General features: G+C 44.7%; 50 protein-coding genes, 5 tRNA genes and 11 pseudogenes (2 of these 66 cut by a window edge). 13 read left to right on the top strand and 53 right to left on the bottom strand.

Annotated features, from left to right (window positions below; genetic code table 11):
• Window positions 1-234, bottom strand: partial view of an amidohydrolase family protein gene (locus MMY81_RS11825; RefSeq protein ID WP_252313063.1) — the 5' end (the start) only. Its footprint begins 846 nt before the window's first position; 234 of the gene's 1,080 nt are visible here — the first part of the coding sequence; its start codon is at window positions 232-234; its stop codon lies off the left edge, out of view.
• Between the two features lie 258 nt (window positions 235-492).
• On the opposite strand from MMY81_RS11825, the gene MMY81_RS11820 reads away from it, so the two are divergent.
• Window positions 493-2,103, top strand: a complete 1,611-nt coding sequence (locus MMY81_RS11820) for a PucR family transcriptional regulator (protein WP_252313062.1) — start codon at window positions 493-495, stop codon at window positions 2,101-2,103.
• 50 nt (window positions 2,104-2,153) lie between these two features.
• On the opposite strand, the gene MMY81_RS11815 is transcribed toward MMY81_RS11820, so the two are convergent.
• From MMY81_RS11815 to MMY81_RS11765, 11 genes and pseudogenes are all read right to left on the bottom strand, one after another.
• Window positions 2,154-4,115 carry a PTS fructose transporter subunit IIABC gene (locus MMY81_RS11815; protein WP_252313061.1) on the bottom strand — a complete coding sequence of 654 codons (1,962 nt, stop codon included), beginning with the start codon at window positions 4,113-4,115 and terminating at the stop codon, window positions 2,154-2,156.
• The gene (locus MMY81_RS11810) at window positions 4,103-5,005 is read right to left on the bottom strand and encodes a ketose-bisphosphate aldolase (RefSeq protein WP_252313060.1); all 903 of its coding nucleotides are present in this window, start codon (window positions 5,003-5,005) and stop codon (window positions 4,103-4,105) included. The genes MMY81_RS11815 and MMY81_RS11810 overlap by 13 nt, the downstream gene beginning before the upstream one ends.
• A 12-nt stretch (window positions 5,006-5,017) precedes the next feature.
• Window positions 5,018-5,827, bottom strand: a complete 810-nt coding sequence (locus MMY81_RS11805) for a PTS sugar transporter subunit IIA (protein ID WP_252313059.1) — start codon at window positions 5,825-5,827, stop codon at window positions 5,018-5,020.
• An 11-nt stretch (window positions 5,828-5,838) separates the two neighbouring features.
• On the bottom strand, window positions 5,839-6,885 hold the full coding sequence (locus tag MMY81_RS11800) for an HTH domain-containing protein (RefSeq protein ID WP_252313058.1): 1,047 nt from the start codon (window positions 6,883-6,885) through the stop codon (window positions 5,839-5,841).
• Window positions 6,886-7,159: 274 nt separating this feature from the next.
• A complete protein-coding gene (locus MMY81_RS11795; protein ID WP_252313057.1) occupies window positions 7,160-7,378 on the bottom strand; it encodes a hypothetical protein in 219 nt (72 codons plus the stop codon).
• A 15-nt stretch (window positions 7,379-7,393) separates the two neighbouring features.
• Window positions 7,394-8,862, bottom strand: a pseudogene (locus MMY81_RS11790) (NCS1 family transporter).
• Window positions 8,863-8,907: 45 nt separating this feature from the next.
• Window positions 8,908-10,326 (bottom strand): dihydropyrimidinase, encoded by a 1,419-nt coding sequence (gene hydA, locus MMY81_RS11785; protein WP_252313056.1) that lies wholly within the window; start codon window positions 10,324-10,326, stop codon window positions 8,908-8,910.
• A gap of 15 nt (window positions 10,327-10,341) precedes the next feature.
• On the bottom strand, window positions 10,342-11,616 hold the full coding sequence (gene preA, locus MMY81_RS11780) for an NAD-dependent dihydropyrimidine dehydrogenase subunit PreA (RefSeq protein WP_252313055.1): 1,275 nt from the start codon (window positions 11,614-11,616) through the stop codon (window positions 10,342-10,344).
• 26 nt (window positions 11,617-11,642) lie between these two features.
• The gene (locus MMY81_RS11775) at window positions 11,643-13,019 is read right to left on the bottom strand and encodes an NAD(P)-dependent oxidoreductase (RefSeq protein WP_252313054.1); all 1,377 of its coding nucleotides are present in this window, start codon (window positions 13,017-13,019) and stop codon (window positions 11,643-11,645) included.
• Window positions 13,020-13,038: 19 nt separating this feature from the next.
• A complete protein-coding gene (locus MMY81_RS11770; RefSeq protein WP_252313053.1) occupies window positions 13,039-13,929 on the bottom strand; it encodes a nitrilase-related carbon-nitrogen hydrolase in 891 nt (296 codons plus the stop codon).
• 226 nt (window positions 13,930-14,155) lie between these two features.
• On the bottom strand, window positions 14,156-15,523 hold the full coding sequence (locus tag MMY81_RS11765; protein WP_252313052.1) for an aminotransferase: 1,368 nt from the start codon (window positions 15,521-15,523) through the stop codon (window positions 14,156-14,158).
• Between the two features lie 245 nt (window positions 15,524-15,768).
• Here MMY81_RS11765 and MMY81_RS11760 point away from each other — a divergent pair, with 245 nt between their 5' ends.
• On the top strand, window positions 15,769-16,158 hold the full coding sequence (locus MMY81_RS11760) for a tautomerase family protein (protein ID WP_252313051.1): 390 nt from the start codon (window positions 15,769-15,771) through the stop codon (window positions 16,156-16,158).
• Window positions 16,159-16,202: 44 nt separating this feature from the next.
• Here MMY81_RS11760 and MMY81_RS11755 read toward each other — a convergent pair whose 3' ends face one another.
• On the bottom strand, window positions 16,203-17,102 hold the full coding sequence (locus tag MMY81_RS11755) for a DUF5996 family protein (RefSeq protein ID WP_252313050.1): 900 nt from the start codon (window positions 17,100-17,102) through the stop codon (window positions 16,203-16,205).
• 145 nt (window positions 17,103-17,247) lie between these two features.
• On the opposite strand from MMY81_RS11755, the gene MMY81_RS11750 reads away from it, so the two are divergent.
• Entirely contained in the window at window positions 17,248-17,691 is a 444-nt protein-coding gene (locus tag MMY81_RS11750) for a hypothetical protein (protein ID WP_252313049.1), read from the top strand.
• A gap of 41 nt (window positions 17,692-17,732) precedes the next feature.
• On the opposite strand, the gene MMY81_RS11745 is transcribed toward MMY81_RS11750, so the two are convergent.
• Entirely contained in the window at window positions 17,733-18,749 is a 1,017-nt protein-coding gene (locus tag MMY81_RS11745) for a serine hydrolase domain-containing protein (RefSeq protein ID WP_252313048.1), read from the bottom strand.
• An 83-nt stretch (window positions 18,750-18,832) separates the two neighbouring features.
• On the opposite strand from MMY81_RS11745, the gene MMY81_RS11740 reads away from it, so the two are divergent.
• Window positions 18,833-19,282, top strand: a complete 450-nt coding sequence (locus tag MMY81_RS11740) for a hypothetical protein (RefSeq protein ID WP_252313047.1) — start codon at window positions 18,833-18,835, stop codon at window positions 19,280-19,282.
• A gap of 90 nt (window positions 19,283-19,372) precedes the next feature.
• Window positions 19,373-20,221 carry an STAS domain-containing protein gene (locus MMY81_RS11735; protein ID WP_252313046.1) on the top strand — a complete coding sequence of 283 codons (849 nt, stop codon included), beginning with the start codon at window positions 19,373-19,375 and terminating at the stop codon, window positions 20,219-20,221.
• A 93-nt stretch (window positions 20,222-20,314) separates the two neighbouring features.
• Here the strand turns inward: MMY81_RS11735 and MMY81_RS11730 are convergent.
• A pseudogene (locus MMY81_RS11730) lies at window positions 20,315-21,331 on the bottom strand (class I fructose-bisphosphate aldolase); the annotation flags it as partial.
• 171 nt (window positions 21,332-21,502) lie between these two features.
• Between MMY81_RS11730 and MMY81_RS11725 the strand changes: the two are divergent.
• The gene (locus MMY81_RS11725) at window positions 21,503-21,856 is read left to right on the top strand and encodes a carboxymuconolactone decarboxylase family protein (RefSeq protein WP_252313045.1); all 354 of its coding nucleotides are present in this window, start codon (window positions 21,503-21,505) and stop codon (window positions 21,854-21,856) included.
• 51 nt (window positions 21,857-21,907) lie between these two features.
• Here the strand turns inward: MMY81_RS11725 and MMY81_RS11720 are convergent, their stop codons facing one another.
• From MMY81_RS11720 to MMY81_RS11710, 3 genes are all read right to left on the bottom strand, one after another.
• Entirely contained in the window at window positions 21,908-22,372 is a 465-nt protein-coding gene (locus MMY81_RS11720; protein ID WP_252313044.1) for a DMT family transporter, read from the bottom strand.
• A gap of 12 nt (window positions 22,373-22,384) precedes the next feature.
• A complete protein-coding gene (locus tag MMY81_RS11715; RefSeq protein ID WP_252313043.1) occupies window positions 22,385-22,813 on the bottom strand; it encodes a DMT family transporter in 429 nt (142 codons plus the stop codon).
• A 70-nt stretch (window positions 22,814-22,883) separates the two neighbouring features.
• The gene (locus tag MMY81_RS11710; protein WP_120193037.1) at window positions 22,884-23,198 is read right to left on the bottom strand and encodes an ArsR/SmtB family transcription factor; all 315 of its coding nucleotides are present in this window, start codon (window positions 23,196-23,198) and stop codon (window positions 22,884-22,886) included.
• Window positions 23,199-23,329: 131 nt separating this feature from the next.
• Between MMY81_RS11710 and MMY81_RS11705 the strand changes: the two genes are divergently transcribed.
• A complete protein-coding gene (locus MMY81_RS11705; RefSeq protein WP_252313042.1) occupies window positions 23,330-23,671 on the top strand; it encodes a YflT domain-containing protein in 342 nt (113 codons plus the stop codon).
• Between the two features lie 40 nt (window positions 23,672-23,711).
• Here MMY81_RS11705 and MMY81_RS11700 read toward each other — a convergent pair whose 3' ends face one another.
• The 6 genes and pseudogenes from MMY81_RS11700 to MMY81_RS11675 form a co-directional block, all read right to left on the bottom strand.
• Entirely contained in the window at window positions 23,712-25,010 is a 1,299-nt protein-coding gene (locus tag MMY81_RS11700) for an NAD(P)-binding domain-containing protein (protein ID WP_252313041.1), read from the bottom strand.
• A gap of 52 nt (window positions 25,011-25,062) precedes the next feature.
• Complete coding sequence (locus MMY81_RS11695) at window positions 25,063-25,389, bottom strand: ArsR/SmtB family transcription factor (protein ID WP_252313040.1); 327 nt, start codon at window positions 25,387-25,389, stop codon at window positions 25,063-25,065.
• A gap of 87 nt (window positions 25,390-25,476) precedes the next feature.
• Window positions 25,477-26,586 (bottom strand): CdaR family transcriptional regulator, encoded by a 1,110-nt coding sequence (locus tag MMY81_RS11690; RefSeq protein ID WP_252313039.1) that lies wholly within the window; start codon window positions 26,584-26,586, stop codon window positions 25,477-25,479.
• Window positions 26,587-26,611: 25 nt separating this feature from the next.
• Window positions 26,612-27,955: a (Fe-S)-binding protein gene (locus MMY81_RS11685; protein WP_252313038.1), complete on the bottom strand. Its 1,344-nt coding sequence runs from the start codon at window positions 27,953-27,955 to the stop codon at window positions 26,612-26,614.
• Window positions 27,952-29,357: pseudogene (gene glcD, locus MMY81_RS11680) on the bottom strand (glycolate oxidase subunit GlcD). The gene MMY81_RS11685 and the pseudogene glcD overlap by 4 nt, the downstream one beginning before the upstream one ends.
• Window positions 29,358-29,511: 154 nt before the next feature.
• Complete coding sequence (locus MMY81_RS11675; protein WP_252313037.1) at window positions 29,512-30,510, bottom strand: LacI family DNA-binding transcriptional regulator; 999 nt, start codon at window positions 30,508-30,510, stop codon at window positions 29,512-29,514.
• 241 nt (window positions 30,511-30,751) lie between these two features.
• On the opposite strand from MMY81_RS11675, the pseudogene hisD reads away from it, so the two are divergent.
• Window positions 30,752-32,030: pseudogene (gene hisD, locus MMY81_RS11670) on the top strand (histidinol dehydrogenase).
• A 61-nt stretch (window positions 32,031-32,091) separates the two neighbouring features.
• On the opposite strand, the gene MMY81_RS11665 reads toward hisD, so the two are convergent.
• The 5 genes from MMY81_RS11665 to MMY81_RS11645 are packed head-to-tail and all read right to left on the bottom strand — an operon-like array spanning window position 32,092 to window position 34,733.
• Window positions 32,092-32,637: a hypothetical protein gene (locus tag MMY81_RS11665; RefSeq protein ID WP_252313036.1), complete on the bottom strand. Its 546-nt coding sequence runs from the start codon at window positions 32,635-32,637 to the stop codon at window positions 32,092-32,094.
• A 27-nt stretch (window positions 32,638-32,664) separates the two neighbouring features.
• Complete coding sequence (locus tag MMY81_RS11660; RefSeq protein ID WP_252313035.1) at window positions 32,665-33,891, bottom strand: NADH:flavin oxidoreductase/NADH oxidase family protein; 1,227 nt, start codon at window positions 33,889-33,891, stop codon at window positions 32,665-32,667.
• A gap of 36 nt (window positions 33,892-33,927) precedes the next feature.
• Window positions 33,928-34,149: a serine aminopeptidase domain-containing protein gene (locus tag MMY81_RS11655; RefSeq protein ID WP_252313034.1), complete on the bottom strand. Its 222-nt coding sequence runs from the start codon at window positions 34,147-34,149 to the stop codon at window positions 33,928-33,930.
• A 4-nt stretch (window positions 34,150-34,153) separates the two neighbouring features.
• Window positions 34,154-34,414: a serine aminopeptidase domain-containing protein gene (locus MMY81_RS11650; protein ID WP_252313033.1), complete on the bottom strand. Its 261-nt coding sequence runs from the start codon at window positions 34,412-34,414 to the stop codon at window positions 34,154-34,156.
• Window positions 34,326-34,733 (bottom strand): serine aminopeptidase domain-containing protein, encoded by a 408-nt coding sequence (locus MMY81_RS11645; RefSeq protein ID WP_252313032.1) that lies wholly within the window; start codon window positions 34,731-34,733, stop codon window positions 34,326-34,328. Before MMY81_RS11645 ends, MMY81_RS11650 begins: the two co-directional genes overlap by 89 nt.
• A gap of 197 nt (window positions 34,734-34,930) precedes the next feature.
• Here MMY81_RS11645 and MMY81_RS11640 point away from each other — a divergent pair, with 197 nt between their 5' ends.
• The 4 genes from MMY81_RS11640 (at window position 34,931) to katG (ending at window position 38,855) form a co-directional block, all read left to right on the top strand.
• Entirely contained in the window at window positions 34,931-35,365 is a 435-nt protein-coding gene (locus MMY81_RS11640) for a DUF1801 domain-containing protein (protein WP_252313031.1), read from the top strand.
• Window positions 35,366-35,391: 26 nt separating this feature from the next.
• The gene (locus tag MMY81_RS11635; RefSeq protein WP_252313030.1) at window positions 35,392-35,979 is read left to right on the top strand and encodes an alpha/beta hydrolase; all 588 of its coding nucleotides are present in this window, start codon (window positions 35,392-35,394) and stop codon (window positions 35,977-35,979) included.
• A 69-nt stretch (window positions 35,980-36,048) separates the two neighbouring features.
• The gene (locus MMY81_RS36265) at window positions 36,049-36,276 is read left to right on the top strand and encodes an alpha/beta hydrolase (RefSeq protein WP_483882488.1); all 228 of its coding nucleotides are present in this window, start codon (window positions 36,049-36,051) and stop codon (window positions 36,274-36,276) included.
• A gap of 377 nt (window positions 36,277-36,653) precedes the next feature.
• Window positions 36,654-38,855 carry a catalase/peroxidase HPI gene (gene katG / locus MMY81_RS11630; protein WP_252313029.1) on the top strand — a complete coding sequence of 734 codons (2,202 nt, stop codon included), beginning with the start codon at window positions 36,654-36,656 and terminating at the stop codon, window positions 38,853-38,855.
• Between the two features lie 76 nt (window positions 38,856-38,931).
• Here katG and MMY81_RS11625 read toward each other — a convergent pair whose 3' ends face one another.
• From MMY81_RS11625 to MMY81_RS11615, 3 genes are all read right to left on the bottom strand, one after another.
• On the bottom strand, window positions 38,932-39,918 hold the full coding sequence (locus MMY81_RS11625) for an ABC transporter substrate-binding protein (RefSeq protein WP_252313028.1): 987 nt from the start codon (window positions 39,916-39,918) through the stop codon (window positions 38,932-38,934).
• Window positions 39,919-40,257: 339 nt separating this feature from the next.
• On the bottom strand, window positions 40,258-40,449 hold the full coding sequence (locus MMY81_RS11620; RefSeq protein ID WP_252311511.1) for a hypothetical protein: 192 nt from the start codon (window positions 40,447-40,449) through the stop codon (window positions 40,258-40,260).
• A complete protein-coding gene (locus MMY81_RS11615) occupies window positions 40,446-41,018 on the bottom strand; it encodes a DinB family protein (protein ID WP_252313027.1) in 573 nt (190 codons plus the stop codon). The genes MMY81_RS11620 and MMY81_RS11615 overlap by 4 nt, the downstream gene beginning before the upstream one ends.
• 44 nt (window positions 41,019-41,062) lie before the next feature.
• Here MMY81_RS11615 and MMY81_RS11610 point away from each other — a divergent pair, with 44 nt between their 5' ends.
• Entirely contained in the window at window positions 41,063-41,635 is a 573-nt protein-coding gene (locus MMY81_RS11610; protein ID WP_252313026.1) for a YdeI/OmpD-associated family protein, read from the top strand.
• Between the two features lie 92 nt (window positions 41,636-41,727).
• Here the strand turns inward: MMY81_RS11610 and MMY81_RS11605 are convergent, their stop codons facing one another.
• The 21 genes and pseudogenes from MMY81_RS11605 to MMY81_RS11505 form a co-directional block, all read right to left on the bottom strand.
• Window positions 41,728-42,861 carry an NADH-dependent flavin oxidoreductase gene (locus tag MMY81_RS11605; RefSeq protein ID WP_252313025.1) on the bottom strand — a complete coding sequence of 378 codons (1,134 nt, stop codon included), beginning with the start codon at window positions 42,859-42,861 and terminating at the stop codon, window positions 41,728-41,730.
• Window positions 42,862-43,188: 327 nt separating this feature from the next.
• Window positions 43,189-44,960: pseudogene (gene glmS / locus MMY81_RS11600) on the bottom strand (glutamine--fructose-6-phosphate transaminase (isomerizing)).
• Window positions 44,961-45,381: 421 nt separating this feature from the next.
• Window positions 45,382-46,806, bottom strand: a pseudogene (locus MMY81_RS35190) (alpha-amylase).
• A gap of 238 nt (window positions 46,807-47,044) precedes the next feature.
• Window positions 47,045-47,856: pseudogene (locus MMY81_RS11590) on the bottom strand (undecaprenyl-diphosphate phosphatase).
• Window positions 47,857-47,881: 25 nt separating this feature from the next.
• Window positions 47,882-48,688: pseudogene (gene zupT, locus MMY81_RS11585) on the bottom strand (zinc transporter ZupT).
• Window positions 48,689-48,793: 105 nt separating this feature from the next.
• Window positions 48,794-50,128: pseudogene (glmM, locus tag MMY81_RS11580) on the bottom strand (phosphoglucosamine mutase); the annotation flags it as partial.
• A 94-nt stretch (window positions 50,129-50,222) separates the two neighbouring features.
• Window positions 50,223-50,927 carry a CdaR family protein gene (locus MMY81_RS11575; RefSeq protein WP_252313130.1) on the bottom strand — a complete coding sequence of 235 codons (705 nt, stop codon included), beginning with the start codon at window positions 50,925-50,927 and terminating at the stop codon, window positions 50,223-50,225.
• A gap of 38 nt (window positions 50,928-50,965) precedes the next feature.
• Window positions 50,966-51,694, bottom strand: a complete 729-nt coding sequence (locus MMY81_RS11570) for a CdaR family protein (protein ID WP_252313024.1) — start codon at window positions 51,692-51,694, stop codon at window positions 50,966-50,968.
• 2 nt (window positions 51,695-51,696) lie between these two features.
• Window positions 51,697-52,520, bottom strand: a pseudogene (cdaA, locus tag MMY81_RS11565) (diadenylate cyclase CdaA).
• A gap of 160 nt (window positions 52,521-52,680) precedes the next feature.
• The gene (locus tag MMY81_RS11560; protein WP_252313023.1) at window positions 52,681-53,310 is read right to left on the bottom strand and encodes an anti-sigma factor family protein; all 630 of its coding nucleotides are present in this window, start codon (window positions 53,308-53,310) and stop codon (window positions 52,681-52,683) included.
• Window positions 53,311-53,326: 16 nt separating this feature from the next.
• Window positions 53,327-53,891 (bottom strand): annotated as a pseudogene (gene sigW / locus MMY81_RS11555) (RNA polymerase sigma factor SigW).
• A 242-nt stretch (window positions 53,892-54,133) separates the two neighbouring features.
• Window positions 54,134-54,209 (bottom strand) — tRNA-Ala (locus tag MMY81_RS11550).
• Between the two features lie 17 nt (window positions 54,210-54,226).
• Window positions 54,227-54,300: transfer RNA gene (locus tag MMY81_RS11545), tRNA-Gly, on the bottom strand.
• A 135-nt stretch (window positions 54,301-54,435) separates the two neighbouring features.
• The gene (locus tag MMY81_RS11540) at window positions 54,436-55,212 is read right to left on the bottom strand and encodes an MFS transporter (protein ID WP_252313022.1); all 777 of its coding nucleotides are present in this window, start codon (window positions 55,210-55,212) and stop codon (window positions 54,436-54,438) included.
• Entirely contained in the window at window positions 55,167-55,397 is a 231-nt protein-coding gene (locus MMY81_RS11535) for a hypothetical protein (protein ID WP_252313021.1), read from the bottom strand. Before MMY81_RS11535 ends, MMY81_RS11540 begins: the two co-directional genes overlap by 46 nt.
• On the bottom strand, window positions 55,367-55,852 hold the full coding sequence (locus MMY81_RS11530; protein ID WP_252313020.1) for an MFS transporter: 486 nt from the start codon (window positions 55,850-55,852) through the stop codon (window positions 55,367-55,369). Before MMY81_RS11530 ends, MMY81_RS11535 begins: the two co-directional genes overlap by 31 nt.
• A 325-nt stretch (window positions 55,853-56,177) precedes the next feature.
• Window positions 56,178-56,253: transfer RNA gene (locus tag MMY81_RS11525), tRNA-Lys, on the bottom strand.
• A gap of 14 nt (window positions 56,254-56,267) precedes the next feature.
• A tRNA-Tyr gene (locus MMY81_RS11520) sits at window positions 56,268-56,353 on the bottom strand.
• Window positions 56,354-56,400: 47 nt separating this feature from the next.
• Window positions 56,401-56,475: transfer RNA gene (locus MMY81_RS11515), tRNA-Glu, on the bottom strand.
• Between the two features lie 135 nt (window positions 56,476-56,610).
• Window positions 56,611-57,450: an ATP-binding protein gene (locus MMY81_RS11510; protein ID WP_252313019.1), complete on the bottom strand. Its 840-nt coding sequence runs from the start codon at window positions 57,448-57,450 to the stop codon at window positions 56,611-56,613.
• 4 nt (window positions 57,451-57,454) lie between these two features.
• A protein-coding gene (locus tag MMY81_RS11505; RefSeq protein WP_252313018.1) for a hypothetical protein crosses the window boundary here: on the bottom strand, window positions 57,455-57,671 show its 3' portion. Its footprint extends 74 nt past the window's final position; 217 of the gene's 291 nt are visible here — the last part of the coding sequence; its start codon lies beyond the right edge, outside the window; the stop codon is at window positions 57,455-57,457.

The following is a 57,671-nucleotide window of genomic DNA, read 5'->3' as shown; positions in this document are numbered from 1 at the left end:
CATAAACGGAAGATCCGACCCGGCATCCCGTCCATCCGGGAGCATGGCATCGGCACGATTTACACCTGCCACCGCCGGCTGTGTATAGGGCATATGCTTTTCCTGAACCCAGTTGGCATCAGCAATATACCGTTTCCAGGGCTGCCCCAGATAGGGCAGTAAATCTGCGTACGTTACTTTCTCATGAATATCCGCGTCAATCAACCTGCAGGTTTTCCCATCAAATTCTTTCAAGTAAACCTCCTCTTAGTATAATTTTATATACTAAGGGTACCATTCATTTACCTTTCATAACAAATTGCATTAACAGCCTTAAGGACCGGTGAGATGCAGGAGCAGTGCTCAGTGCTCTCCAGTGGGCATGAGTGGCTGTTTATCATATTTTGTAGAATGTATGTAAAACAACCTGCCAAACATAAGGTAAAATACAATACCTTCTATACAATAAAAGAAATAGATCTATTTTACATATTGTCCATTGGAGGTGATCTTGTGCCGGTCCACACCCCTGTCATTCATACGACCATCCGCCATATCCTGGAGCGCCCGCATTTTCAAAAGGCCGTAGTCATAGGAGATGAAACTTCTCTTAACCGGACAGTTACATGGGTTCATATCATTGAAGTCACCCGCCTGGACGAATTGTTAAACGGAAACGAACTTGTACTGACCACGGGACTTGGCTGGTATGAAAATGAAGCCCTTTCCCTGTCGTTTTTGCAGCAGCTTATTGCCAACAATGTTTCCGGCCTGTGCATTGAGCTTGGCACCTATACAGAGTCACTACCTGCTTCCATGATCGAATTTGCTGAACGTCATCATTTTCCGCTGATTCTTTTTCATGAAAAAGTCCGCTATATTGATATTACGCAGGATCTGCATAGTTTATTTATCCATCAGCACTACCAGATGGTCAAAGAACTAGAAGACCTGTCTTCCTCGTTTAATCAAATTCTGCTGGATGGAAAAGGAATTGAAGAAATTTTGTACGAATTTTACCGCCGCACGAGGATCAACGTTTGTTATCTTCCAATTCAGGGGGAAAGTTATTTCTATCCCGCGCTTTCTTTAAAGGAGCAGGAAAAACGGGTCAAGGAATGGATCGAGCACAAAACATGGCACCACAGAAGCCTGCATACATCACGTCCTATTATGGTACTCACTCATTATTTCGCTGACTTAATCGCCTACAAAGACGGCCTTGCTTTCAGTGAATTCGATGAACTTGCATTCGACCGCTGTGCTACCGCCATTTCACAGGAAGTGATGCGGACCACCTACATGGAAGAGCGCCGCAGACAGCAGGAAGAACGCTGGATGCATGATTGGATCAATAACGAAAACAATCAGGAAGAAGTTAACAGTGAACTCCAACAGCTGCAAAAAGGAACGTTTCAATCTATGGCTGTCGGACTCATTTCGAAAAATCATCTTCTTTCCTCTCATAAAAATAGAGAAGGGCTTTTTATTCAAAAGTCGATGCTCGCCCGTTCGATTTTTGAAGAACGAGGAATAACGCTATTAGCCACTTCTATGCCGCACGCCTATGTGTTTATTCTGCTGCACCCGGGCAGTATCAGCGCTTCTGTTTTCCGCGAGCGTCTTTATTCCGGCTACCGGGCTTTATTAAAAGAAGACGAGCGGGGCACCTTTCCTTTCTTTGAATATCTCGTTTTCGGCAAAACGGTAAAAGCATCGACGGACGTGCCGGTAAGCTATTTAACTGCAAAGGAAACAGAAAAAGTGAAAAATCGTGTAGCTTCTCTTGCTCTTCCTTTTTATGAAAACCTTCATCTTTTTCGTACAGTTCTTAAAATGGAAGAAGAAGGAGATATAGATGACTTTATTGATGAACATTTAGGAGAGCTGCTCCGCTTTGATGCAGACAGACAGGGGCATTTGATTCAAACTCTGCGGGTATACCTGCAGTGCTTTGGCTCCAAGCAGGATGCAGCGCGGGAGCTCTACGTCGTGCGCCAGACCCTCTATCACCGGCTTGATAAAATCAGCGAGCTGATGGGGGAAGATTTATTTTCTTCTCCAAAGCGCCTGTCTGTAGAACTTGCACTGCATGCCTATGAATATCAGGCAGGCACTAAGTAAATGTATATACGAAAGACAAAACCCGGCCGAATTCATCGCCGGGTTCATTATTATTTTTTTATTTCTTCATATGAAAAAGCAGAAACCTTAGGTTGCGGTACAGAGGTACTTTTAAACGATTGAACACTCGATTTGCTTGTTTCATTAATATAAATAGGTTTTTTTAATAATCCGATAATAGCAGCAGTTATGACAGCCCCTATTATTACACTCAATATATACAGCAATGGACTGCTCGCTGCTATTGGAATAACAAATATTCCGCCATGAGGAGCTTGAAGTGAGATGCCTAACCCCATACATACAGCTCCTCCAACTGCTGCACCGATTGTATTGGCTGGAATAATTCTTAAAGGATCTTTAGCCGCAAATGGGATCGCCGCTTCTGTAATAAAGGCTGCTCCTAGAATATAAGCTGATTTTCCAGCATTTCGTTCTTCTGTATCGAATCTATTTTTAAATAACGTAGTAGCTAAAGCAATTCCCAGTGGAGGCACCATCCCGCCTACCATAAGAGCTGCAGAAGGCTCATAAACCTGACTTGCGAACATGGCTAATCCAAAAGCAGAAGCAGTCTTGTTAATAGGTCCTCCCATATCAAATGCCATCATTCCTGCCAGTAAGGCCCCTAATAATATAGCATTTGTTCCAGTTAAACCACTCAGCCATTCCTGAAGGGACGTATTCACCCAGGATAATGGAGCATTCACTAAGTAAAACATAATCAAGCCGGTAATAAATGTTCCCAGCAAAGGCAGAATCAAAACAGGGCTCAGTCCTTGAAGAGCTTCCGGAAGGTTTTTAAATACTTTCTTTAGCCATAATACAGCGTAACCGGCGACGATACCAGCAATCATGCCACCCAGAAATCCAGAACCCCCGATAGAAGCAAGCATTCCACCAATCATTCCTGGTGCCAGTCCAGGCCGATCCGCTATGCTATAGGCAATGTATCCAGCCAAAATAGGTACGATTAAAGCAAAAGCCGCATCCCCGCCAACGGTGCCCAGAAAAGCAGCAAACTGGTTATATTGAGGGCTGTCCGGATCGGCAGCATTGATACCAAACATAAAGGAGATAGCTATAAAAATACCACCTGCTACAACGAAGGGAATCATAAAAGAGACGCCGTTCATTAAATGCGTATATATTTTAGGCTGCTTCATTCTCGTTTTTTCTTTATCCTGCTTTAAACGTTCTTCTTTTTCTCCATGTACCTTGCCTTTACCTTCTAAAGAATTCGTTATTAACTTTTCAGGATAATGGATCGCTTCTCTGGTAGAAGCTGTGATGATTTTTTTGCCTTCAAATAGTTCCATATCTGTTTTAATATCAGAAGCAATTATAATTCCATCCGCTTCTTCAATATCCTGAGGTGATAACCTGTTGGAAACTCCGGATGAACCGTTCGTCTGGATTTTAGCATGTATCCCCAGGGTATCGGCTCTATTTTGTAAAGATTTAGCGGCCATAAAAGTGTGTGCTATACCCGTCGGGCAGCCTGTTATGGCGACAATTTTTTTACCTTCGTATTTTTGGGTGTCCGGGCCGGCTTTTTGGAATTCGGTTTCTTCTGCTTGTTTAAATAACTCCACGATGTCTTCTGCTGTTCCTGCTAAAATAAGGTTCGCCCGGAATACTTCATCCATTAGTAAAGAAGACAATCTGGATAGTGTTTGTAAATGTTCTTCTGTGGCATCTTCGTTAGCAGCAATCATAAAAAATAAGTGGCATTTTTCCGTATCATAGACTAATCCTTTCAGCGATCTGGCCAAAACAATAGTTGGTCTCTTTACAGAGCTCGATTTGGCATGAGGCAGCGCTACTCCATACCCGACCTCTGTAGAAATTTCATTCTCTCTTTGCCAAATATCCTTTTTAAAACCTTTTTCGCTTTCGAGATAACCATTAACAGATAAAACGTTTACCATGTTATCAATCAATTCGTTTTTATTGGAATAGTCGGCATCCAGAATAATATTTTCCACCCTCAACATGTTTACAAGGTCCAAATTAAGTCCTCCTCGCCCTTTTTGGCTTTATAAAGTGAAGCTTTATTGGTAGATTCAAACAAATCCATCTTCTTTTTAACTAATTCTTTTGCAGCTTTAGTTGCTTCTGGATACAGAACGTCCGGTTCATAGGCTCCGGGATTTTCTTCAAGCATTTCTCTAAGTCTGTTAAAAAAGGCGAGTTTCATATCTGTAGACAGATTAATTTTGGCCACACCATGTTTTAAACATTCTTTAATTTCTTCATCCGCGTTGTTGGAACCGCCGTGCAGCACTAATGGTATGTCTACATTTGATTTTATCGCCATTAACCGATCTATTTTTATGGATTGATCTTCATTTTTTGGATAAATACCGTGAGCAGTTCCAACTGCAACTGCAAGAGTATCAACCCCTGTTCTGTCGACAAATTCTTTTGCCTGTTCCGGATTTGTATAGAAGACGTTGTCGCTTCCCTTTTCCGAACTGCCCTCATTTGTACCTAATGTTCCTAACTCTCCTTCAACCGATACGTTGACTAGATGCGCAATATCTACCGCGTTTTTCGTTAATTCAATATTTTTTTCAAATGAGTAATGTGAAGCATCCATCATAACGGATGTATAGCCGTTTCTAATCGCTCTAGTGATGTCTTTCATTGTGTCTCCGTGATCCAAATGAATAACAATCGGTACTTTCGCCATTTTAGCTGCTTCTAATACATAGGCTATAAAATGATCCGTTAACAGCTCAATTTCATTGGGATGAATTTGAATAATGGCCGGAGAATTGTTTTCTTCGGCTGCTTCGATAACAACCTTTACAAATTCACTATTAGCTACATTAAATGATCCGACAGCAAACTGATTGTTGTACGCAGTGTTTAGTAGTTCTTTCATATTTAATAACATAATATTCCACCTTTAGTTGTTGTTCCATATTTTTAAAAACTGATCAAAGGACTCTGCCTCAATTAACTTATTAGTTATAGCAGAATCGTTTAAGATATCATGAATGCCTATGAAAAAATCGTTACTTTGTTTCTTGTTCACAGCTGGAGGAACGAACAGGAAAATGATCTGAGCCATCTTTTCGCCCCATTTAATTTTTTGGGAATTAACAGCAATGACAACACGCAGATCCAGATTATTTCCTGCCTCAAATGGATGCGGCATAGCCACATTGTTTCCTATGTTCGTGCTCGACATCTGCTCACGTTCTATAATGCTTCCCAAAAGCGGTTCCAATCCAGATTGATTTGTTAACGTTTTCAATAATTCGTACTGAGATGCTTCCTTCAGGAAAAAGAAATCTTGAAATTTTAAATAATTTTCCAAAAGTCCTCTTTTTAGATGACTCGAAATAATTCTGATATCTTCATTAGTCACCTCGGAACTAATAAATATAATTTTTCTATTATCCATTTTTTTTGGTATTTGTATTGTTGTAATGATCGTTTTAACATCTGAAGGTATATGTTCCATTTCATTAACAGCATAAGCCCCTTCCGGACTTATATTAGGAAAATATTGAGCTATTTTCCTCTCCAGTAAATTTCCAATCAGCTTGTTCTTTTCATAAACAATCGCGACTTTTTGTTTGCTTTCCTGGTATTTTTCTAAATAATGGACAATGTGCAGCGTTAAATAACCAATTTCGTTTTCAGGAATATGAATCTTCAGCGTACTCTGCAATTCTTTTGCTAAAGCAACCGCTAAATCATAGGCTGTCATATACTCTTTTTTTATGTGGCCGATAAAAGGGTTCTCCACAGGAAATTGTATTTCAACGGACCAATAGATTTTGAGATCCGGCCGATCAGTTCATCAAAAAGCTGATGATCATCATTTAAATTAAACCCATACTGTTTAAAAATAGTATCGAAGGCTGTGTTTATTTTTGATTTCACTTCAACAGGCAGATCTGCGGAAGAATAATCTGAGTTTGAAGTTTGACATAATTGAAGACTTATCAATAAATAAGCTAAATATTGTTTCTCATATTCATCAAACACAATATCAAGGTTAAGAGAAGCTGCCTGTATTAGGATGTCCTCTGCCAGCTGGTACTCTTCTAATGAAGAATTTTCCAATTTCATATCTTCTCTTGTGAGTGGTTGATTCATTTCTAATCTTTTCATGCCGATAATGACCGTACTGCATACCATAAATACTTCTCTGGCATTTCCTGTAATTCGATACTTGGAAAATTGTAATTTGATACTAGCAATCATTTCTTTAATGGAAATATTATCAATCCAATTTTCAAAATAATAGGAAATTTGTTCTTCAATTTCTTCTTCGCTGAAAATGTCAGCCGGTAGTAAACTTTCTAAAAACAGCCTCTTATCAATCTCCAGACCTTCCAGCTTTACACCCTGGAAAACGATAGCTTCAATATGAATATTCCTTCTTTCTGTTTTGATCAACTGAAAAATTCTCTGCACGTCTTTCCTAATGGTCTGCGATGAAAAATACAGTTCCCTCGAAAGATCATCATAGGTAGTAAACGAATGATGCGACATCATAATTTTTATTATTCGTAACATTCTTTCTTTAATATCCGTCTGTCCCTGCTGCTGTAGTAATAACGATCCTTCCAGCAGGGTATATCCTTTATGATTGTCGCCTTGAATAGATGTTTCTTTTAGATAGTTTTCGTTTAAATCCCTTATATCATTTCGCAGCGTTCTTGTTGTAACATTAAGTGCCGCAGCCAGGTCTTTACCACTTACAAAATCAGAAGTAGATTGCTTTAATATCTGCAACAACTCTTTGTAACGTTGATGCACAATTATTCCTCCCTCCTACGTATCAATATATTGTAAGCGTTATCTTTCAACAACAATATACTTCTTCCTAATGGTTAGGAAATGATTATCTATTCATATACTGTTAGATTTTTTTGTGAAAAAAATATATATCTTCCTTTGCAGTACCTTGTTTTTTGCTGACTTATTCGGTTGCTATATTCATCCCCTACATCTGTTCTACTATAATTTAAAATACCAGTATACAAAAATTTAAGCAGTAAAAAACCCGGCCGATAAATTCGGCCGGGTTCATTTAAGTAGAAGCTGCTTCTTCTTTTTGTTTTTTTAATAAAAAGGAAAAATATTTTCTCGCATCCGCACTTTCTATATGCAGATGCGCCTGCTTTTCTCCATTGGAAAACTGTACGAACGCCCCTTCCAGGTTTTCCTGTACGGCAGTTATTGCGTAGCCATCCTCTATCAGAGCATCAATTTTTTCTTTTTCCAGCATAAATTCCGCATGCTCCCGCATTCACACCCGCCTCCATTATTTAAATTCAGTACTCGCCACTTCCCGCTGGGCGGCTTCTTCTTCTTTTATGGCCCAGTCGCGTCCAACTGTAATCCCTAAATACTTTTCATCACTTGGATCTTCTATTTCAGCCTGCTTGTATTTAGGGAACCACCAGAATTTACCTAATACATAGTAACTTCCCCCTCCAACCACAAAGCCGACTAAAAAGGAATAGTCCATCAATAAATAGGCACTCACGCCGCCTATTGTCCAGGAAATAAACCCGGCCGCGTTAATCCCTTTGAAATAGCGGTACTGCCCATCATGACGATATAGATCAGGCACGTTCACACGTCTTTTTCGCAGCACATAATAATCAACAATTAATATACCGACAATAGCTGATAGTATGCCGCCTACTACTAAAAGGAAAGGAACGAGAATTTCAAATAGGAGCCAGGGCTGTACAACAGTTCCGACAAAGCCTGCCAGAAACACACCTACATAAAAAGGAACCTTCGGACCGCCTGTATTGGAAAAAATAGTTGCAGCCGGAATTACGTTCGCTGACGTATTGGTCGACCACTGGGCAAAAACAATCATTAATAACAGAACGGCCAGGGCTATGCCTGTTGCTGTTTCCTGCAGAGCCACCACCGGATCAAAGTTACCAAGGGCAATATAACAGACACCGCCGATCAATACCATAAACGTCTGCAAGAGCGGCAGGGAAATAACGCTTCCTACAAGCGTCCCTTTGTTTCGTTTCCACCAGTTTCTTTCATACTGAGGGGCTTTAATAAACCTCGAGATGGAAGGAATGTCCGCGGCAAGAGTTGCCCAGAATCCCATGTTGGCAAAAAGAACAATCAGAAACGCATTGACTGCCGTCGTTCCGGATACCGGGGCCTCCACGCTGTTCCATACGTTTGTGCCACCTGCTGAAGCGGTAGAAGTAAGTACATAATACATCCAAATTGAAATAATAATAATAATGGGTGCTGCCAGATCCGCAAATCGCTCGACAGCTTTAATTCCTATCGCCGTGTTAATCAGCTGGGCGGTTGCAAATAAAGCGTAGCAGAGAAGCCAGTTATCAAAGCCCATCATAATATTTAATATGCCGTTAATCGCGGTAGCACCAAAAAGGTATTAATACCAAACCAGATGGAGGCGGTTATTCCTCGTGTTAATGATGGAATATGGGTACCGACCGTTCCAAATGGTGCCCGCATATAGACAGGGAAGGATAACCCATGTTCAATTCCGATATCTCCTACAATCGTAATAAAAATACCGATGGCAAGTGAACCAAGCAGAGAAGCCAGTACCACCCAGCCAAGAGGAAGCGACAACACACCATCGCCGCCGATCGCAAAAGCAGCAAGCACAACGGCCATACCGACCCACATCACAGCAAAACCAAAGGTACTGATCTTTTTGCCGGCATGAGATACCGGCAGCAGATCAGGCGATTTTAAATAACGGTCTTTTTGGCTCATTCATGTATCCTCCTACATATTTTTTATCCAGCTTCTCTCCTATTGTTAAATTAATGTTTCTGCTTTGGTGGGAGCGTTCAGGCTTTGAAAGGTTTTCCGCTTCATATAGCGGCCGCTTCCTGGTTTTCCAACGGTTTCTTTATTCCGGACGACGGCCTTGCCGCGCACGAGCACCGTTTCCACTTCCCCCTGCACTTCCATGCCTTCAAAAGCGTTATAATCTACAGCCATATGGTGAGTATCCACGCTGATAGTTCTCGTCACGCCGGGATTAAAGATCACCAGATCAGCATCACTTCCTACCGCAACGGCTCCTTTTTGAGGAGACAGACCGAACAGCTGGGCCGCTCTGGCAGAAGTGATTTCTACAAATTTCTGAAGGGAGATCCGGCCTTTCGCCACACCTTCTGAATAAATAATACTGAAGCGGTCTTCAATCATCGGGCCGCCATTCGGTATTTTCGTGAAATCGTCTATGCCCAGATCTTTTTGGCCATGAAAGTCAAAAGAACACTGATCGGATCCAATCGTCTGCAGATCCCCGCTTTGAATCGCTTTCCATAAAAGCTCCTGGTTCTTCTTATCACGGAGCGGCGGCGACCAGACATACTTGGCTCCTTCAAAATTAGGCTTTTCCATATAGGTCTGATCGAGCGCCAGATACTGCGGACATGTTTCGCCGAACACCGCGGCGCCTTTTCTTCTGGCCTCTGCTATTTTTTCCACCGCCTCCTGGCAGCTCACGTGAACGACGTAAAGCTGAGAGTCGGCAAGCGCCGTCAGCTGAGCGGCTCTTCCCGTAGCTTCTCCTTCGATTTCGGGCGGCCGTGTTAATGCATGATAAATTGGCTCGGTTTTACCTTCTGCGAGCGCCTTTTCGGTTAAGTAGTGGATCACATCGCCGTTTTCTGCGTGCACCATGACAAGAGCCCCTAAATCTTTCGCGGCCAGCAGCGTTTCGAACAGCGTTTCATCATCTGCCTGAAACACATTTTTATACGCCATAAACACTTTAAAGGAAGTAATTCCGTGCTCTTCTATAATGCCAGGCAGCTGCTTAAGGACTGTTTCATTCATTTCTCCGATCATTAAATGAAAGCTGTAATCTACGACTGCCTTATCTTTGGATTTGGCATGCCACTCCTGAATAGACTCTTCCAGCGGCTTGTCTTTTCCGGTCAGGCAGAAATCAATAACCGTCGTTGTACCGCCGTGGGCGGCCGCAATTGTCCCCGTTTCAAAATCATCTCTTGTAACGGTTCCCCCAAACGGCATTTCCAGATGAGTGTGCGGATCAATCCCTCCTGGAAACACGTAACGGCCGGAGGCATCAATCACATCGGCTTCTTCCTCCGGAAAATCACGTCCGATCTGAACAATTGTTTCTCCTTTAATCAAAATATCAGCCTCGTAGGTTTCACTTGCCGTTACAATCGTTCCATTTTTGATTATTGTTGTATTCATTCATCCCGCTCCCTTCTATTTAGTTCCCATCATGGACACCAGTGACTGCCTTTCATTCCATGTCATCGGCTCTTCGCCGGTTTTACGAGGTGCTTCCACCATTTCAATTGCCCCATCTACAGGACAGACGATGGAACAGAGGTTACAGCCGACACAGTCATCTTCACGCACTTGAAGAAAGTCATTTCCCTGCTCGTCTTTAAGCATATCAATACACTGATGCGACGTGTCTTCACAGGCAATATGGCATTTATTGCAGTTAATACAGGTTTCTGTATCAATCTGCGCCACGACCCGGTAGTTCAGGTCCAGCTCTCCCCAGTCGGAATACTTCGGCACCGTTTTGCCGACAAGCTCGGCCACGCTGCCTATTTGCTTTTCATCCAGGTAATTGTTCAGCCCGTCGATCATATCCTCTACAATACGGAAGCCATGATGCATGGCCGCCGTACAAACCTGCACGTTGGAGGCCCCCATCAGCATAAACTCCGCGGCTTCTTTCCAGGAAGAGACTCCGCCCATGCCGGAAATAGGCACATTAATATCAGGCCGTCTTGCACATTCAGCTACCATATTCAGTGCAATCGGCTTTACGGCAGGGCCGCAGTATCCACCGTGTGCTCCTTTCCCGGCGACATTGGGAACTGTATTCCAGCTGTCCAGATCTACTCCGGCCAGGCTGTTGATCGTATTAATCATGCTGACAGCGTCCGCCCCGCCCTCTACGGCGGCTTTTGCTGTAAAGGTTATATCCGTAATGTTCGGGGTCAATTTAACAATAACCGGTGTCTGAGCGACTTCCTTTACCCAGGCGGTCTGCTGTTTCACAAGCTCAGGTACCTGTCCGGACGCCGCGCCCATACCGCGCTCTGCCATACCGTGCGGACGGCCGAAGTTCAGCTCCAGACCGTCGACTCCAACAGCTTCCACCATTTTGACAATTTCATGCCACTTTTCCTGATTTGGTTCCACCATCAAAGACGCGATGATCGCATGATTTGGATATTTAATTTTTGTTTCTTCTATTTCCCGCAGGTTTACTTCGAGCGGCCGGTCGGTGATTAATTCAATATTGTTAAATCCCGCTACAGCCTGGCCGTTAAAAGAGGTGGCGGCAAAACGTGAGGATACATTCAGAATCGGATCGCCAAGCGTTTTCCAGACAGCACCGCCCCACCCTGCTTCAAATGCCCGCTGCACCTGATACCCGCTGTTTGTCGGCGGAGCCGAAGCGAGCCAGAATGGATTTGGAGAGCGGATGCCTGCAAGCGATGTTTCGAGGTTTGCCATATCAAATCTCTCCTTTTTGTTTCGTATTAGGCAGAATGGACGGCTTTTTCCGTCAGCTCTGAATGAATCGCCCAGGCGGCTTTTTTGCCCTGCTGGGCGGCTGATACGACCATTGCCTCCCCCTGGCCCTTTCCAAAAATAATATCTCCGATTGCATAAACGCCGTTTTTTGACGTGGCATACGTTGTTTCATCTATTTGAATCACCCCGTCGGAATGCGTCACTTCAAATGCTTCGATAAGCGGGTTCAGCCGTTCCTGGCCGATCGCTTTTATTACCAGGTCTACATCCAGCGTTTCTGTGGCGCCTTCAATTGCTTTTACCTTCTGGCGTCCGTCTTCTCCAGCTGCTTCCAGTTTCATTTGATTCACAAGCAGGCCCGTTACCTCGCCTTTGCTGTTTCCTTCTATTTTTGCCGGCGCCGACAGCCATTTGAACTCAATGCCGTCCTGCTTGGCGAACTCATATTCAAACGCATAGGCCGTCATCTCTTTTTCCGTGCGGCGGTAAACCATTTTCACATTCTCTGCGCCGAGCCGGACCGAACAGGTCGCCGCATCAACTGCTGTGTTGCCTGCTCCAATGACGGCCACTTTCTTCCCGCTGAGATTCTCCTCCCACTTCCCGGACTTCGTCATTTTTACAAATTCAATAGCATCCCGGACCCCTTCTAGTTCTTCTCCGTCGATGCCAAGTGTAGGAACTTTGCCCATCCCGGCGGCAATAATAACGGCATGGTACTGCTCGGTAAGCTCCGCTGCGCTTATATCTTTTCCAACGATCGTATTCGTTTTAATTTCAACGCCCAGGTCTTTCACTTGTTTGACTTCCCAGGCGGGAATCTCTTTAGGCAGCCGGAATGAGACGATTCCGTATGTGTTCAGGCCACCTGCCTCCGCTGACGCTTCGTAAATAGTGACCCGGTGGCCGAAGCGGGCTAATTCCCTTGCTGCAGAAAGCCCGGCCGGACCGCTGCCAACGATAGCAATATGCTGCTTTGTGTCTTCTCCTTTTTTAAAAAGAACCTGCTCATTTTTAATGGCCCAGTCGGTGGCATAGCGCTGGAGATCACCGATCATTATCGGAGTAGATGCATGATTCAGCACGCATGCCCCTTCGCAAAGCTCCTCTGTCGGACATACCCGCGCACAGCTGGCACCCGATGGATTGGCATCCATGATCGTCACCGCTGATCCCTTCATGTTTCCGGAGGCAATTTTCTTAATAAAGGCCGGAATGTCTATATCGGTGGGACAGGCGGTAATACAGGGAGCATCGTAACAGTATAAACAGCGGTTTGCTTCATCGACGGCATCCTTTTGTTTTAAAGCCGGATGGGCTTCAGCAAAGTTTGCTTTAATATCCTCCACCGAAATCCATGCTTCTGATTGATTCGTAGCCATTGCATCGTCCTCCTTTGTATTATGGGATCTGCTGAATCATTTCGTCGTACGTTTCCGGGCGGCGGTCCCGGTAAAACTGCCAGGTATCGCGGACTTCGCGGATCATTTTTCTGTCTACGTCTCCTACAAGCACTTCATCCTCGTCCCGGCTTGCCATTGCCGTAAACTGCCCTCTTGGGTCTACAATGTAGGACTGTCCGTAAAATTCACCCATGTTCCAGGGGCCTTCTGTCCCTACTCGGTTAATTGCTGCGAGGAAGTAGCCATTTGCGACCGCGTGGGCCGGCTGTTCCAGCTTCCATAAGTATTCGGATAGTCCGGCTACCGTAGCGGAAGGGTTAAATACTATTTCTGCGCCATTCAGGCCAAGCAGCCTTGCCCCTTCCGGAAAATGCCGGTCGTAGCAGATGTACACGCCGATTTTGGCGTAAGCCGTATCAAACACGGGATAGCCCATGTTGCCCGGCTTAAAATAAAACTTTTCCCAGAAGCCGTAGCCGTTATTTCCGACACCGACATGGGGAATATGATTTTTCCGGTATTTTCCTAAGTAGGAGCCGTCCGCGTCAATAACTGCAGCAGTATTATAGTAGGTTGCAATACCTTCCACTTCGTAGATAGGCAGGACAATGACCATGCTGTGTTTTTTAGCAAGTTCCTGGAACTGCCTGGTTGTCGGTCCGTCCGGTACCTTTTCCGCCGCCTCATACCATTTGGCATTTTGTTCCGAACAGAAATACGGCCCGTAGAATATTTCCTGCAGGCAGACAATCTGCACCCCTTTTTCTGCCGCTTCTTCAATCATGCGGATGTGCTTTTCAATCGCTTTTTCTTTATGAAGGGCGACCGGCTCTGCCCCATCTACATCATTTGAGGCCTGAATCAGCCCAACACGTACTTGATCACTCATTTATGTTCCTCCTCGTAAAATGTAATGATGATTGACGCTAATATTAAAGAATCACAAGCCGATTAACATTAACAGGATGTGGAAGGTTTCCCCATGACGTTTAACAATTTGTTAAATCATCTGCTGTATCAGGCTGTTCTACTGTCAGATTTCTTCCCTTTAAATTTCTGAAAATTCGTTTTATTAACAAAAAACGCCTTCCCTATAGAGGGAAGACGCTTTTCAATCATGCCGGTACGCCGGCCAGGGCTTCTTTAAATACTGCCAGAATCTGCCTGATTTCGTCTTTAGTAATAATAAAAGGAGGAGCGAGGGTAAGTACGTTTTGGAACCCGGGGACTGTGTCTCCATTTTTACCAGCGATGACTCCTTTTTCCCGGCAGAAGGCGAGCAGCTGATTCATCTTCTCCACAGCAAGAGGCGTTTTCGATTCGCGGTCTTCCACCAGTTCAATCCCTGCCATCAGGCCAAATGTGCGAATATCACCAACTATCGGAAACTCCCATAATGCGCTCAACTCTTCTGCCAGAAAAGCTCCCATGTCGTTTGCGGCCTCTACTAGTTTTTCCTCTTCTATAATAGCCAGGTTTTCAAGCGCAACTGCACAGGAGACAGGGTTGCCGCCGAATGTATTTACGTGACGGAAATGGCTCGTAGCTTCCCCCTGTTTAAATACTTCATATATTTCCTGACGAACGGCAGTCGCAGAAAGCGGCGCATAAGCGCTCGTAATTCCTTTAGCCATCGTTACTATATCAGGGACCACATCGAAATTCCGATGCCCGAATGGTTCCCCTGATCGTCCGAACCCACAGATCACTTCATCTACAATAAGAAGCACATCATGCCTGTCACAGATAGCACGCAATTCCTGGAGATATCCATCAGGAGGCACAATCATGCCGCCTCCTGTAATCACAGGTTCTACGATCACTGCCGCAACAGAGGCTTCACCTTCCCACTCGATCATGTTTTCTATGGCAGAGGCACATTCGAGCGAACAGCTGTCCGGCTCTTTTCCGAACGGACAGCGGTAACAGTAGGGAGGCGGCACATGCTTGAATCCTTCTCCCGCCGGCTCATACTTCAATTTTCTGGACGCCTGCCCGGTTGCCCCCATGGCACCCATTGAGTTACCGTGGTATGCACGGTACCGGGAAAGAATTTTATACTTGCCGTAGGTGCCTTTCTGTTGGTGATACTGCCTCGCCATTTTGAAGGCTACTTCATTTGCATCCGATCCGGAATTCGAAAAAAAGAAACGGTAATCTTCTACAAGCCAGTCGTTTAGGACCGCCGCCAGGTTAACAGCCGGCGCATGCGAATTGGAGAGCGGAACATATCCCAGTTTTTTCATCTGCACCATGGCTGCTTCTGCTATCGTTTCCCTTCCGTGGCCAACATTCACACACCAGAGACCGGACATCGCATCGAGATACTCGTTTCCATCGATATCAGTAACCCGGCTGCCCTGTCCTTTTTCAAAAATAACCGGATTTTCGTTGTGCGGGGATATGTGATGCCATAAATATTGTCGGTCTTTTTCCAGCAGTTTCTGTTTTTCTTCCTGTAGCCGGCTTATTTTTTCGATCATCGCCGCCTCCTTTATTTTGTGTTAATGATAGCACCTATTTATCAGAATATTCACGACACATTATGTGCAGGAATTTCTTCTCCCATTTAACAGAAAGTAAAATGGCTGATAAGGAAAAGGATCGTGTTGGAATATCTTGATACATTTGCTTACACAATAGCTTGCCAGTACGTGGAGGGATCTATACAATAAGGAGCTGAACGCTTCTATCAGAAGCACACTTTGATAACATTGGAGGGACCATCATGCCGCTTATGAGATTTGATGTAATAGAAGGAAGAAGCAAAGAAGATCTGAAGAAGCTGCTTGATGCCGCGCACCGGGGAATGGTTGATGCTTTTGAGGTTCCTGAAAAAGACCGCTATCAAATTGTTCACCAGCATGCCCCTGAAGAAATGATCATTGAGGACACCGGCCTTGGATTTACACGCAGCGAGAACGTTGTGCTGATCAGCGTAACGAGTAAGCAGCGTACCGAAGAACAGAAAAAGGCACTTTACAGCCATCTCGTCAAAGAAATACGCGAACAGTGCGGTATTTCCGAAGAGGACATTATGATTTCTCTCGTTTCAAACGGAGATGCCGATTGGAGTTTCGGTATGGGAGAAGCTCAATTTTTAACAGGAAAACTATAGCAGCACAAAAAAGACGCCCCGGAAGGCGTCTTTTCTGCATTTTATTAAACGGTTGGCGGCTTTTTCATTAACAACGGCTTTCTATAATAGTCGCAGCCTTCCCAGCCGAGCTCTTCTGTCAAAATATCAAATGTCGTATGAAAAAAACGCTGAATCGGCTCGCTGGCAGGTATATCAGTATCCAGGTTCAGGAAAAATTCACTCAGTTCTTTATCGTAATAAGCCTGTTCCGGTTCGAGCGAGTCGTCTTTAAGCTCTTTGTTTAGGAATGGATACGGCAGAACGAAAAAGGAAGGTACATCCACCTGGTCATCGCCGAGCCAAAAGCCGTATTCAATAAACTGCTCGTCAAACGCCGCTTTTTCAATGGGTTTATCCACCGGAAATGGCTCAGGGATATTACTTACGATCAGCGTAGAGATATCAAACGTACCCCAGAACAAACCCGGCATTACTTTCCGGCAGCGCATGGAGCTGATAAAAGCCCGCTGCTCACGAAGGGCCATTTGAAACAAAGCCAGTCCTTTCAGTGCCTCCGATTGGCGATAGGTGTGGTTAACCGTATCCTCATCAAGCATTGCGTCTATTTTCATTTCCTGTGGTTTGGGAAAGATAGAAATAGAGACGCCGTGACTGGCTAACGTCTGAAAAATCCAATGATAATATTCTTTGATGGTTTTTCCATCTTTCAGAGAAGCTGCTTCCTGCTCATCGTCAACGTGCACAATCACTTCATTGCGGCGGATATTCACCTCGACTTGAAGAGTATGACTGCCATGATACAATAAACCTGTAGAAAAACCGCCGGGTGTTACATTCAGCATGACGTGTGCCCACTGCGGCTCTTGAGCGGCAAGTTCCAGTCTGATTTTCCCCAGAATCTGGGACAGTAAATGAAGGGTGCGCTTCGTGTCCTTCCAGTCGGTATGCTTCAATATGCTCACTTTACTTTCTTCCTTTCTATTGTTTAATAATGGAAGCTGTATTGTAGTAACTTCTCCATACCTGCTGATCTTCCTGCCGGATAAGGTTTTTCTTTATACTGTAAAAGGGAAGAGATAGGAAAGATCCTGAAGGAGGACACCGATTTTGGACTTATCAACGATTAAAGAAAAAGTAAAAGAAGGCGCTCAGGGGAAGATGACGATTACACTTACCGAAGAGATGCTTCTTAAGCTGATGAATGTGAAAAAGATCGACAACGTCAAAATTACGAATGTTACTGTTGAAAAGCGAAAGCTGCGAATAGATGGAACAGTTACAAAAATGCATATCCCTATTCATTTCAACGTTCAGCTGCGGCCTGCTTATACCATTGACCGCTCCATCTTTTTTAAGATCAAAAAGATCTGCCCCATTAATGGAAAATGGCTGCGAAAAAAGATCTTTCATCAGCCTCCAATGATGACAATGAAAGGGAAAGTTGTCGGTTTTCACCTCGATTCCGTGAAACAGCTGCAGTATATTCCGGTCGGCCAGTTCGACTCATACTATTTTGAGAACCGGAAAGTCCACATAAAACTAAAACTTTAATACACAAAAAAGCAGCCGCTCCGGCTGCTTTTCTTCTACTATTACTTTATAAAAATCTCTTCAATTTTCCTGACCATTTCGTGAGCTCCATCTTCTTTGTTGGAACATACCGCCACAGCAAGGTTCTGATCCGGCCTGTAGAAGGAGCGGAAGTTCGCTCCCGGATCGTATCCCATTAAAATGTATTTCACTACTTCCTCTCCTTCCCTTTCCATATAACCGGCATATCCATAGGAAATAGATTCTGATAGGGATACATGCGGCTCTAAAAAGATCGTTGTCATCTCCTTCGATAGCAGCTTATAGCTCATCAGCGCTTCCCAGAAAAGCACCATGTCAGCAGCCGTTGTATAGGCTCCCCGGTCGGGTCCGCCTTTAATCGGAATGGCATACTGGTTGGTTTTCGATTCCCCTTCTTTTGTTTCTATGTAGCCGACTGCCGTTCTCTCCGGAAGCTGGTCCAATTTGAAATAGCCCGAATCTTTCATACCGGCTTTTTCAAACACATGCTGCTCTGTATACTCACTGAACTCCATGCCGGTCACCTGCTCTATAATCAATCCCAATACAATATATCCTGCGTGGTTTGCATGAAACATGGCTTCCACCGGCGACACCATTTTCTTCTGCTGGAACAATGACAGATAATCACTCGTTTTTTTCATCCGGTACATCGGTTTCTGGATCCATAGATCTTCATATGCCCTCATTGTTTCATCTTCAAAATAATCAGGAATGCCCGACGTATGAAGCAGGAGGTGTTTTATAGTAATATCTTCATCAAAATAAGGGAATGTAATATCCAGACAGTCCTTTAACAATGTATCGAAATCCAGCTTTTCTTCCTCTATCAGCTGGCACACCGCCGCCGCTGTGAAGATCTGGCTGCCGGACGCCATGTTAAATCTTGTAGTTATCTGATTTTCCCATTTTTCGGGGAGATTCGCAAAACCGCTGCTGCCGCTTCCCTGCTTGTCTTTCCCCCTCGCGGAAAATGTGCCGGAAAATCCTGTTTCTTTTTGCAGTGCCTGAATTTGTTCTATTTCCTTATTATTCATGTTTGTTCTGTCCCCTTTCTTCTATAGGAAATGTATCATATTTGACTGCACTGCGATAATATTCAATTAAAGGAGAATGCCGTATGGACCGTTTTTTAAATGAGATAAAAAAGAAAGTCCAACACTATGCTGAAAATGGTGTTACTATCCCCATCAATGAAACAATGCTTCGCAAGCTTCTTCAAGTAAAAAAGATAGAACAGGTGGAAGTGACCCATGCCGCTATTCTGGATCAAATGATTCGCATAGATGGAACGTTTACGAAAATGCGTGTCCCTGTAAAATATTCTATTTATTTGGAGCCGGCTCACACCGAAGACCGCACGATTTATTTTAGATTAAGGCGGACCGCCCCCCTCGATGCTTCATGGATTCACAAAAAAATATTTAACCGTCCGCCTTATTTTTCCATCGATGGGGATCTAATCGGCTTTCATATGGAAGTAATTAAACAGATGCAGCATATTCCGGTAGGAAAGATAGATACCTTTTATACAGAAAACGGGAAGATCCAAGTCGTTTTAAAAGCCTGATCTCTTGTTTTTTCAATATTTCTTGTGCTATCTCCCCCTGCCTCTATACTGTATGAGAACTACATTATCAACAGTGGGGGAAAATGAAGGATGGATTACGATAAAGAGCAAATAAATAAGTCCCTGCATCAATACTTGTCCGATAATCTGGATACGATGAAAGATTTATGGAAAGAATCATATAAAGAGAACGATGTTACCGTCCCCAATGCTACCATCGCTGAAAAACTGGAAGAAATGAAGGAACATTTCATTACAGAGCTTCTTCATGTATTTCAGGATGACGAGACCAGTTTCTATAATCGGTTTCAAGCTAAGATCGAGGAAGTTGTCGATGAAAGCCGCGAAATATGGAAGCCGCTTCTTCTTGTACAGGAAGAATTCACCAGATATAGAGAAATTATTCTTGATCATATAGAATACTTCATTACCCAGTATGATAAATCGGTCCCCATTGAACACGTTCTGGAGTGGCAGCGCAAGGCGCTTCGTGCATTCGATTATGCCAGCAGTGCTTTTATGCAGCAGGCTCTTCTGCATATGGACGAAGAAATCCAGGATAAAGAAAATATGATCATGGAACTGACTGCTCCTGTTATTCTTCTGCAGCCGGGTATCGGCCTCCTCCCGCTCGTCGGAAATATCGATGTGGAGCGGGGCGATGTAATTGTTGAGAACACATTAAAGCAGTGTGCTCTTAAACAAATGGATCGACTGTATATTGATTTATCAGGAGTACTCCATATCAATGCTTTAGTAGCTGAAAAAATTAAGCAGCTCATTTCCGCTCTTCAGCTGCTGGGCATCGAAACAACCTTGTCCGGTATGCGTCCTTATATGGCGCAGCAGGCAGTACAGCTTGGCATTTCGTTTAAAGACGTACAGGTTGTCTCTGACCTCCCCCAGGCACTGCGGACCAATCAGGTACCTGTGCAATAGACATAAAAGAAAAGCCGGATTCTCCATCAGGGGAACCCGGCTTTTTCAAGAGCCTGAATAAAGCACCTGGAAAATCCAGGCGCCTTATTTACATTAAGCCAGCGTCACGGATTCATCAGCGTATACACTCTGCACAGCACGAATGATCTCGGCGCCTTCCTTCATCGGACGCTGAAACGCTTTTCTTCCCATGATAAGTCCCATGCCACCGGCACGTTTATTAATCACGGCTGTCTTTACAGCCTCTACAAAGTCATTTTCCGCGGAACCTCCGCCTGAATTAATGAGCCCCGCTCTTCCCATAAAGGAATTCATTACCTGGTAACGAGTAAGGTCAATCGGATGATCACTCGTCAGGTCGGAATATACTTTATCGTGGGTTTTTCCAAAACCAACTGCTGTATAGCCTCCATTATTGGTGGGAAGCTTCTGCTTTACAATATCCGCCTGTAAACTTGCCGACAAATGGATAGCCTGGCTGGATAAATCCGAAGAGGTATGATAATCCGTTCCATCTTTGTCAAAACCGGGGTTGCGGAGGTAAGCCCACAAAATAGTAGCCAGTCCCAGCTCATGAGCCCGTTCGAAGGCTTTCGATACTTCCTGAATCTGCCTGCCGCTTTCCGCAGATCCGAAATAAATCGTAGCACCAACGGCTGCTGCCCCCATTTTATGAGCCTGCTCCACCGATCCGAACATAATCTGGTCATGCGTATTCGGATACGTCAACAGCTCGTTATGATTAATTTTTGCTATAAATGGTATCTTATGCGCGTAATCTCTTGCGATTGAGCCTAATGCACCGATAGTAGACGCCACAGCATTACATCTGCTTTCGATCGCCAGCTTTACGATATTCTCCGGATCAAAGTAGATCGGGTTTGGAGCAAATGACGCCCCGGCAGAGTGTTCAATGCCCTGGTCCACAGGGAGAATGGATAAATAACCTGTCCCGCCGAGCTGCCCATGATCAAATAAACTCTGCAGATTGCGCAGCACCTGAGGAGAACGATCCGTCGATTTGTACACACGATCTACGAAATCAGGCCCTGGTACATAAAGATCCTCTTTTGAAATTGTTTTGCTCTCATGTCCTAGTAAGTATTCTGCGTCCCGGCCAGCACTTCTTCTGTTGTTGCCATTTCACGACCTCCTTACTCAATTTGAGCGTTCTTTCATTCTCATTCCCTAATCCATATACTTCATAAACAAATATTTCCACATGTTTAAAAAGGAGGAGAAGGGGAACTTGCTTAGAAGATTATAAGGAGGTTTTTTATCATGGCTAAAATAGATGCGAAAGAAATCAGAAAACAGTACCTTGAAGGCGTGGACAGTTTCAGCGACACATTTCCGGACATCGCTTCCCAGTACAATCATTTTACCGGCAGCTGCTTTGCGGATGGTGAACTTTCCGCCGGGCAGAAGCACTTAAGTGCTCTTGCTATCAGTATCAAAGACGCCGACGACACCTGCATTGTCTATCACATGGATCAATGCATCCATCACGGCTGTACCGAACAGCAGATTAAAGAAACGCTCGCAGTCGCAGCAGCATTCGGCGGCGGCGCAGCAATGAGCAGTGCCGTAACGTCAGGCCTTGAAGCCTATGCCCAGCTAAAAGAAGACAAATAAAAAACGGAATGGAGTTTTCTCCATTCCGGCTTTTATACATACCTGTTTACACTAAACGGCCTCTGCTGCCGATTGTTTTTTGTCTTTTTTAAATAAGAAATATAACGCGCCCAGCAGCAGGAGCACTCCGAAAAAACGCTGCAGATCAAACGGTTCCACCGGCGTGTGGAACCAGCCGAAATGATCGACTGCCATACTTGCAGCAAGCTGCCCGACGATCACGTTAACAACCGCTACGGTGACCCCTATACGCGGCACCGAGAAAACCATCAGAGATAAATATAAAAACCCAAATACAGCGCAGATCAGCTGCCAGGCCGGCACCTGAAAGACATCAAGTATCGTGCCTCCGCCGAAAAACGGGATAACGATCGTTAGAATAACGGCGCCCGTGAAAAAAGTGAGAAAAGCACTTTCAATCGTGCCAATTTTACTGCCAAGTGTCCCATTAACCGCCGACTGTAGGCTCAGCCCTATGCCTGCCATTAATGGAATAAATATTGCTGCTGTAAGCATACTTTCGTCCTCCTATAAAATTAAAAATAACGATGCAATCAACAATCCACCTGCAATAAGGCGGTTTACGTTAAATCGTGCTTTCGGCGTGCCAAGCCAGCCAAAATGATCTACGATCATACTCATGACGAGCTGGCCGATAATAACAGCTGTAACCGCCGTGCCTACGCCTACAAGGTTAACGCTGATAATAAGAAAAGCCAGGTAAATCACCCCAAGAACGCCTCCGATTAACTGCCATCTCGGCACTTTTGTTATCTGCTTCACATCACCTTTACCAAAGAAAAGAGCGATAAGAAAAGTAGCCATTGCTCCAATAATAAAAATAAAATAAGTGCTTTCCAATTCGCCGATATTTTCTCCCAGAGCTCCTCCTATAGCAGCTTCCAGGCTTAACGACATGCCTGCTATCAAAGCCAGGGCATAAACTATAATTTTCATGTTTTCACTCCTTATCTAAATATCTAGAATAATCGATATAAAACAGCAAAGAAAAAACAGAAATCCAGAATCAGATCTCTGTTTCGAGAAATGAAGCAAGCTCTTTAATCGTTTTTTCGTTTCGGCGGTAGTACGTCCACTGCCCGTAGCGAACTGATTCCAAAAGCCCGGCTTTCTGCATCATATTCAAATAGTGGGAGACGGTGGATTGGGAAGCATTTACTTTTTCCTGAATGTCTCCAACACACACACCGCCTTCCAGACTTACCTCTTTCGGCAGATGAGCCTGCTGCTCTGGAAAATGCTTTTCCGGCTCCTTCAGCCACATAAGAATATTTAATCTGGTCTCGTTTGACAATGCTTTAAAAAGATCGATGTTATTCATTTGCCCATTGTATATCGCATATATTCGATATGTCAACTTTTCTATTTTCATTAAGGTTAAGAGCCCATCATTTAGGGTAAAGATTTATAATATCCACAAGAACCAGCTGTATATTCAAAGGAGGAAAGACATTGGATCCCAAGTTTAAGATTTTTCACAACGATGAATCATTAGGAAAGTCGATTGGCAAGCTGACAAAAGCAGGTGTCAGCGGTGAGGACTTATACGTTATTTCTTTTGATCGCAGACGTACCCGCCGCAACAAGAAAAATACAGATGCCAAGAAAATCGGCAGAAAAGAAATGGGTGTCGGTACGGTACTCAAAAATATTTTCCGGGGCCGCCAGACAAAAGTTGAAGTAAAGCTGAAAAGAATCGGCTTTGATGCTGAAAAGGCCGAAAAACTCCGCGTAGAGCTGGAAAAAGGAAAAATTCTACTTATCGTTACCAATCAGGAAAAAGTTAAATTTTAACATAAAAAAACGTCCGGGAGGCTTCCCGGACGTTTTTTTATCAAGAACAACAGCCGCCTGAAACAGCAATAGTCAAAGGGGATCGAGACGCCGGTTCAGCGGAGCACACTCCGGTTTCCGGAAGCTCCAGATGCACTTCTGCGGCTTCTGCTTTGTCACCTGCTATATATGCAGCAACCGATCTGGCCTGCTCATAGCCTGTCGCCAGCAGAAATGTAGGGGCCCTTCCATAGCTTTTTGCTCCAATAATATAGACGTTTTCTTCAGGCTGGCGCAGCTCTTTTTCTCCATGGGGCCTGACAGTGCCGCAGCTGTGTACGTTTGGATCGATTAACGGAGCAAGAGCCGGGACACATTCCAATGCTGCATCTCTGTCCCAGCGCAGCTCTCCCAGGAAGTCAAAAGAAGGGCGCGATCCTGTGTTGCATATAATATAATCAAACGGCTCTGTTTCATTCGATTCATTATTTTGTCTGCCTGACAGTGTCAGCTGATCATTTTTCTCATTCACCGATTCAATATAAAACGATTCGAACACCTGGATCTTCCCGCTTTCCCAGGCGCTCTTAATGAGACGGCCTAAATCCCCTCTAGCCGGCAGCTGATCCTGATCCCCTCCCCCGAGTGCCTCCAATGTATCAGGCTTCCGGTGAACCCAGGAAATGGTCGTTTCCGGATGACTCTTCTGCACTTCCAGCAGCTCCAGAAGAGACTGCATGGCAGAGTGTCCACTTCCCACTACAGCTGTGTTTGAATTTATATACACTGATGATTCAGCCTGTTTATTGTTGGGAATCTCGTAAAAGATGCGATTCATCCGCTTTTCCGTTGATAAATCACCGCCGGGGATGAGTGAATTAGGACGCTCCCATGTGCCGGTCGCATCAATAACAGCTCCACCCTCCAGCACTTTTCTTTCTCCATCAGCAGTCTCTGCTATTATATGAAAAGGCGCTTCTTTCCGGCCTTTTGATTTCACCTTGTCGAATCCTTTTCTGGAAATATGCACAACTCTGGTGCCAAAATAAATATTCGGCTTCATTTCAGGCAGCTCAGCTAATGGAAGCAAATACTCGGTCACAATATCTTTTCCGAGCGGGAGCTTTTCAGGATCGGGAAGCGGCACCTTGTATTTAGTCAATAAACGCCTGGCAGCATTATTGATATTATATTTCCATGGAGAAAAAAGACGAACGTGGCCATAGTCAAGGAAATTCGTTCCAGGTCCTGTTCCCGCCTCCACAACTACAAATGCTTTCTCTTTTTCATGGAGCTCCGCGGCGGCGGCCAGTCCCACCGGTCCTCCCCCAACTATAATGACAGGCAGATCTTTCTTCATAATTGCTCATCCTTTCTTTTATATCAATTTTTTTTGATGTATAAAACAAAAATTAAGAAGAAGGATAAAAAATACAGCAGAGCTCCTCTGAGAGAAGATTTTTGACTTCTTTTTTATTTAACCGGTAGTAGTTCCAGGTCCCAATTTTCTCTTTTTCTATTAATTCCGCGTCCAAAAGGATTTTCAAATGGTAGGACAGCTTAGACTGTGGGAGGTTTACAAGGCTGGTAAGATCGCAGACGCAGATGGAAGGCTTCTGATTCAGTTCGTACATAATTTGTAAGCGGATATTATCTGCCAGTGCCTTAAATTTTATTTCATAGGAGGTAAAATCCATGGCTTCTGCCGTTGAGCCTGTTTGAAATTCTATTGACTTCATTTCGTTTCCCCCTTATATATCAAATTTTTTTGATGTATAGCTAGTGTAAAAGAAAACCGCGCAGCTGACAAGTACCGTCACGTTTTTCTATTTTAAAAATTCCAGAGCCAAATAAAAGGCAACAATACCTTCTGTCGTACGGGGATCAATACCTGTGCATTCTTTGATTTGTTTTAAGCGGTAATGAAGCGTGTTGATATGAATATGCATCATTGCGGACGTTTCTTTTACCGATTGGTTGCACTGCAGATAGACTTCCAGCGTTTCCACCAGTTCTTTTTTACGCTGCAGCGGCTCGATTACCCGCGTTAAGAACGTATTTCGCGCTTCGTCCGAGACGTCACTCAATACCAGATCGATCGAGAGATCTTCATAAAAAATCAGCAGCTTTGCTTCCGTCGTCACCTGAAGGGCTTTCTTTGCGTTTTTATAGGCTTCTTCCATTACGATATTGTCCCGGCTGGAGCCGATTCCAATACGCACCAGCCCATCATACTGCTTTTCCATTTCTTTGCGGCACGATTCCAGCTTTCCGGGAAGTTCTTTTCGCTGCTGAGGGGTGCTTATTTCAATCATTAATAAAAACAGATCCTCTCCCCATCTGACAAAAAAGTTCTCTTTACGCGGGAAGCAGGAATGAAAAGCGGAGCGGGTATAGCGTTCTGCCTGGGCAGGCTGGTTTTTTGGTTCTTTTGCTTCTACAAGACAGCATACGTAAGGCCGGTCCAGCGGTATCCCCAGTCTCATTCCATGATTCATTAATTCCTGGTCCACGCTTTCTGAACGGATCCATTCATTAAAAAACACTTCAACACTCCGGTCCTGCCACTTTTGTTCTTCAAGCAGAAATGCTTCATGTATCATCAGTTCTGTCAGGCGTCTTGTAAGTTCAGCAAATGCCTCTACTTTTTCCGGAGCACCGGTAATTCCTATGATGCCGACAACACTTCCATGGTTGATCAACGGCATTGTAATTCCCTGCTTCACTCCTTTTAATGTTCCCATATTTGAATCATCGATATACAGCTTTTGCTTTGTCCGCAGCACAAGCTGGGCACCCTCATGGAGAGTCCCCTTTCGGCTTGGGTCTGTAGAAGCAATAATGGTACTCGTATCATCAATGAAAATAACATCTTCCTTAATAACCCGCTTTACTTCTTCTACAATGTTTTCTGCCAGTGCTGTATTTACATTCACATTAGCCACCTCGTTCTATGTCCCCTTATACAGAAGATACTTCTTTTTCTTCGTATTCCACTGCTTCCAAAAGCAGATCTGCTAAATGCACGGCCCGGACCTGTCCTGACAGTCCTTCTCTCTCTATGCCCAGTTTCATCTGCAGCAGGCAGCCCGGGTTGGTGGTAACAATGGTTGCCGCCTTGGCTGCTTTCGCATTGATCATTTTCGAATCCAGAATTTTCATCGACATTTCAGATTCAACAATATTATAAATACCGGCTGATCCGCAGCAGCGTCCGGCATCTTTCATTTCTTTGTATTCTGTTCCCTGAATGCTTTGAATCAGCTGTCTCGGCTCCGTCGTCGTATGCATCACGTTTTTGAGATGGCATGAGTCCTGATACGTAATAACCTGTTCCGGCAGACGATATCCCCTGCCCGGAAAATCGAGCTCCATCAGTACGGTGGACATGTCCTTCAGCTTACCGGCAAATGTCTCCGCCCTCTCTGTCCATTCGGGCTCGTCTTTCAGCAGATGGCCGTAATCGATTAAAAATGCTCCGCATCCGCCGGCGTTCGTCACAATGTAATCAACGTTTAATTCTTCAAATGCTTCTATATTACGTTTCGCCATTGCTTTTGCTTTTTCCTTCTCGCCGCTGTGACCGTGGAGTGCTCCGCAGCAGGCCTGACTTTCCGGAATCACAATATCGCATCCCGCTTTTTGCAAGAGCTTTGCTGTTGCGTCATTTGTGCTCATAAACATCGTATCCATCAAACATCCGGAAAAGAACGCCACACGCTTTTGTGGATTTTCTGTATGATAATGCACCGGACGGTTTTTCATGTCACGCATTTTTGGAACCTGCGGAAGCACCTTTTCCATTGTTCCCATTGGTTCCGGCAGTCTATTCAGCAGCTTTGTTTTCCGAACCGCTTTCTGCAGTCCTGTACGCTGGTATAAGCCAAGAAAACCCACCGCCATTCTCATCCGGTTCTGGTGGGGAAACAGCTCATAGAACACCCCGCGGCGTATCACTTTTTCAGGAAAACTGTGCGTTTTGTTCTGGTTCACTACGTCCCGTACTTCTTCCAGGAGATGACCGTATTTAACGCCTGATGGACAGACCGGTTCACAGGCACGGCATCCAAGACATTGATTTAAAGATTCTTCTACTTTTTCATCAGGCTCTATCAGGCCGTCAGCGACCCCTTTCATGAGCGCAATCCGTCCTCTCGGAGACTGGGATTCCTGAAATCCGGATTCTTCATACGTAGGGCAGGACGGCAGACAGAAGCCGCACCGCATACAGTTCAGCATTTCATCCTGATCCATCCGTTTCTGCCAGTCGATAATCATTTCCTGTTTTTTCGATTCCGTACTCATGAAGTCACCTCCTTAGGCTTTACTTCTCCGAATATTTTCTTAGGATTCATAATGTTTTTAGGATCAAGGCCCGTTTTGACCGCCTGCATGGCGGCAATCCCTTCCTGACCGAGCTTCAGGTGAAGATACGGCGCTTTCATTTCACCTACGCCGTGCTCGCCGGTAATCGTGCCCCCCATATCAATCGAGGTTTGAAAAATATCAGCGAAAGCTTTTTCCACCGTTCCATTTCTTCTTTATCGCGCGCATCCGTCAGGCAGGTAGGGTGCAGGTTGCCATCACCGGCATGGCCGAATGTACAGATTGTCACCTGGTATTTTTCTGCAATCTCATTGATCGCCTTTACCATCGGAGCTACCATCGAACGGGGTACGGTCGCGTCTTCGAGAATGGTCGTCGGCCGCAGACGTGCCAGGGCGGCCAGGGCTGATCTTCTGGCCGTGCGAAGCCCTTCCGCTTCTTCTTCAGTCGCCGCTGCCTGAACCGATACCGCCTTATTTTCTTTACAGACTGCCGTGATTTTTTCAATATCCGAAGCTACCACCGCTTCCGGTCCATCCTGCTCAATTAATAAAATCGCGCTTGCTTCTGTCGGCAGGCCGACGTGGGCAAAGTCCTCCACGACCCGGATCGTTCCCTGATCGAGAAATTCCAGCGTAGCCGGGATAATTTTATTGGAAATAATAGCCGATACCGAATCGGCTGCAGCTTGAATATCATCATATACCGCAAGCACCGTCTGCTTTGTTTCCGGGATGGGAATCAGCTTTAAAATCACTTCCGTTACAATACCAAGCGTACCTTCCGCCCCAACAAACAGGCTCTTCAGATCATACCCAGCTACATCCTTAGTCAGCTTTCCGCCAAGGTGAATGATATCTCCATTAGCCACTACAACGGTCATCCCAAGCACATAGTCTTTCGTCACTCCGTACTTCAAGCCGCGCAGACCACCTGAATTTTCACTCACGTTGCCGCCGATAGTGGAAATTTTCATAGAACTTGGATCCGGCGGATAGAACAGCCCTCTTGCCTCAACGGCGTGAATCATATCCAGCGTGATTACACCTGGTTCTACGGTAACCGTTAAATTATCCTCATCGATTTCCTTAATACGGTTTAAGTGCTTAAAAAGCAGGACAATTCCCCCTGAAGTCGGACACGTGCCGGCAGACAAATTGGTACCCGAACCTCTCGGGACAATCGGGATTTCCTTTTCGCTGCAGACTTTAACCACAGCTGCTATCTCTTCTGTATTTCTTGGTGCGATGACTCCATCCGGCATCGACTGAAATTCCGGAGTGCCGTCATAAGAATACGTAAGCATATCCGAAGGCGAATCGAAAAAGTTATCTATCCCTACGATTTCCGTAAATCGTTGTTTTGTATTTTCATCCAGCATACTGTTTCCACCCTTTCACCGCTCGTTTCCTTTATCCTAATACGATCAGCCGTGAATAGATATAGATAAACATACAAAAATAAAGCGTTTACATTTATTATTTTATATTATCATACAATACAAGCATAAATAAAACCTTTCCATAGTGGAAAGGTTATCGTTTCGGGCCTGTTGTGTTGCGGATAATCAGTGTTGGCTGAAGAGTGAGTGCCATTTCTTTTATCTGCTTTTCTTCTTCCATCATATAAATAAGATGTTCGATCGCATAAAGCCCCATCGGTTTTTTTGATTCGTGCGTTATCGTCGTCATTTGAATACCGGCATGGGCCGTAATATCAATGTTATCCATGCCGCAGATGCTGAAATTATCCGGGATCGTATATCCCATTTTCATCAAATAATTCTGGCAGAAAAGCGCCATCGAATCAGTAGCGGCAAAAATAGCGGTTGGTTTATTATCCAACAGCAGAAGGCTGTCCACCGCTTCCCTCACCGATGCTTCTGTCGTATCGGTTTCTTTAATCCATTCCGGATCTACCTGATGATTGGTTGCCTGCATGGCTTTTTTATACCCTTCCAGCCGTCCCTGGAATGTGGAAGCATAGGTTCTCCCCCCAATCCAGGCAATTTTTGTATGACCGAGTTTCAGCAGGTGGTTGGCAGCCAGTATACCAGCCTTTTCATTATCTGTTTCTACAAAATTACCTCCGGCCTGATGTCGCCTGTTAAACATCACAAACGGAACACCTGAGGCCTCCAGTTCTTTATAGATTGGATCTTCAAAAAAAATAGAAGATAAAATAATGCCGTCTACCTGCTGCTTTAACACTTCTTCATAAACGGAGAGATTGTCTCCCTGGTCTTCAAAATACACTAACGTATGGTAGCCCTGCTGCTTTGCATATTCAACAATTTCCATTGTGGTATCAACAAAAAATGGATTATGTAAATGCCCCGTAATGAGAGCGATAGATTTCGTTTTCCGCTGCTTCAGGCTGCGGGCAATTAAATTTGGACGATAATTCAGCGATTTCATTGCTTTTTGCACATTGGCTACGGTTTCCGGATTTACTTTCGATGGATCATTGAGTACGCGTGATACCGTAGACTGTGAAACACCGGCTGTTTTTGCTACATCTTTGGAAGAAGCCATTTTTTCATACCCCGCTCTGTTTTATTAATACGTATTCATAAATATATTAAAAGGTCCATCCCTGTTTGTCAATCTGCAGTCATTCAGAACGAATATACTATACTTCTGTACGCTCCTTTTACGCAGCTTTTCATAAAAAAGACGGTTCTCTTTTCTTTTTTATAAAAATAGCATTTACATATAAGCGTTTACATTCTATAATGACTACGTATTCACAATAAACGAAAAGGGCGGGTGGGCTATGGTTACTTATATAAAAGAAGGGCAGTCCGATCAGCAGAAGCAGGATGCCAGTACTAAAGTCGAACAGGCTGTAAGCGGCATTATTAAGGATATTGAGGCCAGAGGCGATACTGCCGTTCGGGAACTTTCCGAAAAATTTGATAAGTGGAGTCCCGAGAGCTTTCTTCTGTCTCCGGAAGATATCCAGACTATTATAGGGGAGCTTCCTAAACAAGTGATAGAAGACATTCAATTCGCTCAGGAACAGATTCAAAATTTTGCCCGGCATCAGCGCAGTTCTATTCAGGATATTGAAGTGGAAACAAGACCTGGTGTTTTTTTAGGACATAAAAATATTCCCGTTAACAGCGTAGGCTGCTACATTCCCGGTGGACGACTACCCAATGGTCGCTTCTTCCCACATGAGTATTCTTACTGCAAAAGTTGCCGGAGTAAAACGTGTAATTGCCTGCACCCCTCCAAGCAACGGCGAAGTTCCTGCAGCCACGATCGCAGCCATGCACATGGCAGGAGCTGATGAAATTTACCTTCTTGGCGGTGTTCAGGCGATGACTGCGATGTCTATTGGTACAGAGAGTATTGAACCGGTTGATATGATAGTCGGCCCCGGAAACGCGTTTGTCGCTGAAGCGAAACGCCAGCTTTTCGGCAAGGTCGGCATTGATTTACTCGCCGGACCTACAGAAACTCTTGTTATAGCAGATCATACAGCTGATGCTGAAATCGTTGCTACAGATATACTAGGTCAGGCCGAACATGGACCTACCTCCCCTGGAGCAGTCATCACTACATCGCGTGCTCTGGCTGAATCCCTGGAAAAAGAAATTGCGAGACAGCTGCAGACACTTTCCACTGCGGACGTAGCGGAAGTCGCCTGGAGAGATCACGGTTCTATTCTTTTAGTGGAAACGCTGGAGGAGGCTGTAGTAGAGGCGGATAAGCTGGCATATGAACATGTTGAAGTACTGACAGAGGATCCTGATTATTTTCTGCAGAACCTGACCAATTACGGCGGTCTCTTTCTAGGACAGGAAACAAATGTTGCCTATGGAGACAAGGTTATCGGAACCAATCACACGCTTCCAACGAAGCAGGCAGCGAAATACACCGGCGGCCTCTGGGTTGGCAAATTTCTAAAAAACTGCACGTATCAGCGTGTTACGGAAGAAGCCAGTGTCGAAATTGGAAAATACGCGGAGAGGCTTTGTGAGCTGGAAGGATTTATGGGCCATAAAGAACAGGCCTCGCTTCGGGTAAGGCGCTACGAAAAGAAATAATATTTATACAGTAATAAACAAGCAGAGGCCCGGCGCCCCTGCTTGTTTATGTTTTATTTTGTCATTTCCAGATGTTCATGTACTTTTTCTGATACTTCTCCCTGTCTTCTATGTCCATTAGTTCCAGCGCCTTTTCCTTAATTGCGGCATCCCCTGTTTCGTCAAAAAGCATTTTCAGACCTTCCAGGATATCTGAACGAATCAACGTATCATTTTTTTCGGAAATGCATTCACGAAAACGGTACTCCAATGCTTCCACAACGGCCTCTTTTTGGCGTGTTCCGCCAAGTCCTATTCTCCAAAAAGATTGGAGGGCATGCCGGGCGGTCACGAATTTGGGATCTCTTGTCACGTCATACAAGTCTGAAAAAACAGCAAATATCCGCTCTTCCGGATCGCTTTTCGCCAGACGGCACAGTATCTGTGCAGCTGTTGCCCGTCGATGCGGATCACGGTGTACTAAATCCTGCGTACAGCGATCCCATACGTCATAAGACCACGTATTTTCCTCTTCAGCCGCAGCCATCACATCCAGAAACGCCTGATACCGGATTTGCTTATCTTCGTGTTCGAGCCTTTCAAAGGCTTCCCATAACGCTTGATCCATCTCGCATCCTCCTGTCGGTAACAGCTGTTATGCACGCCTTTGTTCCAATACTCCTTTTCCGTTTTTCCATAAGGTTAGTCCCAGTGACAACAGCGGAGAAAAGGACGGTTTTGTTCTCCCGCCGCTTCCGAGCCGGTGCAGCTGCTGGGCATACCAGGTCAGCTCCAGAATACCTTTTGAATCAATAAAGCCAATACCCGTTTTAATAGGTTTTATGGAAAAATCAGAAGTTCTTCCCAGAAGCAGCTGATTGGCATAATCCGGGTAGACTGCAAGCGGACGGGCCAGTCCGATAAAATCAGTGGCGTGTTTCTGCAGAGCTTCGTTCATCCCCTGCAGAGTCCGGAATCCCCCTGTAACGATAAGCGGCACATCCGTCTGCTGCTTCAGCGCTTCGGCATACTCCAAAAAATAGGCTTCCCGTTCTGCGGTCGAAGCTCTCACACCTTTTCCCGTCATTTCCGGACGCTCATATGTTCCGCCGGAAATTTCAATCAAATCCACCCCCAGCCGGTCAAGTTCCCTGATCACATACCGTGATTCCTCTTCGGAAAAACCGGCCTTCATAAAGTCGGAGCTGTTAATTTTCACGCCTATGGGAAAATCAGGTCCTGTCTTTTCGCGGGCGGCTTTATAAATCTCCCGGAGAAAGCGGAAACGGTTCTCGATCGGCCCTCCCCACTGATCGGTCCTCTCGTTATGGCGCGGCGAAAGAAACTGGCTGATTAAATAACCGTGAGCTGCATGAATCTGCACCCCCGTAAATCCAGCCTGTTTCGCAAGCTCTGCGGTGCGCGCAAATTTGCGAATAATTTCCAGAATTTCTGATTCTTCCAAAGCCCGGCACATCGGAAAAAACCGCTGCAACGCAGGCTCAAAAGGAACCGCAGACGGCGCTACCGCTTCTTCCGCCACGCCTTTAATCACCTGTTTGCCGGGATGATTGATCTGCATCCACAGCTGTGTGTTATGCTTCGTTCCGGCTTCTGCCCATGTTTGAAATGCATCCAGATGATCCGGGCTGTCCAGTACAACATTTCCCGGTTCTCCAAGCGCTTTTGCATCCACCATTACATTCCCGGTGATAACAAGGCCGCTTCCTCCTTTCGCCCATGTTTCATAAAGAGTGCAGAGTTTGTCTGTAGGAAGATGGTTTTTGCCGGCCATTGCTTCGCTCATCGCTGATTTCACGAGCCGGTTTTTGAAAACAGCCTGCTTGATCCAAAAAGGCTGGTTTATAGTTACAGCTGTCATGTTATTTACTCCTCGGCGGCTAGTCTTTATTTCTTATTATACGCGTTCATTGATCCATTCGATAACTTCACCGTAAATAGTATATTTGGAAGGCTCATTGAATATTTCATGCATCAACAAAGCATAAATTTTTAATGTTTTATCTCTGGAGGCGATGTCTGCATAAAAATCCCGGGAATCTTTCTCTGCCACAAGCCCATCCTCATTGCCGTGCAGAACGAGCACGGGGTCTGCAAAGCGTTCAGAGTGACTCTTCAACCATTCAACACCCGCAGGGAAAACATTCAGCAGCCCGGCGGAATTTTCTTTTCCACCAGCGGATCATTTCATAAGCCTTCACGACTGCAGGATCGCTGCACACTCCATCTCCAAGCTCATTATCGAAATAAAAATCATCCGGCTTATCAACAGGAAGCGGGCCGAAAATTTCTTTATTATATCTCGTTAATGCCCCCGATAAAATAATACCATCGACGTGTCCCGGGTATTTTGTTCCAAAAGCAGCTGCTGTAAATCCGCCCATGCTGTGGCCGATTAAAAAACACAGGCAGGTCCGGATTTTCTGTTTTGGCAGTATCCACCATCGTTTTCGCATCATTCGGCATTTCATTAAAATCGCTGAAATACACTCGTCTGCCTCCGGAACGGGCGTGCCCTCGCTGATCATATCGGTATACCGTTATGCGATGCTTCACCAGTGTTTCTGTAAGCGCCTCGTAGCGGTCCATGTGCTCTGCCAGTCCATGTACAATCACCGCGGCAGCTATGGGCTGTTCCGCTGAATTCTTTTTGCTGAATAGTTCCGTTCCATCCATTGTTGTCATTTGTCGTTCCTCTTCCATATTGACTCCTCCGTTCATTTTTCAGGATAATCAATCAGCTTTTTCTGCAATTGTTCTTTATATTCTGGAAAACAGGCCGCAATCCCTTTCCCAGAAGCAGAAAATGTTTTGCATGAATAGAAAATGGTCTTTGATTTTAAAGAAAAATACGCTTAGGATAAAAAGAAAGAGCTGGTAAAAAAGGAGGGGATCACCCTATGTCCGAGGTCGAACAGTATGTAGAAAACATAGAGGAAAAATGGAAAGACTCATTTCCGGCCCTGCTAAAAGTGATTGATCAGCATATTCCCCCTGGTTTCGAATTGAAAATCCAGTACGGTATGCCGTCCTATGTTGTCCCTTTAACGCTTTATCCGGAAGGCTACCACGTTGACAAAAATACGCCTCTGCCATTCATCAGTCTTGCCGCCCAAAAAAATTATATTTCCGTATACCATATGGGTATTTACGCCGATCAGAAATTATTGGAATGGTTTCAAAACGAATACCCTTCTCATATGAGCGCCAAATTAAACATGGGTAAGAGCTGTATTCGTTTTACAAACCCGAAGAACATTCCATATCAGCTGATGGGAGAACTTGCTTCTAAAATGACATGCGAAGAGTGGATTAAAAAATACGAAGGGGAGTAAGCAGTACACGAAGGGAGATGTCCGGAATGCACCCTTATAAAATGCGGCTGTACACGGCCGTACTCCGCACACTGCAGAAGCCGCTGAGCCGATTTTCCCCTTTTCATATCGCGCCGCCTCTATCTATTACAACGGATGTTTCTTTTATATTGGAAACAGCAGCGGGTTTTACGCAAATTCATATGTATTACCCGCCGGCTCAATCGGGAGCGAATAGGCCCGTGTTTGTAAACCTGCATGGCGGCGGGTTTTTTATGGGACGGGCCCGGGATGACGAAGGGTGGGGGAAATACGTTGCCTCGCAGACGCCATGCGTGGTTGTAAATGTAGAGTACCACCTGGCTCCCAAAACACAGTTTCCTGTTACTCTTTTTGAGATCCGCGACGTTCTTTCCTGGCTGCATGAACACCAGTCAGCGCTCGGCCTTGATATGGCGCGCTATTCGCTTGGCGGCCACAGTGCCGGGGGCAATCTGGCAGCCGCTTCTGTACTTCTTCTTCGAGATACGGGACTGCCTCTGCGATTCTCCAAATTCTTGATTCCCCCATCCTGGATCTGGATACGAGTCCCCGCTGCAAGCCAGCCGTCTCCGGCGCTATCCCTGCAGCAATAGCGGAATTATTTGCGGCAAGCTATTTAAAGGATTATCAGGACAGCCTTCATCCTTATATATCCCCTCTGTATGAGCCATATCTCGAAGGACTCCCCCCTGCTCTTTTTGTTTACTCCCGAATTTGATTCCCTTGCCCGCGAAGCCAAAGAATACGCGTTCCGTTTGCGAGAGGCCCGCACCCCTGCAGATTTCTATACGTTTCCCGGTACCTTTCATGCCTTTACTCATAACGGAAAAAAAGAATCCGCCCAACAGGCGTGGGACCTTATCATTAATACGCTTCGGACTCATTTATAAAAAGGCCGGACCTGCCCGCAGGAAAATAAGTGATAATGCAGCGGTAACATTCTCATTTGACCGCTTTTCACCTGGAATCTGCACTGCCTCTTCCCCTCTTTTACGGGGCTGTTTATGCAGGTGTTGGCGATCTCCGCTGAATGTTCTTCAGGAACACGTTTAAACAATCCACCTCCGGGGCATTTATTCAATAACTTCTGCTTTTTTACAGGGTCCTCAAGTAATTTTTCTAAATTCCTTCATTTTACTTTTTATTTACGTTATAATTTATTATAATTACAATGTAAGAATTAATACAGCCTTTTACCATTTTAGTATAAATGAACAGAGGCTGAACATCTTTGCTGTTTTATTCTTTAAAATAGAAAGGGGAATGTATGAATATGTCAGATAACGGAACAGGCGGCCAGTGTCCATTTACGGGCGAGGGCGCTCCAAGCAAACCAGTAAGCGGAACAAAAGGAACAACAAATAAAGATTGGTGGCCGGGTCTTCTCGACCTGAACGTTCTTCACCAGCACGACACGAAGACTAATCCACTTGGAGAAGACTTTGATTATACAGAAGAATTCAAAAAACTTGATTACGATGCAATGAAAAAAGATCTTCTTGATCTTATGACAGACAGCCAGGACTGGTGGCCTGCAGACTACGGACATTATGGTCCATTTTTCATCCGTATGTCATGGCATTCAGCTGGAACATACCGCACAGCTGACGGACGCGGCGGCGGTGGAAGCGGCTCGCAGCGTTTCGCACCTCTAAACAGCTGGCCGGATAACGGAAACCTTGATAAAGCACGCCGCCTCTTGTGGCCAATCAAGCAGAAATACGGAAACAAAATTTCCTGGGCCGACCTTCTTGTTCTTGCAGGAAACGTAGCCATCGAATCCATGGGAGGAAAAACCATCGGATTTGGCGCCGGCCGTCCTGACATCTGGAGCCCGGAAGAAGACGTAAACTGGGGACCTGAGAAAGACTGGCTCGGTGATGAGCGTTATTCCGGCGAGCGCGAGCTTGAGAATCCTTTAGCCGCTGTTCAGATGGGCTTAGTTTATGTAAACCCTGAAGGTCCTAACGGCAAGCCGGATCCAGCAGGCAGTGCCCGCGATATCCGTGAAACGTTCAAGAGAATGGGAATGAATGACGAAGAAACAGCAGCCCTGACTGCCGGCGGCCATACATTCGGTAAAGCCCACGGCGCAGGTGATCCATCTCACGTAAGTGCTGATCCGGAAGGCTCTCAGCTTGAAAACCAGGGTCTTGGCTGGAAGAGCACCTACGAAAGCGGAAACGGTCCTTACACGATCACAAGCGGAATTGAAGGCGCATGGACGCCTACTCCAACGACATGGGATCTCAGCTATTTTGACATGCTGTTCGGCTATGAGTGGGAACTCACTAAGAGTCCGGCCGGTGCCTATCAGTGGGAGCCTGTTTCTCCTGATGAAGACCACCTTGCACCAGACGCCGGTGATGCTGATAAAAAAGTAAAAACAATGATGACAACGGCTGATATGGCTATGCGCGTAGATCCGGAATACGAAAAGATCTGCCGCCGCTTTTATGCGAATCCAGACGAGTTTGCAGACGCATTCGCACGCGCCTGGTTTAAGCTCCTTCACCGTGATATGGGACCACGCGACAGATACCTCGGACCGGAAGTACCGGAAGAAGTATTTATCTGGCAGGATCCTGTACCAGAAGTAGATTATGAACTCAACGAAACAGAAATTGAAGAGCTTAAAGGAAAGCTTCTTGATTCCGGCCTTTCTGTAAGCCAGCTTGTTAAAACAGCATGGGCTTCTGCAAGCACGTTCCGCCATTCCGACAAGCGCGGCGGCGCAAATGGTGCACGTATCCGTCTTTCTCCACAGAAAGACTGGGAAGTAAATGAGCCGGAAGAACTTTCCAAAGTGCTCAGCAAATTGGAAGAAATTCAAAAAGGCCTCGACAAGAACGTCAGCATCGCTGACCTGATTGTTCTCGGCGGAAGCGCGGCTATTGAAAAGTCTGCGAAAGAAGCAGGCTTTGACGTTAAAGTACCATTTACTCCGGGCCGCGGCGACGCGACGCAGGAACAGACAGATGTAGAAAACTTTGAAGCGCTTGAGCCGGAAACAGATGGCTTCCGCAACTATCAAAAGAAAGAGTATACTGTTTCTTTTGAAGAGCTGCTTGTCGATAAAGCACAGCTTCTTGGGCTTTCCGCTCATGAAATGACTGTATTAGTCGGCGGTATGCGCGCTCTTGACGCAAACTACAAAGGTACGAAGCACGGCGTCTATACAGACCGTCCCGGCGTTCTAAGCAACGATTTCTTCGTGAACCTTATGGATATGAGTGTAGACTGGAAGCCGTCAGAAACCGACAACGGCATCTATGAAGCATATGACCGCAAAACAGGTGAACTTGTCCGCACAGGATCAAGAGTAGACCTTGTCTTCGGTTCTCATTCCGTTCTCCGCGCTCACTCTGAAGTGTATGCGCAGGACGACAACGAAGAGAAATTTGTTAAAGACTTTATTAAGGCCTGGGTTAAGATCATGGACGCAGACCGCTTCGATGTTAAAAAATAAGTAAAAATAGAACCGGGCTTTCCTGTTATTGCAGGAAAGCCCGTTTTTTTGTACAAAGCATTAGGATTGTATGTTATTACTCTACTAATGTTTCTGTTACGTAATCAATGGCCATTGTTCTGGCATATGGACCAACCTGAATAAACCAATCAGGGACAGTATGGACATTATCCTGTTTCACTGCTTTCATCTGCTGCCAGACACCACTTTCCATTAACGCATGATACCTCTCTTCTGCCTGGTTATCCTGCTGGGACGCTGTATTGTATTCAAGGAGAAAATGATCAGCGTTAACTGTGGCTATTCCTTCAAGCGAGATCGCTTTTCTTTCCTCCGGCACTCCTTCAGATGGATTCAGTCCTAAATCCTGATAAAGCGTACCGTCAATGAACCGCTGATCTGTTGTACCATGAATGCGGAATTCTTTTGGAAGTACCCTCATGAAAGCAACTGTTTCCCCGCCAAGAGATGCAGTAATCTTATGTTTGGCTTCTGTCGCTTTATCTTCATATTGATCGAGCCAAACCTTAGATTCTTCTTCCATACCTAAAATTTCTCCAAATGCAGCGTGTGTTTCACGCCATTCATCATTTCCCAAAATAACTGTAGGAGCAATACTGGAAAGTTCGTCGTACAGCTTCCCGGCTTTGTCCTGGCCAATAATCAAATCCGGCTCAGCTTCCAGGATTGCTTCTAAGTTAAAATCATCTCCTCCAATAAACTGAACATCTTCATATAATTCCTGAGGCAGATGTGACGATACCTTTTCATTCGTGAGCGAGGATTCAGCTGCCAGCACAGGAATTACATCATATACATACAAATTATCAACATAGTTAGGACTAAGCACCGCTATTCTTTTGGGCTCATCCGGTACTTCTGTTACGCCCATTTCATGGGTGATTTCATGATAGTTCTCCTCTGCACCTTCAGCAGATTCAGATTCAGCGTTTGTTTCCTCAGCTGTATTTGTACTGCATCCAGCTATGAATAGTACTAAAATAAGTGCACTTATTATGAGCGAATATGGATAAAAAAACGAATGGGATCTTAACGTTTGCATGACTGTCCTCCAGTTTTCAATAAACAAAATTAATAAGGGGTTGTTTCTATCGCTTTATAGATCGCTTTTGCTGATTACCTCCTTTTTACGTTTTATTAGAGACCTTTCCATTTCCAAAGCATCATATGTATAATAAAAACATACAATCAAATGATATTGATAATCATTATCATTTTATCTCTATATCTTTCTTTTAGTCAATGATTCTTTTTAAGATGAACGCTTCCTTCGTGAAATAGAACATTAGTATCATACGTAAAAGCTCTGAACCGGACACACCCAGTGCAGAGCTTTTTATACGTTTTCTATATAACACATGGTCTCGAAAAAGCGAACCGTTTATTTTCCTTGAGCAGCGTTTTGTTTTTTATTAAAAATCCGCTGTGCCAGGAAAGCAGATAGAGCAGCGACAGTAACAATTATAATGGTACGAATACCCCCGCCTATGCCAGGAGCCGCGTAGCTCATAATTAATGAAGCAGCAGCTACTGAAATAAACACTACTAACGGAACAATCCATATATCTTTCATAAGTCAGACCCCTTTGCTGCTTTGGTATTTGCATTTAACCGCTCCACATCAGCCGCGTAATCGAACCTGGCGTATCCAATTTCAGAAGCATTTTTCATCAGTTCCAGGTTCAACCATGAGGCTAATTTATGAAATTCCACTTCTTTATTAAAAGGGAATGCACTCAGCTGGCTGCTGGTCCACTCCTCCTCCGTTAGCTGCGACAGCTTTTCCTCCCATCTATCGGCCAGGTTGTGCAGATGCTTTTTTATTTTTGCAGCATCAGCCGTGACCTCTATATCCTCTTTTGTTAAATTTCCACTTCCAAAAGAATGATCAAAAACCATTTCCCACCAAAAAGTAATGTGCCATAAAGTCCAAGCAATACTTGGAGGACCTATCTCATAAGACTCTGTTTCAGGCAGTTCTGCATACCATATTCCATCTGTTTCTTTAATATACAAACTGCTTTTCGACGGCTGCCACATATATTCTTCCTGTTCCAGCGAAGAAAGGTGGTATTCCAGAAGCTTTCTGGAAATACTGAATTGAAATTGAATATTGTCTTTTAATGCATCATTATTATTCATATACAAATCCTTTCTTGTACAACTCTATATAAGGAGGTGTCCACATGGAAGTCGAGAACTTACTCAAGGTTAAAACAAGACCGGAATTAAGAAAGTGGCTTGAAGAATATTCAACTAAAGAAACTTGCTGCTGGATCATTGTAAGCAGGAGTAAAAAAGCAGACTCCATTCTGTACCTGGATGCCGTCGAGGAAGCCCTGTGTTTTGGCTGGATAGACGGTATCGTAAAGAAACTCCCGGATACCGGTGAAACAGCACAGAGGCTCTCTCCGCGAAGGAAGAAAAGCAATTGGACGGAATTAAATAAAGAAAGAGTAAGAAGACTGGATAAGCTGGGATTAATGAAAAAAGAAGGGCGCAGGGTTCTCCCCGACATGAAGCCGGAATCTTTTACGATTGACGAAGAGATTGAGAGCCGTCTCAAAGAAGACGAACAAATATATCAAAATTTCCTTCATTTCCCTGAACTGTACCGAAGAATTCGAATTGATACCATCCAAAGTATTAAAAAGGACCCTGCGCTTTTTTATAAACGATTGGATAAGTTTGTTGAAAACACGAGAGAAAATAAAATGTACGGGCAGTGGAATGATAACGGACGGCTGCTTGATTATTAAAACGATGCTTATTTTTAGTTTAAAATAAAAAACCCCTCTGCCTATAATTAGACAAAGGGGACTCACCTTTTTTTGGCGTTTGCTTTACAGAATTACTTACCATCAGTTCGTGGCAGTGGATAGAAACCCTCATTGAATTGTTTCCATAAGTTAGGTGGTAAATCGTGTTTCTCTTCACTATTGGGATCAAATTTTGAAACGATATCGTTCTCTTTGCCATTTTGAATTTTATTAATGAAATGATGATCTAATAGAATTTCCCTGCCCAAGGCTAATAGTTCAACATTTTTTGATTCTACAGCTTCCAGGGCTTGTTCAGCAGTGAATATGGATCCGATAACAACTAACGGCATACGGCCATCAATCCATTGATGAAGTAATTTAACTCTTCCTTCGCCTTGATACTTGCCTTCACGAGTTTCAGCGTCAACATCCATTAGGGAAACATGTAAATAATCCAACGGTTTTTCAATTAAATTTTTCACCAGTTCCTCCGTAATTTCCATACTTATACCTGGAGTTTCTGCTTCTTCTGGTGAGAATCTATAACCAACGATGAACTTCTCATCTGCATAAGCTTTAACCGTATGAACTACCTCATCTACAACTTTGATTGGGAATTTTAATCTATTTTCTCCCCACTCATCCTCGCGACGATTATAGTATGGTGAAACAAATTGCTGTATTAGATAATGGTTGGCGCCATGAATTTCTACCCCATCAAATCCTGCTTCGATCACTCGACGTGTTGCTTCACCAAATGCTGTAATGGTTTGTTCAATTTCTTCGTTCGTCATTTCCCGGGCATGATGTTCTTCTTTTTCGTCGAAGCTTTGCAAAGTGATAGGGCTTGGAGCAGCTGCATCTCCGTTTGGTGTTAAACGAGGCAGTGACTGTGCCCCGCCATGATGAATTTGTACAATAGCTTTTGCTCCATTTTTTTTCATAGCTTCAGCTAAGCGTTTTAAGCCATCAATGTCCGAATCATGTGCAACCGACGGTTGTCCGGGAAATGCTTTTCCTAAATCAGTCACATAGCTGGCTGCAGAAATAGCTAATCCTACATCTTTAGAACGTTGTTCCACATAATCAATTTCCACATCAGAAATTGTACCGTCATCGTTGGAAGATACATGAGTGAGTGGTGCTAAGACAAATCTATTTCTTAATTCTACTTTATTAGGTAATGTTACTTTTTCAAATAATGGTGCAAATTTCGTATCCATTGCTGCAATGCCTCCTGTAATTTACATGTATCCTCGCCGGTTATATGCAAGTTGCATATATACAAATTAAAGGTGTATCCTACCTATGTCAAACCAAAGTACTTTTCATGGATGGGATGCGCCGGCTTTGATCGATATTTCTGAGCCAATCGTCTGCCTCTATACCGTTCATGGAGTCACTCCTGGATGACTTGTTCTCTATAGAACATAAAAAACACCCCAAACATTAGATATTACTCTAACGTTTGGGGTGTACTACCTATCCGGAAATTATTTTAATCAGTCTTTATTATAAAACCAGACCAATTATTTATACCATTCAAATCCCTATTCCACTGTTACACTTTTCGCAAGGTTTCTTGGCTTATCCACGTCGCAGCCTCTGTGAAGGGCTGCATAATAGGAGATCAGCTGAAGTGGAATAACAGACACAAGAGGTGTCATCAGTTCGTTGATCGTTGGCAGAACAATGCGGTCGCCGTCCTGCTTCGTGTCTTCGGTACTGATGATGCATGCGTTGGCGCCCCGTGCTTCTACTTCGCGCACGTTGCCGCGGATATTAAGGTTTGTTGCTTTCTGCGTAGTTACCGCAATAACCGGAGTGCCGTCTTCAATAAGGGCAATCGTTCCGTGCTTAAGCTCTCCGCCGGCAAATCCTTCTGCCTGAATGTAGGAGATTTCTTTAAGCTTCAAAGCACCTTCCTGAACGACGCTGTAGTCCATAGAGCGGCCGATAAAGAAGCAGTTGCGTGTTTCCAGCAGATAATCACGGGCAATCTGCTCCATGACGTCTTTGGTCACACAGCACTTCCATCGCGTTGCAATAAGGCTGAGCTCCTGGATCGCATTAAAGTCGTCTGATTCCCTGCGCACGGCACTGTCCATAGCAAGAATAGAGAATACCGCCATTTGGCTGTATAAGGCCTTTGTAGAGGCTACGGCAATTTCCGGCCTGCATACGTGTGAAGCGTGAAATCTGCCTCACGGGAAAGCGTAGAGCCCGGTACGTTTGTAATTGTAATGGAACGATAGCCGTTTTTCTTAGCATTTCAAGAACGCCGCGGGAATCTGCGGTTTCGCCGCTTTGTGAAATAAAGATAAAGAGCGGATTGGCGGATATAATGGTTCGTTATAGAGAAATTCACTGGCAATGTGACTTCTACTGGTTTTTTTGCTACTTTTTCCAGCATTTCTTTTCCAACCAGGCCGGCATGATAGCTTGTACCTGCAGCAATATATAAATACGTCCGTATCATTGATGGCGGCACGGATATTTTCATCAAGCTTAATATCTCCGGATTCATCTGGTATTTCTGGATAATGTTACGGATAACAAAAGGCTGCTCGTCGATTTCTTGAGCATGAAATGGAGTAGTGCCTTTTTCAGTATCGCTTTCGTCGATATCTGTTGTGAAGGTGTCACGGCTGACCGGCTGCCATCCAATGTTTTTACTTTCACACTGTTCTGCGTCAGCACGACAATTTCCCGTCCATGATTTCCATGAATTCTTTTGTTACATGAAGCATAGCCATTGCATCAGAACGCGATAACGTTTACGCCATTTCCTACTCCGATAAGAAGCGGGCTTTTGTTTTTCCAACGTAGATCACATCAGAATCGTCGTTATCAATCAACGCGGTGGCGTAAGAGCCTTCAAGAACGGAAAGAGTACGGCGGAAGCATCTTCGTAGACAAGCCTTCGTTTACGAATTCAACGATCTGCACAATAACTTCTGTATCCGTATCACTTATTAGTTTACACCCTGCAGAAATTTTTTTTCAGCTCGTTATAGTTTTCTATAACGCCATTATGAACAATGGTAAAACGCTCAGAAGTACTCTGGTGAGGGTGTGCATTCAGGCGGCTTGGCGGTCCGTGGGTAGCCCAGCGGGTATGCCGATGCCGATTGTGCCGGGAGCTTCGTCCGACGCTTCTTCAAGTACAGCAATGCGTCCCTGCTCCTTGTATAAATCGATGCCTTCATTTCCTACCAAGCGATACCAGCCGAGTCGTACCCGCGGTATTCCAGCTTCTTTAAGCCTTTAAAAGAATATCTGCTGCCTGTTCATTTCCTATATATCCTACTATTCCACACATATAATCATGACCTCCTAAGCGGGGCCACAGCATGTCCTCGGGGCTGCAAGCTGTGCCCCGCTCTTTTCTTTTTATTAGTTTGGCGGCTTGCAGAAGGACGTTGTGCAAAGAGTTGCCTCCTTGTTTTAATCCTGCTGCTGACGATTGTGCCGGACAACCGGGAGGCATCCGCCGATGCTCGATGAACCTCCTCCTCGTCAACTGTTCGTGTTGTTCTCCGTACGGAACAGTTCAGGCGCTATAGTATGGATTTTCTCTATCCTCCTGTTCTTTAAATAGAATCATGGTTATCTTACTATCTTTTCCCATATAATGCAATATCTTTTTAAAAAGAAGTAATAAGTAAAGTATGACAACCCATATTAGACGTGAAAAAAGAATCCGGGTTACAGTTTTCTGTAATTTTCCGGATTCTCTGTTTTTATTCGTCAGGTGTGGCCCATACGCTTACTTTCTCCCATAACAGGAAAAGAAGCCGTACCGTCTTCTTCGATGATGATTTCGTCTTTGCAGTTACGGTATATCGACCCATGCCTCGCCGGCATGCTCTTCTCCGACATTCATGTTAAACTGTTATCCCCTTCATTGGAAATAACAACGGCGCAGCCGGATCCTTCCATTTCTTCTGTTCCCGCCGGACCCAGCCGATCAGGTTAGCTTCTCAAAATATCTTCTGTTCTCCGTAGGCTTTTTTTACGACATAAAAAGCGGATCAATCTTCTGCTTTCCCTTCTTCCGGAGCAGGTCCGTTGATGCCGAAATAATCTCCGTAAAAACGCAAGGATAGCCGTCTTCTCTTAATAAAATTAACGCATAGGCGCTCTGTTTAAACGGCTCTTCCACCCATGATTCCAGTGATTCCTCAGGCTGGGAATCATGATTATCCACAAACGTTACCGCATGCATGGTGGGACTCACGAGCGTGTCCTCAAATATTTCCCGCAGGTCATAGTCTGCTCCGGCATTGGAAGCATTGTGCAGATTAAAGTGGAGCGATACATCAAACAGGTCGATCTTATAATCAATGTTATCCAGAAAAGCCTGGCATTCTTAATCAGAGAGCCAGAATTCCCCGACAATGTAAAAGTCTTCGCCACCGTGCTCCATCGCCTGCTCGGCAAATTCCTTCACAAAATCATAGTTTATATGTTTAATAGCATCCAGACGGTAGCCGTCGACCTCTAAAGTATCCGTCAGCCATTTGCTCCAGGAGATCATTTCTTCTCTGACTTCCGGATTATTGTAGTCATAGTTTGCAAACATGAGAAAGTCATAGTTTCCAAATTCATCTGCTACATTCTCATTCCAGGCCTTATCTTCTCCAAGAATACGGAATATGCCTTCTTCATCGTCGCTTGCATTATAATCTGTACCGTTAAAATGCGTGTAGTTCCATTTGAAATCGGAATGGGTGTCCCGCGACCCGGAAACGTAAATTTCGTCCAGCCTTCCATCTCAAAAGGCTCTCCTATGTCTTCGTTTCGGTTCTCTTCGTTACTTTTACTACTTCAAATGTTTCTTTTTCATCCGCTGCCGCTTTATGGTTCATAACAACATCGCATAGACGCAGATGTCGTGCTCATGACAGGGCAATGGCTTCAGAAGCTCTTCTTTTGTGCCGTATTTCGTCCGTATCGATCCCTTTTGGTCAAATTCCCCAGGTCATATAGTCGTATACTCCATATCCATTATCATCAGGTGTTTCTGATTTAGCCGCAGGCGGAATCCAAACAGAATCGATTCCGTTTTCCTTCAGCATTGAAGCCATTTCTTAAGCCTGTTCCAATGGGCCCATCTGCTTCCAGGTGCCATTCAAAAACTGCATCATTGTGTGATTTTTCTTCATGTTCACTTCTCCTATGATTAATTTTTCCATTAGACAGCTTATCGGATTCTTAAAAAAAAGAATCTTCTCCCATAAAAAGGCTGAAACCGGTTTGCGGCTTCAGATACCGTCTCATGAGAAAAAAATGATTCTATTCTTATAGATTACCCTAAATATCAGCCGGCCGAAACCTGCTGCGGTTAAAAAATACCTGTAAGCGCATGCTTACAGGTATTTTTCCTGGCATATTTTCTATCAATTACCCAATAAACAACAGAACCAGGGCACCGACAATAAAACAGTAGATTGCAAAATACTTCAGATTTCCTTTTGCCATAATATTCATAAACCATTTTAAAGAGATGTAGGAAGCAATAATAGAAGCAATAAAGGCCACCAGGTAATTTACCCACATCTCAGGCAGGTTTTCACCCAAAATAGTATCGAGGGATAAAACGGTCGTACCGATGCTGATCGGAATGTAAAGCAGAAACGAAAAACGAAGCGCCGTTTCCTGTTTTGTGCCCAGCAGCATAGCAGCTACAATAGTCGCTCCAGAACGACTGATACCCGGAATTAACGCCACTGCCTGAGCCAGACCAATAATAACGGCATCTTTCCAGTTCAGCTGGCCGTCGTTTCTGCTGCCCCGCAGATTTCTGATAATCCACAGTGCAAATCCAGTAACAATCAGCGTGGCGCCGACGATCCATACTTTATCAAGCTCGGATTCAATATAGTCTCCAAGCGTTAGTCCTATCACGCCCGCCGGTATTGTTGCGATAACCAGATACAAAATAAAATCGAAGTCATCCCGCGCAGCAGCTTTTCTTGTCGTTACGTAAGTGATGCCATTTGCTGCGAGTTTAACGATATCATGCCAGTAGACAACCAGTACGGCAATCAATGATCCAAAATTAACAAGCACAAGAAATTCAAGCCTGTGTTACCGAGTCCGATTAACTCTTGAACAATAACCAAGTGTCCGCTGGAGGAAATCGGGATTGGTTCGGTAATCCCCTGAAAAAGCCCTAGAAATAAATATTTAAGAAGCGTCCATATATCCTGCATATCATTGAACATCCTTTGTAGGTTATTAGATAAATAAAAGCAGGCTGACAGCCATTACGGCCATACCGGCGATCAGTCCATAAATTGGAAGGTGTGTTTCGTCATACCGCTTTGCGGCCGGCAGAAGTTCATCCAATGATATGAAAACCATAATACCTGCCACCCCGGCAAACATAACGCCAAACGTCACATCGTTTAAAAAAGGCATTAAAAATAAAAAAGCAATAATCGCACCAAGCGGCTCGGACAGCCCGGATAAAAAAGACAGTTTAAACGCTTTGCGTTTGCTTCCTGTAGCAAAATAAATAGGCACTGATACAGCTATCCTTCCGGAATATTATGTATCGCAATCGCTACAGCAATGGCTATCCCAAGCGTCGGATCCTCAAGAGCTGAAGCAAATGTGGCTATCCCTTCCGGGAAGTTATGAATCGCAATCGAAGGGCCGTGAACGTTCCCATTTTCAGAAGATCCGGCTCTTCTCTTGACCGGTTGACCGCAGACATATCCTCCACACGTTTTTAATTCATGGGGATTTCCCTGTTTAGGTATCAGCCTGTCAATCGCCGCAATCAAAAGCATTCCTCCAAAAAAACCACCAGCAGTAGACCACTGCCCGCCCACATTTCCAGAGCGCTTACGAGTGATTCCTGGGCCTTCACATATATTTCAATCATGGAGATATAAATCATCACGCCTGCGGAAAATCCAAGTGAGACGGAAAGAAATTTTGTATTTGTCGTGGAAGTAAAGAAAGCCAGAAAGCTTCCTATTCTGTAGCCAGGCCTGCCATAAGTGTCAGCGCAAGGGCAAAGAGGACATTTTCCGGCACGTTTGGCTCCTCCTTTTAAAGTAAAATAAGTTATTTCAGCGATGAACAGGAGGCATTCCAAAAACACCTCAGGCAGTCAGGCCCAAGATGCTTTTGGAGAAGCGTTTATGCCCTCTGGGTTCCCATGTGTTCTTCTACCACACTTGCTATTTCTTCTACGTAACTTTGCACAATTCCTTTGTTTCTGCTTCTGCCATTACCCGTACAAGCGACTCTGTACCGGAAGGACGGACAAGAATACGTCCATTGCCGTTCATTTCTTTTCTGCTTTATCAATAGCTTCTTTTACATGTGGATTGGAAGCCACTTCGTGTTTATTGTGGACTCTCACGTTGATAAGCTTCTGCGGAAAAAATTTCCATTTCAGAAGCAAGTTCAGACAGTTTCTTTCCGGTCGATTTCATAATATCAACCAGCTGAAGCGCTGAAAGCATGCCGTCTCCTGTTGTAATATGATCAAGGAAAATCAGATGGCCGGACTGCTCACCGCCAAGACTGAAACCGCCTTTACGCATTTCCTCCATAACATAACGGTCGCCTACTGCAGTTTTTTCGTTTCAATGCCGATTTTTTCCAAAGCTTTATATAATCCCAGATTGCTCATTACTGTAGTAACGAGTGTATTCTCGGTAAGTCTGTTTTCCTGCTTAAGATGCTTGGCACAAATATACATAATCTGATCGCCGTCTACAAGCGTTCCCTTTTCATCCACCGCGATCAGACGATCTGCGTCTCCGTCAAATGCAAGGCCGATATCTGCTCCTTTTTCTTTAACAAAAGCAGCTAAACCTTCCGGATGTGTAGATCCTACGTTATCATTGATATTCAATCCATCCGGGTTGTTTCCCATAGTGGAAATATCCGCTTCCAGATCTGCAAACAGGTGCGGTGCGAGTGATGAAGCCGCTCCATGAGCACAGTCCAAAGCGACATGAAGTCCTGCAAAATCTTCATTAATCGTTTGTTTCAGGAAGTGGATATATTTTGTCCGCCTTCAAAATAGTCATTGACGATACCAAGGTCTTTTCCTGTTGGACGCGGAAGAGTATCCTCCCCGTCCAAAAGCACTTCTATCTCGGCTTCCTGAGCATCTGTCAGCTTAAAACCGTCGGAACCAAAAAATTTAATGCCGTTGTCTTCTACTGGATTGTGGGAAGCTGATATCATAACGCCTGCCTGCGCGCTGAGGGCTTTTGTTAAGTAAGCGACTCCGGGCGTTGAAACCACGCCAAGCCTCATTACTTCTGCTCCGATGGAAAGAAGGCCTGCAACTAGAGCCCCTTCAAGCATTTCACCTGAAATGCGGGTATCTCTTCCAATAAGTACTTTAGGATTTTCTGTTTCTTTTGTAAGTACGTACCCGCCGGCACGGCCGATACGAAAAAGCCAGTTCGGTGACAGCTCTGTGTTGGCTACCCCTCTTACACCATCCGTTCCAAAATTTACCCATTATCTATCTCCTTCATTTTCGTTTTCATTTTCCGATTGATTTATTTCTGCATGCCCGTAGGATCGTAATTGTTTTCGCTGCTTTCTACTCCATTGGAGCCGTCATCCGGTTCTTCTGTAGTATCGGGTTCTTCCGGAGATTCTTCCACTGGATTTTCTTCTTCCGGCGGTGCTCTGGAGAAGGCTCAGACTGCGGTTCTTCCGGACTTGCTGGATCGGATGGCTCCCCCTCTGGCGTTTCAGGTTCCGTTTCGGCATCGTTCGGATTTTCCGACTCTTCAGCACCGCCTCCGGATTCTTCATTGTTTTCTACAGTCGAAAGCGTCACTTCAGAGGAATCAGGGGAAACTTCTATATTATCCGGACCGGACGCCTGCAGTGTCAAGGTCTTGGCTGCACCGGCTTCTGTACTTCCACCTTCCTGCCAGTCTGCACTCAAAGAAATATCCCCGGCATTAAGGCCGTCAACCGAATCAGCCGTTCCTTCTACTGATACGTTCACGGCTCCGTCTGCCGGAGACTCCCACTGTACTGTTCGTCCTTCCGGAACATTTTCAATGTTTATAGGAATATTGGAGAAGGTGGCTGTGCCGCCTTCTCCTACTTCGACTTCGACTTCTATCGTTTCCGGCTGTACAGCCTCGACTCCTTCAGGAAGGGGGATATCGACTTCTATCGTTCCGCCTTCTTCGCCGATGGCTGATAAATCAACAGGTACTTCAATTGCATCCAGACTATCCAATACGTCCTGGGGCGCTGAAACCAGCGCTTCTTCCTGTGAAGGAGTCAGGGCAGCAACGCTCGCTCCATTCTCAGGTGTTCCTTCTCTTACAAGAGTAATCGGCAGTTCGCGGACGTTCCGCCTTCTTCCCCCATTGTTACATTTACAGTCTCAGGCTCTATTTGAATATCAAGTTCATTTCCCTGATTATCGTAGGCGATTACTTCCTTTTCGCCTGCGATAGTATTGGCGGCTCCCGACACGTCGACAAATACGGAGACCTCATTTATACTTTCATGCACGCTGGAACCAGCCTGAATATCCACGCTGCCGGGATTAACTGAAAAATCATCCGTTTGATAAGATTCTTCTGTATCGTCTTCGTTTGTTAATTCTACTTCTACCGGATAAGACATTGTTTCCAGCTCTTCTACCACTACCGTAGCATACTCCGGAGAAACAGAGACTTCAAGATCCGCCGGGAAATTCCTATTTTCAATCGGTACCTGGTGCTCCCCCGGCCCAAGATCCTCAGCATTCACAAACACTTCATGAGAAGTGTTGGAAAGCTGAAATAAGGTAAGGGAGGTTTGGGAGCCGGAAAGCTGAACGATCAGATCATCAGGCGTGGTTGCCGTCGCGGAATAACTTTCCTCGTCATAGTCCACAACTAATTCTACATCGTCCAATTCAACCGTGCTGTCTTCACGATCCGGCAGTACACTTGCCTGATTGCTTACATTGTTATTCATATTAACCATCATAAACAGCATGATGGCAATGCACAGGGATATAAAACGGACAAACCATTTATTGCTGAACATATTATCCATCATAATTAGGATCTCCCCCACTGCCACAAACTACTGCTGTGACGATCATCGGAAATAAGTTCTTTTTCCAGCATGGCAAGAAGCGTATCCTCGTCTAAATTACGATGGAGCTCCCCGTTTTTAGTTACTGAGACGCTGCCGGTTTCCTCCGATACTACTACCGTCAGACAGTCTGTAACCTCGCTGATACCCAGTGCAGCTCTGTGTCTGGTTCCAAGTTCTTTCGAAATAAAAGGATTTTCAGACGGGGGTAACAGGCAGCCGCTGCAATTTCATTGTTGCGCATAATCAGCGCACCATCGTGCAAAGGGGCGTTCGGAATAAAAATATTAATGAGCAGCTCCGAGGTAATCGCAGCATTCATCGGTATGCCTGTTTCCACATAATCATTCATTCCCGTCCCTTTTTCAATAGAAATTAAGGCGCCGATCCGCCTCTTGGACATATACCGTACAGATTTAGTAATCGCGTCCACTGTTTTCCGTGAACTTTCCTCTGTAGGCATTAAAGCACGCCCAAATAACCTGCCTCTTCCGAGCTGTTCGAGCGCTCTTCTAAGCTCCGGCTGAAAAATAATAATAATGGCCAGAAGCCCGTATGTAACAGCTTGGGACATAATCCACTGCAATGTTCTCAGGCCAAATACACTGCTTAAAAACCATATAATAAGAATAAATAAGATCCCTTTGACGAGCTGAACAGCTCTTGTTCCCCTAATTACGGTAATCAATTTATATAATACGTAGGCAACAAGCACAATGTCCACTACTGCGCCAAGGGTTCGCAACAGGTTAAAATCCTCTCCAAAAAACATGCGCTTTTCCTCCATTTTTGTCTAGCGAAAAAAGAAAACAACAGATCCATTATAGCATAAGTTCTCTATTGTTCTTCTCGAAAACGACAGTGGTTTTTTCTTTTTCTGAAGTAGGTATAGACGTTCTTCATTCCATATTCGTTTCACTGTCGAAGAAAAAACAGCACATTTGATTTTATTCTTCTGTATTCCATGTAAATGCTTCTGTCGTGAATTTCTTTGTGTAATACCACATCCACTCCAGTGCCTGGTCTACATCTTCAATATCCCCGGCTACATGACCGGCTGAAGCTAAATAAGGTTCTCCGTTTATAACGGTCAGGTCTCCCTGAATTTCTCCGTGTACTTCTACTTCGCCGTTGCGGACCATTAAATCTCCCTGGACGACTTCGCCTTCCGGCACAATGACCTTCCCGTGTTCATGATCCACTTCCACATTTTCACCGCCGGCTACTGCAATCTGTCCGGCGCTTTGATCATTCCAGATGGACATCATGCTGGATGACATTAACAGAACAAAAATAGCTGCGGCTGCCATTATTGGGTGACGCCTGCCCCATTTCCTCCAGCCGGGCTTCTTTTTTCTGGAAGGAAGGTTCTGCATGATCTGGTCGGTCATGCGGGGAGGAGCCTCTAGATGGGAAGTACTCTGGACAAACATTACTGTTTTATTTAATTCGCGATAATGAGCAGCACATGCCGGGCATTCCTCAAAATGAGCAAAAAGCTCTTTTCTTTCCGCTGCGCTTAATTCTCCGTCTAAATACTGATCAATTTGTTTTTCTTCTTTTTTCTGGCAGGCCATGACAGTCCCTCCCCTCTTAAATATTTCTAAGCCTTTTACGAAGTGCTTCTCTTCCCCGGTGAATGTGTGTTTTCACTGTATTATCCGGAAGGTCGAGAATATCGCCAATTTCCTTTATAGATAAATCTTCAATGTATCGAAGAATGATAGCGGAGCGGTACTTGGGCGGCAGCTTTGCAATTTCAGTCTGCACCCAGTCCTGCATTTCAAAAGCTTACGACTGTTCTTCGGGAAGCAGCTCTTCAGAAGACAGCTGGGAATAGCCGCTCAGTCCCTCTGTTCCTTTAATCTCCGCATCGAGAGAGTAATCTGGTTTCTTTTTGCGGAGCCGGTCAATACACAAATTAGTCGTGATTCGAAACAGCCATGTGGAAAATTTTCTGGATTCATCATAGCTCTCCAAATTGGCATAAGCCCGGAGAAATGCTTCCTGCGCCACGTCCTGAGCCTCATAGGAGTTTCCGGTCATCCGGTATGCGATTTGGTACACTTTGTCTTTATACAGGTCTACAAGCTCTGCAAAAGCATCCTGATCTTCTTTTTTTTATCGCCTTAATCAGGCGTTTGACAACCGCATCCATCTCTTATGACCTCCACCCTTTCCGGGTCTCTTAATTACGCAGAATAAACCCTTTCGTTTCATTACGGATATATGTATGGTTATTTACAGTTTATTTTTCATGCTGAATCGGCGTCAGTTCCCATTAAACACAATTTATTGTACCACGGTTCGCTGATTTCGGATAATAGAGGCTTTCTGAACGAAAAATCCATACAAAAAAAGCCGCCGGCCTACAGCCGACAGCTTTGTATCTTATAGAATTGGTGGAGCCTAGCGGGATCGAACCGCTGACCTCCTGCGTGCAAGGCAGGCGCTCTCCCAGCTGAGCTAAGGCCCCTTCTATCATAGTATGTATGGAGCGGGTGATGGGAATCGAACCCACATCATCAGCTTGGAAGGCTGAGGTTTTACCACTAAACTACACCCGCATAAACATTCCCTTTTTTCTAGGACATGTTCCACTATACCATTCTTATTTTTTAACGTCAACAAAGCTTTTATTTTCAACGGATTACAGACAGAAAGCCCCACTTCCGACGGAGCTCCACTGTCCAATTAGTGTATTATCTTTTGTTTGCCGCTACTTCTTTTGCTGCTATTTTTTCATCTGATTCCTGTGCAAGCGCAAGATCATCTTCCGAATAATAGTAGTCTTCGCTGAAGGAGTTCTGTGGTTCTTCCAGCGTAAAGTAGCAGATAACAAAGCTTGTGAAGGCCCCTCCTGCCAGAATAAAGAAAAACTGCTGAGGCGTTACAAAAGTATAAAGAGTTAAATATACAGCAGCACCAACGTTTCCGTATGCTCCTGTCATACCGGCCACCTGTCCGGTAATACGTTTTTTAACCATAGGGACCATAGCAAACGTTGCACCTTCCGCCCCCTGTACAAACATGGAGGTGAAAATAGTCACCAGTACAGCTAAAAAAAGCGGCCAGCCGGAATTAATCATTCCCATACCGATTAAGCCAAATGAAATACCAAACATATAAATCAGCATTACCGACCGGCGGCTTCCCATTCTGTCAGAAAGAACTCCTCCAAGCGGCCGTGCCAGCAGATTAATAAATGCAAATGACGCGGCAATCAATCCTGCCTGGGCCGCCGAAAGCGAAAATGTCAGCTGAAAAAACATAGGCAGCATAGCCACAATAGCAAGTTCAGCTCCGAAATTAGCAAAATATGTACTATTTAGTGCCCCCACCGTTTTAAAATTGTAACGGTCATCTTCAGGAACCCCTTTTTTCAAAATAGGCAGATTCACTTTTAAAATATTGTATACCTGATAAATAACTACTACGAGAATGATCGACCATATCGTGTACAGGGCGGTCTCAGACACGAACCAAGTTGTTCAATTCTCCATACGCTGAGCGCCAGCGCCCCGCCAAGCGGAAGCGTCCAGAAAATAAGCTGAGCCATATCCTTATAGCTGCTTACTTCCATTGCACTTGCTTTCTTCGGCTTAATCATCGCCCGGCCGTCCGGCGTATCTTTCACGTTAAAGTAGAAAATAAAACCATACACAAAGTGACCACCCCGGTGAAGGCTACAGCATATCTCCAGCCCTGATCACCGCCGAACAGCGTTAAGGCAAGCCACGGAAGAAGCATAGCTGCGGCGGCAGAACCAAAATTACCCCATCCGCCATAAATACCTTCAGCAAACCCTACATGCTTCGGCGGGAACCATTCCGACACCATCCGGATACCAACGACAAAACTTGCCCCGATGCTTCCGAGCAGCAGTCTTGAAATCATCAGCTGCATCCAGGTGTCTCCAAATGCGAATATAAAAGTAGGAAAAGACATAACTACCAGCAAAGAAGAATACACAATCCTCGGTCCAAACCGATCCAGGAGGCTTCCTATCACAATACGGGCCGGAATTGTCAGAGCTACGTTAATAATTCCCAGAGCCGCTATATGCTGAGTCGTCAGCCAGCCCATATCATCCATCATCGTTGTAGCAAGCGGAGCCATGTTATACCAGGCAAAAAAGGAAACGAAAAAAGCAAACCAGCAGAAATGCAGAATTTTAATGCGTTCATCCTTAAACGTAAAATGTCTTTAACTCTCATGCTATGCCGTCACCTCATATGCTCAAAGTAAATCTTTCATCAAGGTAGCATGAAATTCAGGGATGGATTGAGGTTTCGGAAGATAATATAACGAGCTATTTAAAATTATGTATTTTATATGCATATTATTAGAGATATTTTCCTTTTTTTTACTTCTTTTCCGCTTTTTTTATCGGTTTTTGCTTCTAAAACAAAAAAACCATGACGTCTTTGTCATGATTGAAAAATGGTGAGCCATGGAGGATTCGAACCTCCGACCCTCTGATTAAAAGTCAGATGCTCTACCAACTGAGCTAATGGCTCGTTCTATTTTTAAGTGGTGGAGGGGGACGGACTCGAACCGCCGAACCCAGAGGGAGCAGATTTACAGTCTGCCGCGTTTGGCCAACTTCGCTACCCCTCCATAACAAACTTTCCATATCGATCTGCTTGGTGTAAACAAAAAAATAATGGTGACCCGTACGGGATTCGAACCCGTGATACCGCCGTGAAAGGGCGGTGTCTTAACCACTTGACCAACGGGCCTTATAAGCAGAAAAACATTAAATTCCTTACTGCCAAATGATATTATACCCCAGGATAATATAGGATGCAATCTTTTTAGTATAAAAAAATAAAAAAGAACCGGCAGTTTTTCTCCGGTTCCTTTCCTTACTATCACTAGCTTCGGGAAGCAGTTTTAGCTCCATTTTTTCCACCTTTGAGTCCGCCTGCACTCTGGGTGGAAAACAGGTTTGAATCAATAGAGAAAGTCAGCTTTTCGCGTTCTCTTCTACGCTTTAATGCCATTTGAATCAGCTGATGCGTTAACTGTGTATAGTCTTTTCCAGCCGGGTCCCAGAGGTAAAAGGAGAGGGATCCGGGAATGGTGTTGATTTCGTTCACATAGATCATGCCGGAAGCCTGGTCGATCATGAAATCAATACGGGACACCCCGCTGCAGCCAAGCGACTGGAATGTGTCTTTCGCAAGCTGTTGAATATCCTCTGTCTGCTCTTCATCCAGAGGAGCTGGAATGACACGATCTGTGCTTTCCATTCCTTTTGCACCGTCGCCGCCTTTGCCGCCGCCCTGGTATTTATCCTGGTAGCTTAAGATGTCTTCTGTTTTCAATACTTCTTCCAATACAGAAGCTTCTACCTCTTCATAATCGCCTACGACTGAACAGTTAATTTCCTTCATGTTTTCAACCATGTCCACAAGAATCTTGCTGGCAAACTCCATGGCTTCTTCTACCGCCATTCTAAGTTCATCGCGGTCGCCGGCTTTACTGATACCGACACTTGATCCAAGGTTAGCCGGCTTTACAATAACCGGATACTCCAATGTTTCTTCTACTAATGCGGTAATTCCTTCCGGATTGTCGGACCAGTGTGTTCCATAGAACCAAATATCATCAAGAACAGGAATCTGCGCATCACGCAGCACCTGTTTCATAATAACTTTATCCATGCCGACAGCAGAAGACATAACATCACACCCTACATAGGGAATGTCCATTAGTTCAAAGAAACCCTGGAGAACTCCGTCTTCTCCAAACCGTACCGTGCACAATCGGAAAAGCTACATCAATTTCCGCGACAATACGCTTTCCGAATTTAGGAACAGGCTTTTTCTGCAGCACAACGCCGCCGTCATCCCCGCCCGTAACGGTAATTTTCTGCAGCTTTTCAAACAGCTGGTTAAGGTCTTTATAATTCTCAATGTCGCGAAGCTCTTCT

The sequence above is a fragment of the Sinobaca sp. H24 genome (assembly GCF_023845525.1).
This window is presented reverse-complemented; position numbering and strand designations above follow the sequence as displayed.

What these genes read in the sequence shown, in the direction of transcription:
- MMY81_RS11810 (WP_252313060.1), bottom strand. Translation starts at nt 5,005, where the DNA reads ATGTTATTAAATATGAAAGAACTACTAAACACTGCGTACAACAATCAG.
- MMY81_RS11805 (WP_252313059.1), bottom strand. Translation starts at nt 5,827, where the DNA reads ATGACAGCCTATGATTTAGCGGTTGCTTTAGCAAAAGAATTGCAGAGT.
- MMY81_RS11795 (WP_252313057.1), bottom strand. Translation starts at nt 7,378, where the DNA reads ATGCGGGAGCATGCGGAATTTATGCTGGAAAAAGAAAAAATTGATGCT.
- hydA (WP_252313056.1), bottom strand. Translation starts at nt 10,326, where the DNA reads ATGAATACAACAATAATCAAAAATGGAACGATTGTAACGGCAAGTGAA.
- preA (WP_252313055.1), bottom strand. Translation starts at nt 11,616, where the DNA reads ATGGCAAACCTCGAAACATCGCTTGCAGGCATCCGCTCTCCAAATCCA.
- MMY81_RS11775 (WP_252313054.1), bottom strand. Translation starts at nt 13,019, where the DNA reads ATGGCTACGAATCAATCAGAAGCATGGATTTCGGTGGAGGATATTAAA.
- MMY81_RS11770 (WP_252313053.1), bottom strand. Translation starts at nt 13,929, where the DNA reads ATGAGTGATCAAGTACGTGTTGGGCTGATTCAGGCCTCAAATGATGTA.
- MMY81_RS11765 (WP_252313052.1), bottom strand. Translation starts at nt 15,523, where the DNA reads ATGATCGAAAAAATAAGCCGGCTACAGGAAGAAAAACAGAAACTGCTG.
- MMY81_RS11760 (WP_252313051.1), top strand. Translation starts at nt 15,769, where the DNA reads ATGCCGCTTATGAGATTTGATGTAATAGAAGGAAGAAGCAAAGAAGAT.
- MMY81_RS11745 (WP_252313048.1), bottom strand. Translation starts at nt 18,749, where the DNA reads ATGAATAATAAGGAAATAGAACAAATTCAGGCACTGCAAAAAGAAACA.
- MMY81_RS11740 (WP_252313047.1), top strand. Translation starts at nt 18,833, where the DNA reads ATGGACCGTTTTTTAAATGAGATAAAAAAGAAAGTCCAACACTATGCT.
- MMY81_RS11735 (WP_252313046.1), top strand. Translation starts at nt 19,373, where the DNA reads ATGGATTACGATAAAGAGCAAATAAATAAGTCCCTGCATCAATACTTG.
- MMY81_RS11725 (WP_252313045.1), top strand. Translation starts at nt 21,503, where the DNA reads ATGGCTAAAATAGATGCGAAAGAAATCAGAAAACAGTACCTTGAAGGC.
- MMY81_RS11720 (WP_252313044.1), bottom strand. Translation starts at nt 22,372, where the DNA reads ATGCTTACAGCAGCAATATTTATTCCATTAATGGCAGGCATAGGGCTG.
- MMY81_RS11715 (WP_252313043.1), bottom strand. Translation starts at nt 22,813, where the DNA reads ATGAAAATTATAGTTTATGCCCTGGCTTTGATAGCAGGCATGTCGTTA.
- MMY81_RS11710 (WP_120193037.1), bottom strand. Translation starts at nt 23,198, where the DNA reads ATGAATAACATCGATCTTTTTAAAGCATTGTCAAACGAGACCAGATTA.
- MMY81_RS11700 (WP_252313041.1), bottom strand. Translation starts at nt 25,010, where the DNA reads ATGAAGAAAGATCTGCCTGTCATTATAGTTGGGGGAGGACCGGTGGGA.
- MMY81_RS11695 (WP_252313040.1), bottom strand. Translation starts at nt 25,389, where the DNA reads ATGAAGTCAATAGAATTTCAAACAGGCTCAACGGCAGAAGCCATGGAT.
- MMY81_RS11685 (WP_252313038.1), bottom strand. Translation starts at nt 27,955, where the DNA reads ATGAGTACGGAATCGAAAAAACAGGAAATGATTATCGACTGGCAGAAA.
- MMY81_RS11675 (WP_252313037.1), bottom strand. Translation starts at nt 30,510, where the DNA reads ATGGCTTCTTCCAAAGATGTAGCAAAAACAGCCGGTGTTTCACAGTCT.
- MMY81_RS11665 (WP_252313036.1), bottom strand. Translation starts at nt 32,637, where the DNA reads ATGGATCAAGCGTTATGGGAAGCCTTTGAAAGGCTCGAACACGAAGAT.
- MMY81_RS11660 (WP_252313035.1), bottom strand. Translation starts at nt 33,891, where the DNA reads ATGACAGCTGTAACTATAAACCAGCCTTTTTGGATCAAGCAGGCTGTT.
- MMY81_RS11650 (WP_252313033.1), bottom strand. Translation starts at nt 34,414, where the DNA reads ATGGGCGGATTTACAGCAGCTGCTTTTGGAACAAAATACCCGGGACAC.
- MMY81_RS11645 (WP_252313032.1), bottom strand. Translation starts at nt 34,733, where the DNA reads ATGGAAGAGGAACGACAAATGACAACAATGGATGGAACGGAACTATTC.
- MMY81_RS11640 (WP_252313031.1), top strand. Translation starts at nt 34,931, where the DNA reads ATGTCCGAGGTCGAACAGTATGTAGAAAACATAGAGGAAAAATGGAAA.
- MMY81_RS11635 (WP_252313030.1), top strand. Translation starts at nt 35,392, where the DNA reads ATGCACCCTTATAAAATGCGGCTGTACACGGCCGTACTCCGCACACTG.
- MMY81_RS36265 (WP_483882488.1), top strand. Translation starts at nt 36,049, where the DNA reads ATGAGCCATATCTCGAAGGACTCCCCCCTGCTCTTTTTGTTTACTCCC.
- katG (WP_252313029.1), top strand. Translation starts at nt 36,654, where the DNA reads ATGAATATGTCAGATAACGGAACAGGCGGCCAGTGTCCATTTACGGGC.
- MMY81_RS11625 (WP_252313028.1), bottom strand. Translation starts at nt 39,918, where the DNA reads ATGCAAACGTTAAGATCCCATTCGTTTTTTTATCCATATTCGCTCATA.
- MMY81_RS11620 (WP_252311511.1), bottom strand. Translation starts at nt 40,449, where the DNA reads ATGAAAGATATATGGATTGTTCCGTTAGTAGTGTTTATTTCAGTAGCT.
- MMY81_RS11615 (WP_252313027.1), bottom strand. Translation starts at nt 41,018, where the DNA reads ATGAATAATAATGATGCATTAAAAGACAATATTCAATTTCAATTCAGT.
- MMY81_RS11610 (WP_252313026.1), top strand. Translation starts at nt 41,063, where the DNA reads ATGGAAGTCGAGAACTTACTCAAGGTTAAAACAAGACCGGAATTAAGA.
- MMY81_RS11605 (WP_252313025.1), bottom strand. Translation starts at nt 42,861, where the DNA reads ATGGATACGAAATTTGCACCATTATTTGAAAAAGTAACATTACCTAAT.
- MMY81_RS11570 (WP_252313024.1), bottom strand. Translation starts at nt 51,694, where the DNA reads ATGATGGATAATATGTTCAGCAATAAATGGTTTGTCCGTTTTATATCC.
- MMY81_RS11560 (WP_252313023.1), bottom strand. Translation starts at nt 53,310, where the DNA reads ATGGCCTGCCAGAAAAAAGAAGAAAAACAAATTGATCAGTATTTAGAC.
- MMY81_RS11530 (WP_252313020.1), bottom strand. Translation starts at nt 55,852, where the DNA reads ATGGCTCCGCTTGCTACAACGATGATGGATGATATGGGCTGGCTGACG.
- MMY81_RS11510 (WP_252313019.1), bottom strand. Translation starts at nt 57,450, where the DNA reads ATGGACATTCCCTATGTAGGGTGTGATGTTATGTCTTCTGCTGTCGGC.